The sequence below is a fragment of the Bacillus sp. B1-WWTP-T-0.5-Post-4 genome (assembly GCF_009183795.1).
Taxonomy (GTDB): domain Bacteria; phylum Bacillota; class Bacilli; order Bacillales; family Bacillaceae_G; genus Bacillus_A; species Bacillus_A cereus.
Genome location: NZ_WEIJ01000002.1, coordinates 921,413 through 977,547, shown reverse-complemented (window position 1 = coordinate 977,547; position 56,135 = coordinate 921,413). Strand labels below are relative to the sequence as shown.

Here is a 56,135-nt window from a genome sequence, read left to right as displayed (position 1 = left end):
CATTACGCCTTCATCTACTCGTTTTTTTGCTTTATCACTTAGTAATCTATAAATATTTGGTGCAGCATATGTTGTTGCATAACAATTCATTTCTGCTGCTACATATTGAGCCTCCGCAGCACCTTTACTATGTCCGGTAGTGTGAATAGATGTAGGATTATATTTTTTCTTAATTTTTTCTGTAAATTCTAATGCACTATCAAATGATGTCGGAGCTTTTCCGCCTGCTACACCAAGGTTCTTTTTCTGTCCAAGTGTAATTTGAACTATATCTGTGGTTTTATCTCCATCGAATCTATCAAATTCAGTACCACGGAATGCAATGATTACATCGTCATACTGTTTTTTACCAGGCTTATACTTATTTGCAGGTACTACAGCGATTGCTTGTAATCCATTTTTTACTTTTGTTTTATCTGCATCAAATGTTTCTATAACTACCCATTTTTTATTATTTGACCCTTTTATTTCTTTTTCAATTTCTAAAACTCCGGGTTCATAAACTTGATCGGATAGTTCGAAATAATCTTCATCTGTGGCAATTGGATTTTTTTTCAATTCACTCATATGCTTCAACTCATTTCATGGTATATTTTAAATATATTCAAACACAAGGGGATTTTAAATGAAAAAGAAATTGGTGATTGTTTTATCCATTATTTGTATTATAGCAGGAGGATATTTTACTATGGAATACTTAAAACAAAAAGAAAAAGAAGAAAAGTTTTGGAAAGTACAAGAGGCACGAGTAGAAAAGTATATTCACTATAATATTAAAGATGTAAAATCTATTACATTTACAGAAAATAAGATAAGTCCAATGGGAGTTCCTCATATAAAAGGTTATATAAATAATAATAAAGAATTAGATTTTATAGCTAGTATAAGTACAACTGAAAACTTTGAAGACAAATTTACGCGTTCTGGGAAATTAGGAAAACTTATAAAAAATCCTGAAAAATCAGTATCGGAAATTGAAAAAGAAGAGAAAGAAAAAAACCAAGAGTAGTTCTTGCGACTACTCTTGGTTTCTGTACCCTACTTTAGAAAGAGCATATGTTAACTAGCTTGGAATATAAGGGGATTTCCAATGAAGAAAGTAATGATTTTGATTGTATCTGCTGTGATACTCATAGCAGGAGGATATTTTACTATGGAATACTTAAAACAAAAAGAAAAAGAAGAAGAGTTTTGGAAAGTACAAGAGGCACGAGTAGAAAAGTATATTCATTATAATATCGAAGGTGTAAAATCTATTACGTTTACAAAAAAAGATGTAAGTCCAATGGGAGTTCCTTCTGTAGAAGGATATATAAATAATGATAAGGAATTATGGTTTGATGCAAGTATAAGTACTACAGATAAATTTGAGGATAAGTTTGGTTGTTCTGGGGAATTAGATAAAATGATTAAAAAACCAGCAAAATCGGTATCTGAAATTGAAAATAAAGAGAAGGAAAAGAAGCAAGAGTAGTCTCTTTAACTACTCTTGTTTCTTTACTCTAGGGATACCGCCCATCACCGTTAAGCTCACAGAACAGGTTGCTTCTAAAATGAACTTCATTATTATAAAAGACTCTAATTTTTCGTTTTGAGGCAAATATTATATAAAATAATAGCTATCTCTAAATCACTAGTTTCAAAAAGCCTTCACGCAATGATAATTGCATGAAGGCTTTTGATGTTTTCTTATTTTTTTGTCTCGTTAACCCATGTAATAATGTCCTGGATGACGTACTCGGGAACATTAGCAGGGATTTCATATTCACTAGGGAGGCTTAATTCCCCGTCACCCTCCGTGAAGAAATGATTCAATTTCGGGTATTTTTTGAACTGAACATTCCCGCGGTTTGAAAGTCCTTTCTGCCATTTTGTATATTCATCTTTTACTGTTACTTGATAATCACGTGCTCCTTGCAGAATGAGTAAAGGCTCTTTTCGTGATTTTGCTTCTTCAACTGGACGCCACCTAGAAACATCATACATAAAATGAGGTGACCCCAAATTGTAGCCAGCTGGAGGATGGTCAGGATTGAAAGCAGGATCCTGGATAAAAGCGACCTGTCTTTTTAATTCATCGATTACTTCCTTTGACTCCCCAAGGTATTGATACTGATCAATGGCAATGTCAGTCAAAGGGCGTGCAGGTGGTGCGAGTAAGATACTTCCTCGAACAAGTGAGGAAGGCGCTTTGCTCAGTATACGCGGCATTGTGCCAGCTCCTTGGCTATGTCCGAGAATGAAAATATTATTTGGATCAATGCCTTCCTGCTGCGCTGCTGACTTTGCTGCATATATGGCATCATCTGTAGTATCACGGTCTAATGTAACAGGTTCTGCACTCATCTTTAATGCATGTTCTAAGGTACGTTTTTCATAGCGCAACACTGCAATTCCGTTGGATGAAAGGCCCACCGCAATGTCTCGTAAGATTTTTGTTCCCAAATAGGTAGCATCGCGATCATGGATGCCAGCACCATGCACAAGAACAACGACGGGTACCTTTTCACCACGCTGATGCTTCGGAACTGTTAATGTCGCTGGTAACGGATAGGTAGAATTTCCAATGACGATTTCACGTTCTTGATAGGAGTCAGGTTGATTATAGATAGGATGTGGGATGGTATAAGATTCTTCGGGTGGCCTTTCTCCAATTTCATCTACTTTCCCGCCAGGTGTGAATTTAAGGAGTAGCGGTATGGTAGTTCCTTCGGTAGCTGCTGGAATTTCTACCGTCTGATGGACCAAGTTTCGTTCTTTTATCACGGGGGTTCCCATGCTTTTTATCCCGCTCCAGCCACTTTGTGTCCACCAGTTTTGTAATGTGGTTGCTGTAAACTTGGATTGAAAAGCAGTAGACGTCAACTGTAGTGCCTCTGCATACTTACCTTGCTGGAGATATTCAAAAAATAATGATGTACGCTCCGTTAAAGAGACTAGTTTCTTTTCAGCAGATTGTTCCTCGCGTGTATCTGCGTGAATAGTTGTTGTAAGCGGGAAAGATGAAACGCCTAAAGAAAAGAGTAGGGGAAAGGTAAGTATTGATCTTTGTATTTTCTTTTTTTTATTCATGTTTTAACCTCCAATATGTGATGGTAAAAAACAGGTATGGTAATTAGAATTCTGGTGCGAAAACTTCAAAACATTTGCAAGCAATCTCCAAAACTTGGACATACTCATATTATTATTCTAAAAAAACGTAGCTTTCTTCTCTTGTCACATGCATATTAATCCCAGAAATAATCTTTCTTCCTTCACTTTATATTTTGATTATACGAAGCAAAGCTCTCGTTTTTCTTACTTGATACTTACAAATTCCTTAAGTAGGGGATATTTTAAAAATGGATTTGTGGCGGTACTCCTATGTTAAGAGATAGCTTAAGGACCGAGGATTATATTGTTTTTATAAAGAGTTGATGTTATGTTTGTTTTGTAACATATGGTGTTTTATGCATGTAGGAGGATTTATTGAAGAAATTATTAATATTGTTTTTATTAGCTACATTTTGTCTACAGATTACAGGATGTTCTAATAATATGGGTACACTAAGGGAGAAGTCTAAAACTTCAACAACTTCAACAACTGTGAAGTCTAAACGCATCAATAAAGGGTGGTACAAACATATGTAATAGTTTGTATCACCCTTTGTTGATGTTAGAAGTCATAAAGAAAAGGTTGATAGTTAGATATTTTTCATAAAGAAAAGACACCCTAAGGTGCCTTCCTTCGACTTGAACCATCTTAATTTTAATAATATATTGGACTCCCATCCAACTATTATTTTACCATGTTAAGTTGTTTTATTCATTGAGAAATATAGTGTTAACCTATATTTAAAAGAATTATATCGATTTGAACCAACTATTAATTAGGGGGATGCTGACATGCTCAGTCAATATTATACTATCCCCAGAACGGAAATTATGAGCAATATGTATATGAGTCACATATCAAAAAAAAAGACACTCTCAAGAGTGCCTCTCCTTAGCAGCCGAATCCGCCGCCCCAACAGCTAGCGCCAACGATGATTAATAAGATGAAGAGCACAACAAGTAAGGCAAATCCGCCGCCGAAACCACAGCCTCCACCACAACTACCTCCATAGCCCATATTAACTCCTCCTTCCATAAAGACCATTTATTAATGGATTTAATTTAATTTATGTTTTTAAGGGTGAATGGAGCAGGTCCTTAAAAAAATAAAAGGATTTTGGAAGTTAAAAAGAGTTGACGATCTTATTTTTGTCACCGGAATTTTGTCTTCTACATATTGTATTTTATTCTGTGTATTGGGGGAAGGAGGATCTTATGGCTAATTCTGAGATGATTTTACGTTTACTTACGGATTTAAAGATTGAACAACAATTGTTGAAAGAACAGTTAGAGAAAATGCAAACAACTGTGACTATTCTTGAAGAAAAATCAGTGACGCTTAAAGAAAAACCAGCGACTCTTAAAGAAAAAACAATGACTCCTGAAGAAAAACCATCTGTTACAAAGCAAAGAGCTTTTTCTGGACGCCCAACATCTTTTCGTGATTGGAGAGCAGCTAGTCAAAAAAATTAGGGAATGTTATGTGAAATGATAAAAAAAGTACAGTCTGCTGTAGAAAAGACTGTACTTTTTTATGTTAGTAGAGAATGTTAAGGGAGACGTATTTATTTTGCTTATTCCAATTCCACTTTTAATTGGAGATCTTTATCTAACTTATCATTATTAAATTTTAAAGTTAATCCTCGCGTGTTTTTCGGTACATCGAATACAATGTTTCCGTCCGAATGTTCATTAGGGTTAACAATACCAAATTTAAATGTAGAGGTATTTGCAGCTTTAAGTACGGATTGATGTTCATTGGAAATGTGATATTCTCTTCCAAATCCATCAATTAATTTAAAGTTGTTGATATCTAGTGTAATGGGTTCTTCTTTACGATTATAAACTGCGATGTCTAATACTTTAAAGACACCTTGTGCTTTAACTTCTCCAGTCCCTAGAACATCTAGTGACTCGGCAGATCCTATTGACATGTATATATCAGAGGAATCTACATTGGTAGGAAGTTCTTTTTGCGAATCCTTGTTGCTAAGTTTGTCATTCTCTGTTTTTTTAGAAGTCGCCTGCTCATTTTTCGCAGGCGCATCATGTGAACTGCACGCTGATACTCCAAACAAGAATGTGCTACATAATAATGATGCTAATAACTTTTTGTTCATCGTTTGTTTCTTCCTTCCAAAATAGAAGCACTTTTAATGAGTGCTATATATATTTGTATATGTATTACATTTTATATCTTATTATATTAATTTTGGAAGGAAAAGGGGAAAAATGCGCATTTCTCTGAGTCGAATTATTTATCTGTCTAAAATTTGAAATTAAAATGAGCCCCATAAATGATAAACCATTCCACTGACAAAAAATGCTAGTCCTACAAATAAAACAATTAAAGCAAGTATTCCATTTTTATTATGTTCCATAAAATTAGCTCCTTTTTCATTTACTTACATACAAAAAGCCTTTAGTCGTAATTATGGCTAAAGGCTTTGATCTTCATACTTTTTAGTTTATAAAAAAGTTGCACTGCTGTATTAATTTGGAATATGATTATTTAAAGAGAAGGTGATGAGTACATGCAGGACAAAAAACAATTCCCGCTTATATCTGGAAATCTCTCATTAGATTTAGTAAATACAGAGCTAGTTAGGCGTGGACAACGTTATGATTTATTAATAACAGATGAAGATGTATTAGAATGGTTACATGTAATAAAGGTTAATCTTCCTTTTTGGAATGAAAAAACACTTATAGGAATTCAGAAGCGAATGAATCAAGTTACATCTAGTATATTAGAAATAAGAGAAGTACTGAGAAAACAGTTTGAGGCAATTGCTGATCAGCAAAAAATTTCTAATGATTTTATTACGTATTTAGAAAAACAAATTGAGAAGGCACCATTTACATATAAAATCATTGAACAACAGCTAGTATCTATCCCGGTTGGAGAAATCGAGGATGTACTCGCATCGTTAATTGCATTTGATGCTTTAACCTTAATAGCAGAAAATAAGCTGGTTTTCCTTAAAAGGTGTTCAAATCCTGAATGTGTTTTATTATTTATAGATAAGAGTGGGAAACGAAAATGGTGTTCTATGAAAATATGTGGGAACCGGAAAAAGGTAGCAAAATTTCAGGATCGAAAATTTGAGGAAGTTTAGAGAATCAACTTATAATAGTTGATTCTTTTTTTGTATTCTATAACTAACCTCTAAAATTAATATTTACAGGTTAGTTATTGCCGAGTTATAATGGTTGGTAAATAAAGGAGGAGAACGATGAATAATATAACAGCAACTAAGCAAAAAGACCCTCAACCAATAAGTGTACGATATTTTACAAAAATGAAAGGGAAAGGAAGAAGTCCATTACAAGTAAATGTAAAGGACTCTTTAACGGGACTACTAGGGGGATTTTTAACAATTCTTACCTTAACATATTTAACGAGCATAACCTCTACAGAATTATTAATGGCTCCATTTGGTGCGAGTTGTGTATTAGCGTTTGGAGTTTGGAATGCGCCATTATCTCAGCCGCGTAATATTATTGGAGGACATTTGATTTCAACTTTCATTGGTCTATCAATATATCATTTGTTTGGGAATGAATATTGGACAATTGCTTTAGCGGTGGGGATGGCAATAGCCGTTATGATGTTAACGAGAACGACGCACCCTCCGGCAGGCGCCGATCCGATTATCGTTATTTTAGGGGCAAATAGTTGGAGTTATTTAGTAACACCAGTTTTAATTGGCTCCGTTGTTATTGTAGTTATTGCTTTATTCATTAATAATATGAGTAGTAAAAGAAGTTATCCAACTTTTTGGATGTAGTTTGTGAAGTGAAAAATAATTTAAGTGAGTATTCTATTCTTACTATGTTTTATTTTTTATATAGTAAAAGCCTTAGTCGTAATTGCAGCTAATGGCTTGGGGCCTCATACTTTGTAGTTCATAAAGAAAAGACACTTTAAAGTGTCTTCTACAGATTTGAATTATTTAATTCATGTAATTAATATTCGTTAGCATAAAACTCTTTTATTAATTTTATTTCATTTGTATCTGGATTAAACTTAAATATTTTAATTTGATTCGATTCATCTTTGTATGCAAATGTATTCTCACCAACTTGGGTCATATTGCTGGTGTTTAAGATAGGATCGCTACCGTGATCAGTAATTTCCACAGTTTTCTCACGATCCCAGAATGCAATGACAATAATCAAAATGATAAGACATACCCGTATAAAACGTAATTCTCTTGCAACAGGATGTTCCATCTGTTAGTCTCCTTTACTGTTTGATAGAGTTTGTTTATAAAAGAGATAATTGCAATGAATATAAATAAAAAAGACACCGTAAAGTGTCTTTTTTATTTTAGTTATGCGCATTACTTAATAAGACGCTAGTTCCTCAGTCTGGCTATGAGTAACTATGTAGGGTGATTCCATTATAACATTTTAACCAGTAATGGGTCTATATGGAATTTAATTGATTTTCTTTTTGATTATTCAGAACGATTAATTGGGTATTTGGAAGAAGGGACTTAACTTGTTTTAGAAGAGTGTCTTCTTTTTTGTATCACTGTGAGTAAAGTGTAGCGTTATATTTCCCTTTACACGAACATAACGGTATACTATAGTTAAGTTAAGTAAACTTAACTATTAAACGAAACGAAATAAAAGCATGGAGGAATAACGCTATGACTAGAACGTATAAAGAAGTAATTAATGAAATGAACCGAGCTTATAATGAATTCTACATTTTACTATTCCAGGAGTTAAAAGATGAGTTCGGTCTTACAGGACAGCAAGAGAGCATGCTATTTCATATTAATTTAAATGAAAACACGACAGCAAATCACATTGCGACTACCTTTAATGTATCCAAAAGTGCCGTTAGCCAAGTTTTATCTAAATTGGAGAAACAGAAGATGATTTCAAAACAAGTAAACCCTAATAATAAACGGGAGTATTTTCTTACACTTGGTCCAAACGGTAGTAAGTATATAGAGCGGTTGTCTGAGTTAGATGATGTATTAATTGAGAAATATTTTTCTAAAATCGATATAAATGCCCTTGAGCAAATGACCGAGACGTTAACGAAAATAAATAAAGTGATATTGGAAGAAAAACAGAAGGATCTTAATTGTAATGAGTAAGAACGTAGATGAAGCAATTAGTAGAAAGGAGGAGAAGCGTGTTATGAGTTACATACCAAATATGATTACGATAGCAAATTTTGTATGTGGACTTTTAGCTATTTACGCTGTTTTCGTTCACGATATTTATTTGGGAGCAGTTTTTATTATTACGGGTATGTTGTTTGACTTTTTAGATGGTATGGTCGCTCGGAAACTTGATTCTGTTTCGGAAATTGGTGGAGAGTTGGACTCATTTGCGGATTTAGTTACTTTTGGTGTGGCACCGTCTATTCTTGCATATAGTGTCGCGTTAAAAGATTTGCAGTCTATCGGGATGATATGTGCGCTTGCTTATAGTATTTGCGGAATGCTTCGGCTTGCGAGATTTAACACGCAGCAAAGCAAACTCCCAACCTTTATCGGCATGCCCATTCCATTCGCGGCAATGTGTCTCCTCATTTTATGTTTTTTAAAGAATCCAGTTTCTGTGGCGTTTGGTACATGCGTACTCGCTTATTTAATGGTGAGCAAAATCAAATTCCCTCATTTTAAAAAAGATATAGCTGAAAGCTTGAAGTCCGAAAGATGGAATTAAAGAGAAAGGTAAGGAGCAGAATATGATTCGTGTGGCATTAAGATCATTCAACATACAAATGTATTGTTTGCTAGGCGTAATGTTATTGGGATGGCTCGTGACACCTTTTTCAGCCCAGTTTGTCGGGATAAGCATTGGCCTTTTGGTGAGTATGTACTGCGCCTGGATTTTAGGAAGACGTATTGAAAAGTTCGGAGATAGCATTGTAAAAAAAGAAAAAGCACCGATGCTCGGAATGATTAACCGGTTCGCAGCCGCAATTCTCGGCGCAATTATTATGTATGAAATTGAACACCATGAATTCATGTGGACATTTGCTGCTGGAATTATGAGTGGGTATTTCTTGGTTATTATTAATTTGGGGTATTACAGTATGAGGGATGAGAAGGGATAAATGAGTAAACTCTCAAGTATAGAATGATATACTTGAGAGTTTTTATTATATAAAAAGTTTGCTCATTTTAAATTTATCCCGCTATTTGCCGGGCAGTAAGACCCCCACCTCAAAATTCAGCGGAAGCAAAGAAGTTAGGTGGGGGATCAACTGTCCGTAAAAGCCCGATTGGTTCAACTAATAATCAGTGGGGGATGAACAAAACCCCCACTGATTAAAGTTTCACTTTATCTATTACTTGTTGCAACATATCCATTAGAAAAGCTCCCATTTCTGTACTGTTTATCTTTTTCAGTACGTCTAACAATATAACATATATATTCAGTACTTTTGGAAATCTTAATCTATTACATGTCCCTTTTTCGGGGGTCATTTCAATTTCGCTAGAAGGCTTTTCTATTTTTCCCGAGAATGAACAGTAATATATAATCTAATTTTCGTGAATGTAATGGGGAGGCAGTAAAATTTGAACAGAAAAATTTGGTTTGTATTCACTTTTTTTGCTCTTTTAGTATCTGGTTATATTGTTGTCCAATATTCTATTATGGATGGGTTTCAAACAGGGCTTGTAAAAGCGAAGCTTATGTATGGATCTAAATTAAGTGAGTTCTGGTATAGTATGTTATTTATACATATTACGACTAGTATAGTAGCATTAGTAATTGGTCCTTTTACATTATCCACTAAATTTAGAGAGAGGAATATCAACCGTCATCGAATAGTTGGGAGAATCTATATGGTTGGTATATTATTAGGAGGCGTTTCTGGACTATACCTATCCTTTTATGCTACGGGAGGATTGGTAGCGAAGCTAGGTTTCGGTTTGTTATCCATACTTTGGCTAACATCAGCATATCAAGCATTACATAGAGTTAAGAATAAAAAAATTAAAGAACATCGAAATTGGATGATTAGAAATTATTCTTTAACCTTTGGAGCAGTTACATTAAGAATTTGGCTACCGTTGTTTATCGTTCTATTTGGGATAGAGAATTTTGAACTTAGTTACGCTATTATTGCTTGGTTAGCGTGGGTACCTAATTTAATTGTGGCAGAATTATTCATAAGAAAAAGACTTAATAAAGGAAAATACGAAGGAAATGAGGATTTACATTTTTGATGTGAATCTGCTGTCATATTGAGGACAGAATTCTTCAGTAATTCAATACTTTTATAGGTGTAAGCATGGCGTTACCTAACAATGACTAGCGGATTCCTAACAATAGTAATAATAAAAGCTAATATAAAATTTAAGAAAAATTTTATATTTACCCCACTTTTTATTTTAAAAGTTTTTCCTATCCTATAAACAAGTTACATCAAGGAGGAGACTGGAAATGAATAAGTGGGGATTTTTTATTTTTAATATATTCCCTATATTCGAAGACAAAGTAGAAGATTAAACATATGAACAAAGTACTGGTTCTTAAACTATATTCTAAAATAATAGATGAAAATGTAAAGTTAGGGGATTCCACATGCATACAGAAGTTTTAATGAGTTATTTGTATACTTATTTTTTTACAATTATGTTTTGTATTTTATTTCAAATTGGATTTTATTTTAAAGCGAAAAGAAACATATCTATTCGGCATTTTCTATGGGTATATGTTTTTCTGTTCTACCTTTCGTTAGTGTATAAGGTGACGCAGATTGCAACTGTATGGGATATAAGTAGATATGAAACGTGGATTCGTGTAAGTCAAATCAACTTGACTCTATTTGATACGGCAGGTAGTACTACGTATCTTTTGAACATCGTACTGTTTATGCCGTTCGGTTTTTTATTACCGATGATTTGGCCGTATTTTAGAAAAATGAAAAACACGGTATGTGCAGGATTCTTTTTTTCATTGGCAATTGAGTTAAATCAATTGTTAAATAATAGAATTACAGATATTGATGATTTATTTACGAACACCCTCGGGGCGATTATTGGGTATTTATTATATAGAGCTTTAAAAATGATATTTAAAAGAGAGGGGGAAAAGCTTGATACCAGCTCTTCTCTAGTTATAAAATACGAGGCTATTTTTTGTTTAGTGTGTTCATTTATAGGTGCGATGTTAATTTATCATCCAGCTTTATTTGGAAGACCTGTCATCATTCAGTGAGGTAATTACGAATTTCTTTTGAACGCTCGAGCGATATTTCAATTTGCAAAAAGCCTTTAACTTGTTATAGTTAAAGGCTTTTATCATCATAATTTTTACTTACCAATTACCCACTCTAACATCCGCCTTCAACCACTTCACCCAATCCAAATCCTCTACCTTAAGCAAACTAAGCGAAACACCCTTCATATCTAAAGAAGTTAACAGTGTACCAACCTTTACGAATGCCACTTGCAATCCTTCAAGTTCACACAAACGGCGAATGTCGTTTGCGAAAATGTATTGTTCCATTAATGGAGTTGCGCCGAGTCCATTAATGAGGATAGCGAAGTTGTCTCCTTTTCTCCAGCGATAAATGCTTTTTAGTTTGTTCATTAGTTCGATCGCTAATATTTCAGAAGAGGATAGTGCTTCTTTACGGTAACCTTTTTCGCCATGGATGCCGACGCCATAAAACACTTCATCGTCATTTAATGTGAATGAAGCTTTTCCTTTTACTGGATCGTTGGCAGGGGAAAGGGCAACTCCTAATGTGTGTAAGTTTTCAGTTATAGAGTGGCCAAGTGTTGTTAGTTCTTCTAGAGAATGGCCTTCAAGAGCGGCCGCACCTAATAATTTTTGAACGAAAACAGTACCAGCGACGCCGCGTCTTCTTTTATTAAAAGAAGCATCATCTTCAATTGAAACGTCGTCATTTACGATGATGTGGTCAATTTTTCTTCCTTCTTCTTTAGCGATCTGCTCAGCCGCTAGAAAGTTTTCAACGTCATCTTTAAAGTTTTTAATGATGAATAGTATACTTTTATCTTTCGGCATAAGGCGAGTTGCCATTATAATTTGTTCCACTGTAGGCGGAGTGAAAATACTGCCGTTTACTGCCGCCGTAAGCATTCCTTTTCCTACATAGCCAATATCAGCGGGTTCATGTCCGCTACCACCGCCGCTTATAATCGCGACGTTTTGCTTTAGTTTTTCAATATCTTTTACATAAATGATGTTATTTGTTTCGTCATAATTTACTTTGTCGTTATGTTCAAAATAAAAGCCATGCAGCATATCTTGAACGATATTTTGTACATCATTCATAATCTTTTTCATTGCTTTTGCCCCCCTTTAATTACTTTGCTGATTGCTCAAGTAATAGTAGTAATTGATTGTTTATCATATTTTTCATAAGAGAAGACATAACGGATGGATCTACTTCGCACTTGCTTTCAATCCAATCTTTTATCGTTCCAACGAAGCCGTGACTATAAAAGGAGGCAATCGTATTTTTTGTCTCATTAGAAAGGCTGAATCCACAGCTCATAGATAGTTCATCAATAATCTTCATATATAAGTTTTTCGTATGCTCAAATAAATAGTGATTAAACGAGTTTTGCTCAATGACTTTAAAAGCATTTCGGTAAAATTTTTGATTTTCATAAAAGTAATCAAATAATAAATCGAAAATGTTTTCCCATTTTTCATAATCGAGAAAGTCTATAATATTTTCTTTCGTTTCTTCTCTATAAATCCAGCTTAATAGTTCAAATTTATCTTTAAAATGATAATAAAAAGTTTGCCTACGCATTTGACAGTGTAACATAATATCGCTCACTGATATTTTATGAAACGACTCTGTTTCCATTAAATACTTCAATGAGTTCGCGATTATCTTTTTAGAAATTATAGAAGAGGTCATCTCAATCATCCCTAGAATGTTAGTAATATGAAAATCCTACCCATAAATGAGAGCGGTGTCTTTAGACAGATTGTCCATTTTGTCCGTTTACTATAAAACGCTTTCATTTTAACATGGATAGTAAGAAGAAGATTTCAAATATATCACAATATATTAAAGGAATTGAGGGAGAACTACAATGAAAAAAATTATAAACAAACCAGAAACATTAGTAATGGAAATGTGTAACGGAATGGTTATGGCTCATCCAGAGCTTGAGCTTTTGAAAAAATATAAAGTCATCAAGAAGAAAGAAATGAACGAAAACAAAGTAACGTTAATTAGTGGCGGCGGTAGTGGTCACGAGCCGGCACATGCAGGATTAGTCGGAAAAGGAATGTTAGATGCGGCAGTGTGCGGAGATGTGTTTGCGTCACCTTCACAAATTCAGGTATACCAAGCGATTAAAGAGACAGCTAGTAAAAAAGGTACGTTATTAATTATTAAAAATTATAGCGGCGATATTATGAATTTCAAAAACGGTGCGCATTTAGCGACGGAAGATGGAATTGAAGTCGACTACGTAAAGGTGGACGATGATATTGCGGTAGAAGATAGCCTGTACACAGTAGGACGCCGCGGCGTTGCAGGCGTTATTTTAGTTCATAAAATTGCCGGCGCAGCAGCGGAAGCAGGTATGGATTTAGGAGCGGTGAAAGCTGTAGCAGAAAAAGCAGCGGCTAACGTGCGCACAATCGGTTTAGCGTTAACGTCTTGTACAGTTCCAGCGAGCGGATCACCTACTTTCACACTTGCGGAAGATGAAATGGAATACGGCGTAGGTATTCACGGCGAACCAGGAATTAAGCGTGAAAAAATGCTGTCAGCAGATGAACTAGCGAACCGTATGACAAATGATCTTGTAAAAGATTTAGGAGTAAAAGATGGCGAGGAAATCGCAATTCTAGTTAACGGTTTTGGCGGAACACCACTGCAAGAACTTTACTTATTTAACAACGCCGTTACGAGAGAACTAGCTGCAAGAAACATTAAAATTAATAGAGTATTCGTCGGTAACTATATGACAAGTATTGATATGGCTGGTATGTCTTTAACGGTAATGAAGTTAGATGAAGAGCTAAAAACATTACTATCAAAAGAATGTAATACACCAGCGTTTAAAGTAGATGGACCAGTTGAAAGTGTAGAGTATGTAAATGTACTTGAAGAAACAGAAGAGAAGGAAGTTTCTTTTGAACTAGAAACTGCGGAAGAGCACGCTGTTATTAAAGATAATGTCATTACATTAAACAACATGATTTATCTCGTTGATAAAATGAGCGACGTTATTATTAAAAATGAAGTACCGTTCTGTGAGCTAGATACGCATGCTGGTGATGGCGACTTCGGAATGAGTGTAGCAAAAGGATTTAAGCAATTAAAACGTGAGTGGCATTCGATTGTAGATCAAGAGAACGTAACGATCGGATCATTCCTTGACGGTTGTTCGATGATTATTATGGAACATTGCGGCGGCGCTTCTGGTCCAATTTGGGGCGGAGCATTCCGCGCAGCTAGTAAAGCAGCAGGCGAGAAGCGTGAGTTAACAGTGAAAGAATTCGCTGAAATGCTGCAAGCAGCACTGCAAGGCATCCAATCGATCGGTGAAAGATCATTCGGCAGAGGAGCAGTAGTTGGTGACAAAACACTTGTTGACGCACTTGCTCCATGTGTAGATTCTTGGTTAGATAGCGCCTCAAACGAAGTAGACATAAAAACTGCCTTTGAAAAAGGAGCAGAAGCAGCGGTCAAAGGAGCAGAGTACACGAAAGAAATCGTAGCTCGCATGGGCCGCGCTGGTACAGTTGGTGAAAGAAGCTTAGGATATCCAGATGCAGGTGCACATGCACTTGGGGTGATCTTTACGGAGATTGCGGGTAGTTTGAAATAGTAATTGGAAAGTCCCTCTGCCTTAAGGTGGAGGGGTTTTTATATAGTTGATATGTAGAAGACTTCTTTCGGTTCTTTCTCAGTAAAATATGAGTTTGTTACTATTTTTGATAAAATCTTATTTCAAAAATACAACTAATATTTCTCAACATTAATATATTGAAAATAGTTAGAATATTTAAGATAATCATTTGTGAAGAAGTAAATTATAAAAAAAGGGGGAATTTATTTTGTTACGTCGTTTATCTATTTGTACAGTACTAACAGCTTTTATATTTACTTTATTTACATTTAACGGCTCTGCTTTCGCGGCTACGAATGCTACTGAAAATCAAAATGTAGTAGCAGCTTGTGCAAAGGGAGGTACGGTAGGTGTATATGGTGCAAAGATGCGCAGTGGTTATACTGTCGATTCACCTGTCTTACATACATTTAATGATGGTACGAAAATTACTGGAACATGGGTAACTGGTGAATATGTTCAAGGTCATTACAGTAATTCTAAACAGTGGTTAAAAGTTACATATAAAGGGATGACAGGTTATGTATCCCATACAACATTATATAACGTTTGCTCATAAAACTATGTACCATAATAGCTTTGGATATATTGAGCTAATCTCTTCTCGAGATTAGTTCTTTTTTATCTCTTAGTTTTTAATGGGGCATTTTTTGAAAAAGACCAACGATTCATTAAATCAATGGTCTTACGTTTATATAGTATTCATTTGTATCTATATTAAATTTTTCATTGTTTTTTGCTTATTTTAGACTTAGTTTGTTTGTGATTGCAGCTTATCAATTTTCCAGTATGTTTGTAGAGGGTCTAAAGAGCTTTCAATATAAAACATATATTCATCTGCGGTACGTGGTACTTCAAAAGCTATTTTCAATTCTACCGTTTCATTTGGTTTAACTTGTATATCAGAAGGGTTTTGATCAAGCACCTTTCCTTTATAGATCTTTCCGTCTTTTTCATCTTTTAAGTTATATTTTAATTCTGATAGTCCAATCGTTTGACCTCGTACATTTTTTACAGAGACATTAACAACTACGGAATCGTTGCTAGCATTTAAATAGGCACTTTGAACAGCGGTCAAGTAATAGCCTCCCTTAACACTCTCACCAACTAATAAAATACCTTGTTCCAAGCGGCTCATATCTTCTTTTTCTTCAAAATTTATTAATTCTTCATTTTCATTTTTTGCGGTTGGTTCTTCTATTGGACCATTTTCAACGGCACTATCTGTTTTATCTTGTGTGCAAGCAGCCGTAACACTGACTAATACTAGAATGAAAGTAAGTAATATAGATAATTTTCTCATAAAATTTATCTGTCTCCTTAAGTTTCTCAATTTTGTGCAACTATACATATAAGATTAACATAATGTCTCATTATTGGCTCAAAATAGGGGGTCTTTTAGACAACTTATTCTTTTTACTTTTAATATACATTCGATTGGTTCTCGCGATATTTGTTAATCTTTTAAAACATTGGCTTAGTAATACCGAGGGTTATTATAGATATATTAATCATGTAATTTGTCCATATCAAAATGAACGTTTTTTGCATTTAATATATTGTAAATATATTTTATTTTGGAAGGATGTGATTATATGGCTCATAAATCTACTGGAGTGTTTCGAGTTCCAGTTTCTGAAAATGGGATTATTCCAACTGCTCTCAACATTATGTTAAACAATGATTCACGCTGTCATACTAGTAATGTAACGGTAACTGTTAAGAGAAGTCGAAACACCTTTTTCCCAACTCAAAATGAATTAGTTGAAATCTCTCGTACTTTTGTTTCTTTAGAACCAAACAGAACAACTAAGATTGTGTTGTTTACTCCAGAATTCCAAGTAGAAGATTTCCTTGATGTCATCATTAGTGGAAATAGAGAGGATGTTAAGGATGTTCTTGTATATTCTTTCTTAGCAGATTCAGTAGGTCATAATCTGCCATCTACTGTTTTCAGAAATGCAGAATACACTTTTGCTTGCTGACACAGTGATGATGTATTCTTTACTGTCGTATATCTGAATTGAAATGTTATAAGTAGCACTTCACGGCATACAATCTATCGGTGAAAGATCATTCGGCAGAGGAGCGGTAGTTGGTGAAAGAAGTTTAGGATATCCAGATGCAGGGGGACATACGCTTGGGGTTATCTTTACAGAAATTTTAGGTAGTTTGAAATAGAAATTAGAAGATCCCTTCTACCTTAAGGTGGAGGGGGTTTTCTTAATATTGTTTTTTGATATATATTGCTAAATATGTTCCAATAATTCATTCTATTGTATTGAGAATAATGTCATCTACATCAAAAAACGGTTTATAAAAGGAACTAGTATTTGAAGGAGTTCCACCTCAAACATACTCTTATGCATATAAGTATGTTTGAGGTGGATTTATTAAAGAATTTTATATATAGCATGAATGGAAATGGGATAAATAAAACAATGTTTCTTAGTATGTTTTTAAGAATTAATTGAGCAGTTCCTTTTGAAAATAAAAAAAGAAACCCTAAGGTGCCTTCCTCTGAATTGAAACAATAATATGGTTCTAGGTTTAAAAACTATTGGGATTTTTCCTGTGAACTTTATAAGTAGTTTTTAAGAAATTATGAGTGGTTATTTTTGTTTTCAAAATATTCTTCTTTAATTATTTGTAATTTTTTTTCGTTTTTTGTTAATTCAAATATAAATAATGATTTTTTCATGTTATTAGCAACATCTTCTTCATTATATTGTTTAAGCTTTAATAAATTTGAACCTTTTCCATAGTATAGTTCACCCAATAAGTAAAAGGTATTTAGATTAATAGCTAATTGGATACCCTTATCAATGTATTTTATTGCTTCTTCGTATTGATATGTGTAACTTAAATTTTTTGCTAAATTATAAATGATTTTCAATTTAATTTCTTTATCTCTAGGAAAATCTAATTTGTTAAAATTATGTAAACATCTTTTAAGGATAGTAATACTTTTTTTGTATTCTTTATTTTCTGCATGAAGTATAGCCATTGTATGTAGAATATCTATTTCTCTCTCTGATAAAAAATCAATATTGGTTACAGTTAGTTTTAGTGCATTATTTAAAAGAGTTAAAGCCACTTTTGTTGAGTTATTGACACAATATATAGCAATTGCTTCATGCCATAGTAGAAATTGTTTATCTTCTTTTGTTTGAAAATTATTTGTGTATTTTTCTCTTGTTACTATTTCATAAAGATCTTTATATTGATGTTGCCTTATGCAATCCCTCATTACGTATTTTACATTTTCTGTATATTTTAATTTCTTGTTTTGAGTTAGTGCAAATATATTATTTGGATCAACACCAAGTCTTTCAGATAATTGATATAATAATATGCTAGATGGATAAATCACACCTTTTTCGATCTTACTAATTTGACTTTGTGAACATATTCCATGACATAAGTCGGATTGTGATATGTTTTTTTTAATTCTAAGTTCTTTAATGGTAATACCCAAATCGTTAAATTCCATTTTCCCCACCTACTATTTAACACTTTATTAGTATGATATTCTCTAACCTTAATGTAATGTAAAATTAATATAGTTGCAATTATTGTTTTAAAGGGCTTATCGTTTCTATAAGATGGTGAGATTTTTTTATGTACAAAAAAAGACACCTAAAGGTGCCTTCCGCCGACTTGAACCACGTTCATTTAATATAAACCTATCTGTATTTTCACATGCCTTTCCAATTCCTCTATTTTCCATTTGATAAAATGAAATTCCAATATTAACAATAATTAAATAAACATTTCTACATATTCAAGATATTTACATAAATTATAAAGGTGATACATTTAAGTTGTAATCCATAAAAACTATTAAAGGGGGATTTATTATGTTCAAGAAATTAGTAGTAGGAGCGTTAGCAACAGGTATTGCATTAACAGGAGGAATTGGTGCAGCTTCAGCTGATACACAAAAAGCTGTGAGCTCTCCGAAGCAAGCCACATGCTCAATTCCTTATGAGTATTCTAATGGTAAATTCAAAAGAACTCTTTATTACTCAAATGGAGTATATGCTAATAGTTTTAATGAAAATGTTTGTGGCGGGACGATTACGTGGTATTTAAAACATGTTCAAAATGGAGTTGCTTTTTACGAAGGTAATTTAAAATAGTAGATTTTTTGAACCTCATTTATTGAGGTTCTTTTATTTGTAGTTTTTAAAATGATTCTCTATAAAAAAGACACCCTAAGGTGCCTTCTTGCGATTTGCTCCATTGTAATATGGTATTGGATGCCAGTCCAATTATTATTTTACCACGTTAAATAGTTTCGGTTATTGAGAAAAAAGACAACTCATTATTTGAATGCAAAAAGTCCTAGGGGGACTAGGACTTTTTGCTAGAATGAATATGATTTAAAAAAGGACTTATATAACGTAACATATGAATGTTTCGTAAATGTATCAAAAAAATGAGCAAAATAGTTATTTTAAATAAAAAAAGCTCCGCGATAAAAGCTGCGGAGCTTCATAAGGTCGAGTTATGTCGTACTCACAAGGGATTTTAACATAGATGTTGTGGTAAAAATACTGGTAAATTTATCCTATAACCCCGCTGATTAGAGTTTCACTTCATTCGAAGGAATTCATGTTTTATAAATTAGATTATGATAGTTGATATTCTCCATATTGACCAGAAAAGAACTAAAAATTCTAGTGAAATTCCAAGTGTTCGTTTCCTAGTTTTTTGAAATTCTTTTATTAAATAGCCAACAGCACTAATTGCTATAAGAATGAAAAGAATAAGTTCGAGTGTAACTGGCATTTTATCTACCCCTAATACATTAATTTATTATATAAAGATTATAAGATATTTTTGTGATTAGTAGTGAAAAATTCAATAGAATTATCTCTAAATGGAGTAAATGTTTCAACGGAACAATCAAAGTTTAATACAACAAGTGTTATACAATATACGCATGGAGAGCCGTGGGGCTGAAGAAATATTGAAGTATAAAGAGTTGTTAGATCGAAGGATTATTACCGAAGAAGAGCTCTAAGTGAAGAAAAAGTAGTGATTGGGTATATAGATGAAACACTCAAATGAGCGTTTTTTTATTTATATATTCGCAAGTAAAATAATATAATATCACTATGAATCCTTATAACAATATGAATTTTTGCATATTTTAAAATTCAATATATCCCTTGAAAACTTTTAATTGTATAATATATTTTGTCATATTTTTAGATTTTTCGACATAAACCAACAAAAATAGAGAACGTATTGGGAGAAGACATTATGTACACAAAACTATTAAAATCAATTACATCATTATCACTGATTGGTGGTGCGTTGTTATATACAAATGGCAGCGATGTAAAAGCTGCTGAAGTGGGTGTTTTTTCTGATGTGCCGACATCACATTGGTCATATCCTGCGATTAAAGATTTAGCGAGTAAAAATATTATTTCCGGTTATGGAAATGGGATATTTGGTTTTGGAGATGTTGCGACAAGGGAGCAAGTTGCGGCTTTAATTTATCGAGTGTTAGTACCGAATAAACAAGGCGGTTCGTTTAGTAATGATGGAACTCGTTACGTATTAAAGGATGGATCTACGTTTAAAAATCCTTACGGTGATATTAATCAAAGTTCTACAATGTTCCCAGAAGAGGTGTTAACTTTAACGAATTTAGGAGTTTTTAAAGGTGATGAAAATGGCCAATTTAGACCGAAAGCTTCTGTGAGTCGTGCGGAAATGGCACAAATTCTTACAAATGCTTTCCATCTTGCGGCAAAACAAAAACATACCTTTAAGGATGTTCCAAATCCATTTTGGGCAGAAAATGCAATTAGTGCGGTGCAGTCAAATGGAATCGCAGATGGCACAGGGAACGGGAATTTTGAACCGTATGGCACAGTAACACGTGAACAGTATGCGCAGTTTTTATATAAAACTTTGAAATATAAAAATGCCGATGTGAAAGACACAGGAGATGCGGCATTATTAACAGCTTTTAAAGAGGAAGTACAAAAGCGTATTAATACATACGAGACAAATATTACACTTCCATATAAAACGAAAAATAATAATACAGAAGAAGTGATGAATACACTTTTTAACGCATATAAAGAAGTTGCAAGTAAAAATGAGTATACAAATAATAATAGATCGAATGTTTCATATGGACTTTCTGGATCACCTGGAAATTATACGTTTACGCTTAAGATTACATATCGTGAAACGAAAGAACAGACGGAATATGTCATGAAACAAGCGAAAGCAATCGTTTCTTCTATTACTCAAGTTGGAATGGATGATCATGAAAAAGTGAAGGCGATTCATGATTACGTAGTAAAGCATGTTTCTTATGATACGTCTTATAAAGCTTACACAGCATATGAAGCACTTGTAAATCGTTCTGCGGTTTGCCAAGGTTACGCACTATTAACTTATCAATTATTAAAAGAAGCAGGAATTGAAAATCATTTTGTGACAGGAACTGGGGACGGACAACCTCATGCTTGGAATTTAGTGAAAATCGAAAACAAATGGTATCACCTTGATACAACATTCGATGATCCAGTGCCAGATGAGCAGGGCCGCGTCACGTATTCGTATTTCAATTTATCAGATGAACAAATCGCAAGAAATCATGAGTGGAACCGCGGAGACTACCCGCAAGCTACAACGAATTATTATAGTACACTGACAAACAAAATTGCGGCAGGTAGTACGAAAACGCCTGCATATCAACAAATATTAAAAGATACAAAGTTAAACTATTTAGGAAATGAATATATCGCAAATAACTATACCGAATTAAAAAATAAAATGCAGCAACGCTATAGTGCAAAACCAGAGAAAATTGAAGTGCTATACAAGCAATCAATGAATGGTGCACTGCAAGATGTGAAAAAGGCAATTGGCGAAATCGATTATCCGCAAGGGGCAAATCGAGTTTCTTATAAAGCGGAGCCTTACAATGCGAAAGAAGGGTATTCTTTAGTAACAATTACGTTTACGTATTAAGAATGAGAAAAAGCATCTGTTTCAGATGCTTTTTTTTATTGTATTGATTCGACAAAATATGACAGGGGAAAGCGAATTGGTCTGTTATGATAATTTTTGAAATTTTACATTTTGGAGGATTAATCATGAACAAAAAGAAGATTTTCGGTGCGTTAATAGGAATTGTAGCCTTATTTGTAATTATTAATGTAGTTGTTACGAAAGAGAAAACGACATCAACTAGTGAAAAAATGTACTCTGAGAAAGAATATAATAAATTAGTAGATGAACATTTTGAAGAAACGCAAAAGTTGAAAAGTGATATGAGTGTGTTAGAAACTGAAAAAAAATCTCTTGATGAGCAAGTGAAGAAGTTAAAAGATGAGTTAGCGAAAAAAGAGCAACAAGTAGCGCAGCAGCCGGTTCAACAAGAACAACCAAAGCAGGAACCACAACAACCAGCACCAGCGCAACAGCCGGAAAAGAAAGAAGAGCCAAAAACGGAACAACCTACTGGAGCATTCGAAAACCCAATGAAAAGCATAAACAAAACAGAGGCAATGAATAAAGTAAAAGAAAAGGCGAAGAAAGACTTCCAAGATGATTATATGACACAAAACTTTGTTGCGGAGGAACAATCAAAAGCATTTGATTTCTTAAACAGTATTGAAATTAAATCACAAGAAGAATTAAATGTAATGAAGAATGCATTGAAAGATTTTTCTAACGACTTTATGACCGCGAAGTTTGTTTATGAAGAGCAAATGAAGGCGAAGAATAAGCAAGGGTAAAACAAAAACGCTATCTTTTAAAAAGGTAGCGTTTTTGTTTTGGGTTATAAAGTTATTCCTACATTTGACATATACAGTCTAACTGTATATAGTTAAACTATGCAGTTTAACTATATATTTATCGTTACATTGGAGGTCTTTATGAATAGAGATAAAAATTTACCATTAACGGAAACAACGTATTACGTTCTTTTAGCTTTATTAGAGCCAGCTCATGGATATTTAATTATGCAAAAGGTGGAGGAACTGAGTAATCATCAAGTGAAAATCGCAGCGGGTACATTGTATGGTGCGGTTGAAAATTTATTAAAACAAGGGTTAATAGAATCAGTAAAAAGTGAAGATAAACGAAGAAAAGTGTATGTCATTACGGAACGAGGGAAAGAAGTATTGCACTTAGACTTTATGAGAATGCAGCACATTATTGAGGTTACAAAGAGTTTATTACACGTATAGTTAGGGGGAAACGATGATGTGGAGATTGAAATTCTTTTTAGACTTTGAGAAAGAGGAAAAATGGTTAGAAGAGATGGCTTGGAAAGGCTATCAACTGGAAAGCACTACATTTGGTTATACATTTAGATATGCAGAACCAGAAGATGCGACGATAAAAATAGACCATAGAGTATTTAGTAGAAAAAGTGACTTTATTAATTACTGTACATTATTTGAAGATAGTGGCTGGGAGCATATAGCTGGTAATCGTTGGTCAGGTACGTACTATTTTAAAAAGGTAAATGAGGAAAGTGAAGATGACATTTTTTCAGATCCAATGTCACGAGCAGGGAAGTATAAGCGTCTATCTAAAACATTTTTAGAATTAGCGATCTGTTATTTGCCAATATTATTTTTATTTATGTATAGTAATACAATGAATTTAGGAGCCTTTGTAAATCCGAAAGAACTATACTTGACGCCAGGATTATGGGATAAGCAAGGTGTATCATTTCTATGGTCATTCTTATTTGAAACGCCATTTGCATTAATGAGAGGACTTTTTTTGACATTTATCCCCGTTGCGACATGTATGTTTTTCGTTTGCTCGTATAAAGCGAATCGATTGTATGAAGAGAGAAGATGATAGGATGGGGTCTCTTAAAGCTGATGCTTTGAGGGGCTTTTTTGAATTTAAAAATGCAACATCTGGGTTATATTGTAAAATATTTACTTTATAAACATTTGAATGTGATATAATTTTAATAATAATATTACTTAGGAGGATGATCATCATTCATACACTTTTAGGTATTATTGGAGTAATTGTTTTACTAGCTTTTGTTATCCACCCCGGCGTCCCAGACAAGCGTGTCCCTCTAAAAAATAAACTCGCAGTAATCCTTCCATTGATTGTTATAGCCGGTTTCATTTCCTTTTATATATGATTAAAATAAGAACTTATCAAGTAGAAAGAAGTATATATTTTTTTCTACCAATGTGCAGTTCCACTAGGAGGTTGCTTATAATGAAATTTCATAAATACACAGTAACGCTTATGTTTCTAGCCATCAGCTCAAGCAATGACTTTTAGGTGTCATCACTGCTATTGTCCTCTTGTTAATCGCTGCATGGACCATACAGACGACCAACATAAATAAATTATTGTATTTCTCAATAAACAAAAATAACTTAACATAGTAAAATAATAGTTGGATGGGAGTCTAATACATATTATTAAAATTAAAGTGGTTCAAGTCGGAGGAAGGCACCTTAGGGTGTCTTTTCTTTATTTTGCTAATGAATAGCTTGTCCTCTTCTATACAACTCTTTAAAATATAAAATGTGCCATCTTTGCCCTTCCCTTATGAAGGGAGGGACAGGAATGAAAAAACGTAAAAAAAAGGCGACCAAAAAGACAGAATCCCAGTCTTTCGTAAGTAATCTAGCATCGTGGACGACAGTACTGAGAAATATTCATTACTTCTTCACGCAAAGCCAGTTTGTAAAACATATAATTCAATTCATCAAAGAACAAATTGGAATGTAAAAAAGTGCTGCTATGATTAGCAACACTCAACTCAAAAACTAAAGCAGATCGAACACTGAGCTGAAAGTACTGACCATACTTTCTTCGCACAAGACCAAAGTGATTTAGAAGCGGCAAAGATGTCAGTGTTCTATCTTCTACTAAGATTATATTTTATTTTGTCCATAATAGACCTATATATACGTTAATAAAAAAGAAATACCCCAGCGACCAACCGGGGTATTTCATGACCGATAGGAATGAAAAAACTTGGCGACCAAACCTAGCTTTTGTGTTATTCCCATAAAATTTAAAAACTAAGCAACATCTTGTTGCACTTTTATTTTATCATTATCTTTCTCTTATTGGAATACATTAGATTATTTTTTAGATAAGAGTCCAATACATATTATTAAAATTAAAGAGGTTCAAGTCGGAGGAATGAACTTTAGGGTGTCTTTTTTTTTCTAAAAGAGAGTTTTGCTTTCAAGAAGATACATTTTCAATGGATTACTGCCATGAGTATATAGATAAAGTCCATCAAAACATGTATTTTTATGAATATGTATAATTACATGAAATTTCAGTGAAAAAGAGAGTATACTTTCGTATTGTGTAATAAAGATAAAGCCCGCCTACGGAAATAGGCGGGCTTTTTTTACTTATAAAGAAAAGACAACCTTTAAGGTGTCTTCCTTCGATTTGAAAAATTTTACTAGGTTAAGTTTTTGTGATAATAAACTCTTTTAATTGGAATGAACCTACGCAGTACATCACTTTATTCTTAAGCATCATTCTCAACAAAAGTGAAGATTTTCATTATCTTTTTAACTACAAAGGGTAATAATTTAGAAGCTAAAAATGCAAGTACGAAAGCAATTCCCCATGTTTTCATCCATGATTTGAGAAATAAAGCTGTATATCCAACATTCATTGAAACCATGACGAAAGAGATAATACTAGATATGCCTAAAATCATAAAGATATTAAAAATTAATGGTTCAAATTTTTTATTGATTTTCAACATTAACACCTATTTTCTATATATGCTTTGCTGCCCGATTTCACCAACATCTAATCTTACAGTTTGAAATCTAGGTTGTCCAGTTTGTTTTACTTTGGTGCAATAACAATATTGTTTGGAATAAAGTTTCACTTTATTATTTAAGAGCGAATAAATGAAAAATAAAATATCTAATAATATAGATAGAAATCCGCTTTTATACCTTTCAATAAAAGAATAATAGCATTATATATTATAAGGAATACTTGTCCTTAATTGTAAATGAAAGGGGGGAATTGGTATGAGTTATGGCTATGGTCACCCTCCAAAAAAATGCTTTGAACATCATAATGAAACTTTATCAACGGGTGTATTACGTAGACATTCCGCTACGTTATTTCTTACTGTTGAAGCTATGAATGTTGATCCAGATGATACTCGTAGAGTAACAGTTGAAATGTTTGATTGGTCATCAGGTTCTCCGGTATTATTACCATTAATAGACCCTTCAACACAAACATTGCCACCTAATCGATATGTTACTTTTCGTTCAGCAGCTCTTCCTCCAGCACTTTTTGCTTATGAAGTAAGAATCATTCGTCCGAAAGATAGAGATGTTGTTACGAATGTTTTTGGTCTTAGTGCAATCGTATTTAACCCACAAGAAGGAAATAATGTTTTACAACATGATTTAGCAAAATTAGACCTTAAATAGATTTTATAAAGGTCTATTTATTGAGCATGATTAAAAAAAGAGTAGGATGTAATCCTACTTTTTTTTAACGTTAATTAGAATTTTAAAAGAAATCCTTCATTATTTTAGCATCTTTAATATTCACTATCACACCTTCTACCTTATCTTTCTTCTCATCTTTAGCAATCGAAATTTGCTCCTTATTATCAGCCCACACAAGAAATTCTTCTTTTGAGTCATCTTTATATGTAACAGTAATAGTAGAATGTGCAGATTCTCTCTTTTTTTGATCTAGTGTGATTTGTTTAGGAGTGCCTTTTTGGACTGCTGAAACGATAGATTGTATCATTTTTTCGTTGTCTGTTTGAGATTTGGAAGTAGTATGATTTGTTGTTTTCAGTATTTCAATGTCTGTAATATTAGCAGAATTTAATTGAAAGGTATTTTGTTTATGTTCTTGCTTAACTTGTGAAGCTTTATCTGTAGCCGAGGTGCTTGTACAACCTATTAAATTGAAAGATAGAGCGGTTAGAGCGCATATAGATATGATTTTTTTCATAGTATCCCTCCTCAAGTTTAATTATAACAATTTTCTGTTAATTTAGGTAGTTATTGTAAGGAGAAGATGTTTTAAAGTGGTAAATGATGATGTTCATTCTCTATTAAAATCAAAATTCACATAACTTTTTTCATATTTTATGTTTAACATTTCGAAAATGGGTGTACTACATATAATATAACAAATAATTCATTTTAAAGGAGGAAGTTAAAGATGGAAACGAAGTATAGTAAACCTTTTGTATATGAATTTATTACGGAGAAAGAGGTCATGAATGCGGCGAATGATCTCGTGAAAAAAGGAATAGACCAAAAAGATATTTACGTATTAACGCATGAGAAAGATAGGACAGATAGAATTGCGGACAATGCAGACGTGAATACAATTGGGATAAAAGAGGAGGGACTTGGGACAAGCATTATTAACGTCTTTCAAAAAACAGGAGATCAGTTAAGAAATAAAATGCAAGAGTTAGGGCTTAATGAGGAAGAAGCGAACTTTTATGAAGAAAAACTGGATGAAGGGAAAATCTTGTTATTCGTTAAGGATTTAGAAAGAGTCGGTGAATGGTTACAAGAAAGAAGATGCATGTATTCTATTTAAATTTGTATCCTTTAAATCTATAAATCTATTACGAAAAGGAGATTGTAAATATGAGTGAGAACGGACTAAAAGAACAAGTTAAAGGTAAAGTTGAAAAGAAAAAAGGACAAGTAAAAGAAGGAATTGGTGAAGTTACAGAAGATAGAGAGTTGAAAAATGAAGGTAAGTGGGAAAAAACGAAGGGAACGATAAAAGAAAAAGTCGGAAAAGTGAAACAAAAGATAAGTGATGAATTGGATAATAAAGAATAATATATGTTCATCAAGCTTTAGTTACATACTAAAGCTTGATGAATTCAATATAAAACGAATATAGGAGGTTTAATTGTGGGACTTATTATTACGTGTATTGTAGGTGGACTTATTGGTGCGTTAGCTGGAATGATTACAGGAAAAGACTTTCCGTTAGGTATAGTTGGAAACGTGATTGCCGGATTAATCGGATCTTGGGTAGGTAGTGCGTTATTTGGTCATTGGGGTCCTGAATGGGGAGGCATTTTTGTTCTTCCAGCGTTATTAGGTGCAATCGTCTTTATTTTAATCGTTACATTCTTCTCTAGAATGCTGCGGAAAGCGTAAGTATGATAATAAATAGTAATCTTAAGTTTATTATATATAGTTATAAAGTTAATGAACTGATAAAAATACATAAAAAAGCATCCAATTAAACTAATTTGGATGCTTTTTTATGTATTTTACATAGGAATGAGTGGAGGATGAAGAACCCCCCACTCATTAACATTACACTTTCTATTATGTATTAAGCCATCGTTACCTTTTTACAATTATTTATTCTTACGACTTGCCTTGGTTCTATATGAGATAAGTCCTCGCTATTACTTATATCAACTACAATTGTATTCGTTAGTATATTAATAATGGAACCAACTAATTTTGTAGCATGATCGTGTCGATAAGAAAATTGAACAAAATCTCCCTTTTTAAAGTTGTGCTCTTCCATAGATAGATCCCCCTAAAAATAATGTTTATACATTATACATACACAAATTTATAAGTTTTAAACATTTGGTAGTATTTTTTACGTGTTAAGCCGAGAAAGGTGTAGAAAATTTATTTATAATGAAAATAAAAAAATATGTTTAAAACTAATTTTTATGGGTAATTAAATAGTAAAAGTTCGAGATAAGGGGGCGGAAATGATGAATTTAGGAATAAATATTTTGCAAAATGATGTAGGTTATACGGTACAACTTAATGGTGAAATTGATGCGTATACGGCATCAGATTTAAAAAATAAGATTATGCCTATTGCAAGCGAAAAAGAGGTTCAGATTGTAGTAGATTTTCATAACGTAGATTATATGGATAGTACTGGTTTAGGTGTTTTTATAGCTCTATTAAAAGCGGTTAAGAAAAATGATGGAAAACTAGAGTTTATCGGTGTATCTAAAAGATTAAAAAGATTATTCGATATTACAGGATTAACGGAAATATTAAATTTGAATTCTGATTTTGAAAAAGTAGAAAGAAGGTGACTAGGGATGATGGAGAGATTTGAAAAGATAGAAATGAAAATTCCTGCAAAGGCAGAATATGTGGCTATTATTCGTTTAACAATGGCTGGTGTTGCGAATCGAATAGGCTTTGCTTATGACGATATAGAAGATATGAAAATTGCTATTAGTGAGGCGTGTACAAACATTGTACAACATGCATACAAAGAAGACGTTGGAGAAATTACAATTGTCTTTGGGCTATATGAAGATCGATTAGAAATTATGGTTGCGGATAATGGGGTTAGCTTTGATTTTAATAACTTAAAAAGAAAAGTTGGTCCGTATGATATTAGTAAACCAGTAGAACATTTGCCGGAAAATGGTTTAGGTTTATATTTAATCAATACGTTAATGGATGATATACAAATCATGCATGATGAGGGCATGACGGTTTTAATGACAAAATATATACAAAGAGAGCAGGTGGAGAATGATGGAAATCCAATCTCAACCTACGAATCTTACTAAAGAAGACGTTATTAAACTAATTGCAGACTTCCAACAAAACCAATGTAATGAAGCGCAGGAAAGGTTAGTTGATCATTATAAAAATCTCGTATATTCCATTGCATATCGCTATTCAAAAGGCGGGCCGATGCATGAGGATATTATACAAGTAGGCATGTTAGGGCTCTTAGGTGCAATAAGAAGGTATGATTATTCGATAGGGAATGCTTTTGAGCCTTTTGCAATACCTACGATAGTAGGGGAAATAAAGAAGTATTTACGCGATAAAACTTGGGGCATTCACGTTCCAAGGCGAATTAAAGATTTAGGCGGAAAAATTAAACTTGCGATAGAGGAGTTAACAGATCACCTGCAACGTTCGCCGAAGATTATAGAAATCGCAAATCATTTAGGACTATCGGAAGAGGAAGTTCTAGAGATTATGGATGCTAAAAATAATTATCGAGTATCTTCCTTAGATGATGTAGTTGAAAATGCATCTGATGGTAGTTCGGTAGCGAGAATTGAATCTGTAGGTGAAGTAGAGCAAGGATATGAAGAGACAGAAAGGCGTCTCGTTTTAAAGGATATTTTTAACGTATTAAATGACACGGAAAAGAGTGTTATTCATTATATATTTGGAGAAAATTTAAATCAAAAAGATACAGGGGAACGGTTAGGTATTTCACAAATGCACGTTTCTCGTATTAAAAGACAAGCGATAAGTAAATTGAAGCAAGCCGCATTTTTAGATACATAAAAATTTAAAATAATGATGTTTAAAACATGAGAAAAGGGGTACTTATTAAGTATAGGAGGAGATATGAAAATGTCACACGATGTGAAAGAACTAATCGAAGGATTGAATGAAGATTTAGCAGGAGAATACGCAGCAATCATTATGTATAACCATAATGCAGCTACAGTTTCTGGTATATATAGACAAGTGTTAAAGCCTTTCTTTGAATCTGAAATTAGTGATGAACAAGGACATGCCCTATATTTAGCGGAGAAAATTAAGACGCTAGGTGGTACACCTACTACGATCCCTTTATCAGTGAAACAAGTAGAAGATGTTAGAGAAATGTTAGAATACGCTAGACAATCAGAATATGAAACAATTAAGCGTTATGAAACGAGAAAAGAACAGGCAGCGAAATTAAATATGACAGAGTTAGTTGTAAAGCTAGAAGATATGATTGCAGATGAAACTAATCATATGGAAGAATTAGATCGTCTTTTAAATGATAAAGCAATGGTGTTAAATTAAAAGTAGAAATTTATAGAGTGAAAGAACAAATTCCTATTTCTGGGGGTTTGTTCTTTTGTTGTATAAATATGTTTGAGTAAGAAATTTTCATTTTGTAACTGAGTATGTAATACTAGAAAAATAGAAAATAATAATAGATTTACATTTTAAATAAGAAAAGGGGAAATAACTTGTGTCCATTTTAATTGTTGATGATAATCCGGTTAACATATTTGTAATTGAGAAGATTTTAAAACAAGCCGGATATCATGATCTTGTATCGCTCAATTCTGCACAAGAGCTTTTCGAATACATTCAATTTGGAGAAGATTCTTCCAGGTATAATGAAATTGATTTAATACTATTAGATATTATGATGCCTGAAATTGATGGACTTGAAGTTTGTAGGCGATTACAAAAAGAGGAGAAGTTTAAAGATATTCCTATTATTTTTGTTACAGCTTTAGAGGATGCAAATAAATTGGCCGAAGCTCTTGATATGGGGGCAATGGATTATATTACGAAACCTATAAATAAAGTTGAATTATTAGCACGTATGCGTGTAGCATTACGCTTGAAATCAGAATTAAATTGGCATAAAGAACAAGAAGAAAATCTTCGGAATGAACTAGATTTAGCTACGCAAGTACAAAGAAACTTATTAAGTAGCCCATTAAGAGAAGATCATATAAAAATTGAAGCAAGTTACTTACCTTCATTTAAACTAGCTGGAGATATGTATTATTGGTATAAAATCGATGAAAATCGCTACGGTATTATATTATTAGATGTGATGGGACATGGTGTATCTGCTTCATTAGTTTGCATGTTTATTTCGTCTGTATTACGTGAAACGATTAAATGTTTAATTGATCCAGAACTTGTTATTAAAGAATTAAATAAATATATGACCCTTTTACATAATGAAAATGATAATATTCCCTATTATTTTACGGCGATATACTTAGTTGTTAATACAGAAGATAGAACAGTTGAATATGTAAATGCAGGGCATCCTTCTGGATATGTTTTAGTTGATGAAACAAATGTAGTTGAACTAGATCGCGGGAGTTGTGCGGTAGGATTTTTTGATGAAATAAAAGTTAAAAAGACAGTTATACCTTTTGAGAAGAACGCTCAAATACTATTGTTTACAGATGGTGTTCTTGAAGCAATTGCAAATGATGAATTTGAGGCTGAAGAGAAATTACGTACTTTTACAGAAAGAAAATGGGGAGATTTAGAAGGCGAGATAGAAGGGTTTTACAAGGAAGAACAAAAGAAAGCGCAATCAGATGATATGTGTCTCATTATGATACAAACGAATGCGAAATAAAAAGCGTATGAAATCCAAACAGAGGATTTCATACGCTTTTTATTGTATTTTTTGATAAATTTGTTCGCTAGGATTAAATTGAGTATAATGCGGCATTATATTTGAAAAACGAAGAGTTTCTTTATTCCCTAAACATAGAAAACCATTGTGACCTAAGCTTTCATAAAATAGTTGCTGCACTTGATTTTGAAGTTTACTTGTAAAGTAAATTAAAACGTTACGACAAAGTATAATATGAAACTCGTTAAAAGATTGATCGGTTACTAAATTATGCTGTGCAAAAATAATGTTTTGTAAAAGTGATGGATTAAAATAAGCAAAACGATTATCTGTTGAATAATAGTTAGAAAACGCTTGTGTACCGCCAGCTTGTAAATAGTTTTTCGTATAAGTTTGCATTTTATTTAACGGGAGGATACCTTGTTTTGCTTTTTCTAACACATTTGTATTCATATCTGTTGCGTAAATAACCGACTTTTCACTTAATCCTTCTTCGTGAAGTAAGATGGACATTGATAATACTTCTTCACCAGTTGCGCATCCAGCATGCCAAATTCTAATTTCGGGATGCTTTTTTAATTCAGGAATAACATGCTCTCTAAGCGCTTTAAAAAAGGCAGGGTTACGGAACATCTCAGTTACATTAATTGAGAAATCATTTAATAACTGTTCTAAAACCCCTTCCTCGTGAATTACTTTTTCAATTAATTTTGAAATGGTTGGGATATTAGAGAGCTGCATTCGATTACAAATCCTTCTATAAATAGATGTGCGAGCATATTGGCGAAAATCAAATCCTGATAGTTTAAATACCGCTTCCAATAGTAATTCAATTTCTAAGTTCGTGCGCTCATCCGTATCTACTGATGGATCAAAATTATAATACTTATTTTCCACTCCAACTAAACCTCACTTATTTTATTAACCATACACTCATTACCGAATAGAGTTGATGTAGATTTAATGGTTTACTTATATAATCTGAAGCGCCAGCAGATAAACATTTTTCCTTATCATTTGGCATTGCTTTAGCAGTTAATGCGATAATAGGTATTTCATTTAACCCTAAGTTCATTCGGATATTTTCCATCGTTTCATAACCGTCCATATTAGGCATCATAATATCCATTAAAATAAGGTCAATATTTGTATTACTTTTTAGTATTTCTAAACACTCTATGCCGTTTTGGGCAGTAATAATGTTGGCATTTTGTTTTTTTAATGCGTTTTGTAACGCAAATATATTTCGATGATCATCATCGACAATTAAAATGGTTTTCTCTTGGAAGACGTTATTTGTTTCGGGAGTAACGATAGTTTCTTCCACAACTTCAGCAGGAATAACATCTTCTATCGTTGCTGCGACTTCTAAATTGGATAACTGTATATCATGTAATCCATTTGGAAGGTTAGGAATATATACCGTGAAAGTACTACCTTCTCCTACATTACTCTCTAACGTAATCCAACCACCTAACAATTTAGCAAACTCTTTACAAATAGATAAACCTAATCCTGTACCACCATACTTTCGAATCGTTGCTCCATCTGCCTGTTGAAAGGCTTCGAAAATAAGTTGATGCTGTTCTTTAGCGATACCAATACCAGTATCTTTTACTGAAATTGTAATCCAATCTTTACTTATAGACTGCATATCATGACTCAAATTGGTTGTTTCTATCGAATCAAAATGTAAAGAAACGGATCCTTTTTCTGTGAATTTAAATGCATTGGATAATAAGTTTTTAATAATTTGCTCAATCCGTTTTGCATCTGTATAAAACAGATCAGGAATCGTATCACTGTCCTCAATAGTAAATTCGACATTTTTTTGTGCAGCTATATGTAAAAAGTTTTGATGCATATTGGCTGCCATGTCACTTATGTTCGTTGCCTCAAAAATGATGTCTAGTTTGCCTGCTTCTACTTTAGATAAATCTAGTATGTCATTAATTAAAGTAAGTAAGTCTTTCCCTGATGAATGAATGACAGTTGCTAATTCAATTTCATCGTCGGATAAATTGTTATCATGATTTTCTCTTAACATTTCAGATAATAGTAAAATACTATTTAACGGTGTGCGTAATTCATGTGACATATTTGCTAGGAACTCAGATTTGTATTTTGAGCTGCGTAACAACTCGCTTGCTTTTTCTTCTAATTCTGATTTGGTAATTTGTAAGTCAGCTGTCTTCTGCTCAGCCTCTTCAGTTCTAGACTCTAATTGTTCATTCGTTGTTCGTAATTCTTCTGCTTGCATTTGTAGTTCTTCCGCTTGCGTTTGCAATTCTTCTGATTGAACTTGTAACTCTTCTGTCATTGCTTGTGATTCATGTAAAAGAGTTTGAATTCGCATACGTCCCATAATGCTATGGATTGTTAAACCTAGATTATCAACGGTTTGTTGAATTAAATCTTGATGTAAATCTGAAATCTCAGTTACACTTACTAACTCCATTACTGCGATTACTTCATCCTCAAATAAGATAGGGATGATTAATAGATTTTTAGGACGTATTTCTAATACTCCGCTAGTGACATAACGAAACTCTTCGGGTATATCCCTGAGAATAAAACTTTTCTTTTCTAAGGCAGACTGTCCAATGAAACCTTCACCCATTTGAATGGATTGTTTCCCAATATCAGCACCTTGATCGGCGAAAGAAGCTTTTTTCACATAGTAGACAGTTTCTTCATATTCTTCACGTACATAAAATGCACCGCAAGAAGTTTGCGTTTTTTGTATAATTCCACTAAGAATTTTTTTACCTAACATCTCAATAGAAGATACACCTTGATACATTAAAATTAATTCTGCAAGCTCCGTTTGTAACCACTCTCTTTTCGATATTTCGTCTAGTAGGTGATTCGTTGTATGAGCAAGATCTTTTATTTCATCACGTGTGTTTACATGAATTCTTTCCGTGATTTTTTCTTTAGAAGAAATGGATTTAATAACTTGAATTACATTTTTAATCGTTTTTGTAATGGAATTCGAAATATAGAGTGAAATGATAATAGAAATACAAGAAAGTAAGAACAATAAACTGTATAACCAAATCTCTAATTTATTATTTTCAGTATCTAATTGTGCTGCTCTTTTTTTCGTTAATTGCTCCTCAGTGCTACGGAAGTTAGTTACCTGTGACTGTAATGACTGAATTTGAGTCGTGTCGATTGTTTGTACATTATTACTATTATTATTTGCAATGAGTGGGTGAATCTCTTTATTTATCCAACTAATAATATTTTCGTTAATCTGTTTTAATTTTTCTTGCTGAGATGGGTTATCCTCTAATAATGAGAAAAGATCTTGATAATGCTTTTCGTAATCCTTTTCCGCAGAATTAAGAGATTGTACGTAATTTGGATTATTAGAAATGATAAACCCTTTCGCTTTATTTTCAATTGTTAGTAAATCTTTCTCCACTTGATTTGTTAAATTGAGAACTTTAAAATCGTGATCAATAATAAAATTACGAGATTTTTGTAAATTAGAAATCTCATTGTTCAACATAATGAAAGAAACAAGTAAGAACAAAATGATAACTAAATAACCAGCCATAATTTTGTAGCGAATACTAAATTTTGCTTTCGAGTTCATTAAAAATTCCTACCTTCAAGGTTATTAAAACTTTTCTATTTTAAAGAATGAAAAACGTAATATATATTATATCAGTTTTCATAAGGCTAAACTAGAAATCCCCCTATTGTATTAGGGGGTTCTTTTTTAATAGAGGAAATCATTTTGAAATATAAAACTATATATGAAAAGTAACAATCGAGGGAATAGGGGATAACAAAACTTTTAAGAAGGGAAGAGTGTTCTTAAAGCTCTTTTTGCATCTATTCCTTCAAAAATAAATAATACAAGATCTCTCTTTTTTACAGTAAGGAAAAAGGATACTAGAGTGCTTAAGTTTTTAATAGAAGTAAGTGTTCCGTGTTTACTTATAAATACATTCGTTTGAAATGTTGTCATTAAAGCATAAAAATGATGAATTTGAGTTATTGTAGGTGTTTCATTATAAGAAATAGTAGTAGAGTGAATGGCGTTCATCGTAATATTCCTTTCCATATAGTAAGCATAACAATATAAACATACCCGTTTTAAAAAATGTTAAACATATAAATAAGAAAAAATATAATTATAGTTTTTTACGTTTAGAAAAGGTTAGGAAGGGTATACATATACTACAAAGAGATTGACTGAAGATGAATTGTAAGATGTCTATGTTTAGTAGATTAGTCTATCAAAATATACTTTTACTTTAAATAAAAAGGAGCCTGGTATACATGAATGAAATGATGATTAATATTACATTTGATTTAATTTACTTGTTAAGTAGTTCACTTGTAGTGCTTTTACTATTCGCTTTTTTCATAAATGGTTATGTTAATAAGAAAATTAGTGTATACAGAAATGAAGAAAAATAAAAATATATTATATAAAACTTTAGGAGGTTAATAGTTATGAATGTAGATAGAAAAATAGTAGGTGTTTTTAGAACAATTGATGATGCGGCACTCGTTATTAATGAATTAAATGATAAAGGATACTCAGCAGATAACATTTCAGCTATTGCAAAAGATCAGAAGGAAATTGAACACCTTGAAGAAAAATCGGGTGAAAAAGTAAATCATGAAACTGCACATAAAGCAGATATCTTTTCAGCAACAGGGCTTGTGGCAGGAGGAGTAGCAGGCGGACTCGGTGGTTTATTAACAGGTCTTGGTATACTTGCCGTTTCTGGAATGGGTCCAATCGTAGCAGCAGGACCGATCGCAGCAGCTATTGGAGGAGCCGGTATTGGCGGAGGAGCTGGAAGTTTAATAGGAGCATTTATAGGGTTAGGAATTCCAGAAGAACATGCTAAAAAGTATGAAGAATATATTTACGATGGCAATATATTAATTTTAGTAGATGCAAAATTAGATGATAAGTTAGAAATCTATAAAATATTTGATAAGCATAATGCCTATAACTCTGATTTCTTTAAATAAAATGTAAACAAAGTGAATATCATTTTTTGATCTTACAACTTTGGCGCGGCCGAGGAGTCGTATGACTATAAGAGAGGAAGGGCTTATAGTAAAAGATCAAGTTCTATTCTGTTATTTAAAAGGGAAGAGGTGTCTATTCGTGATTGTAAAAATATTAAAGGATAGTAGTAATAGTTTCCTTTGCACAGTTCAAAATAAAAATGGAGACCAGTATGTGAAGAAATGGTTTCGTAAACATGAGAACAATGAAAAATTAGGACGACCAACTTTCAAAGAAGTAGAAAAGGACTGGAAAGAAAATAAAGAGTCGTTTATGTATCCTAATTTTAAAGCGCTTTATTAAAATGAAACATAATGCGCGTTTCATTCTTACAAAACTGTCACATTCCTGTAAGGTAATTCAATAGATTAGTTGTTTGTTCCATGTCATAATAAAGACATAAGAAAGCTAATTAAAACTACAACTTATTAGGAGAGTGTCAGTCATGATTGTAACAACAACGTCTGGAATTCAAGGTAAAGAAATTATTGAGTATATCGATATTGTAAATGGTGAAGCTATTATGGGTGCAAATATTGTCCGCGATTTATTCGCTTCTGTTCGTGATGTTGTCGGTGGTCGTGCTGGTTCTTATGAAAGTAAGCTAAAAGAAGCTCGTGATATCGCAATGGACGAAATGAAAGAACTTGCAAAACAAAAAGGTGCGAACGCTATCGTTGGTGTTGACGTAGATTACGAAGTAGTTCGTGATGGAATGTTAATGGTTGCTGTAAGTGGTACAGCTGTACGTATATAAGTAAATAAAAAACAGGCTCACCCCTTGAAGTTTATGCTTTGAGGGGGTTTTTTATTTTTCTTTTGTTCATGACTAAAGTTAAAATAGAGAAGAGCCGACGTACTCGCTCGCTTATTTCAAATGTAGTATATTATTTCTTGAGAAAAAGCAAGTAAATGGAATTTTTTGTATTTGAAGAAGGTGTTAACTTTATGACAAATAATAAAATTGCTATTTGAGGTACGAAGAGAATTAGTGGTATGAATAATTTTAGAAAGTGTATAGTTAATAGAAATAAACGATGGAGTATGTAAAGAGTTATATTACATAAAATTTATTATGAATGGAGGCGGTTACACTATGTTTTGGTTAGGATGTTTTTTAGGATACATTGTAGGTTCTATTATTACATGTGCGCTACTTTACTTTGGATATAGATCCAATGAAAATAAAAAAGCGGATATGCAAAAGGTGGAGGAGAGGAAAATCAATCAAAAAGGTGTATAGTAGGCGAAAGGTAAGGTGATAGTGTTGATACAAAAATAAAGGACAGTACATATTGTATATGACTACTATGTACTGTTCCGCTTATTCTTTTTGGATTATGAGAGGTTGTTTCCTGTCTTGCTATAAATTTCATAGGCGAAAAACCCCAATAAATAGCCGATTCCAGATCCTAAACTCACTGCAAGAAGTGAATAATCTGGGAAAAACATGCCGAAAATTAAACCGATTATACAGCCAACAAGCATTCCCATAGGTATTAAACTGTCTAATAAAATTTGAGCGTTTTTTGATTTTTTCTTACCTAAGTTACCGTTGTTATATTTATGTTTAAGGCTACCAATCACATATACTACAATTCCTCCGGCTATTACAACAGGCGCAATTGCTTTGAGTAACCACATGTTAGAATCTCCTTTCGCTTTTTTAATTAAATTACATAAGCTACTTAAAATTCTATGCTACTAAATGGATTGATAGTTGAATGTACTCAATTTAATAATTCGTTAAAAAAACTTTCCCTTTCGTTTTCTCAGCGGACTGTACAACATCAACTGCCGCTTTCACATCCGCTAATTCATACGTAGAATGGACTTTCATAAAACGTAATTGCTCATTTTCTACTAAGCGAATTAAATGACGAAACGTGTCTTGCCATTTATAAGGTGACACTTCTTTATTCCAATGTCGTAAATGAAATATGTTCGCGTGCACTTTTGCTTTCGTGACAATCTCTGCCCAGTTTACTTGTATTCCTGACAGAAGTCCTATAGTTAAAAAGTGCCCATTGGGACGTAAGGAGAAAGCTAATTCATTTCCATCCGGTCCCCCGATAGAATCAATTGCAGCATCCGCGCCGAGCCCGTTCGTTAATTCCATAACGGTTTCATAAAGCGGGGCAGTCGAAGTATCAATTACATGATGAGCGCCAAGCTGAAGTAATTCGTCTGTATGTTTACTATTTCTTGTCACGGCAATGAGTTGGAAATTTAAAATTTGCGATAACTGCGCAAAAAGATGCCCGATAGCGGATCCACAAGCATTCACTAACAAAACATCATTCCGTTGTAAGTTTAGCGTTTCCGTACATGTAACCCAAGCCGTAAGGGGATTAATATACATTTGTGCCGCGGTAAAATCATCGATGGAATCAGGAATAGGAACTACAAAGTCAGCTGATGTTTTCACATATTCTTGCCAAGTACCTTCCCCGCGTAACGGTAACACACGTTTACCGATAAGCTCTCTAGAAACAAAAGCTCCTACATCTTCTACAATACCAACACCTTCATAACCAGGTATGTTAGGTAACGGAATTCTATGAGCGTACGCTCCGGTTATTGGAATTAAGTCAGATGGATTAATCGGTCTAACTAGCATACGGACGAAAACTTCATTATCTTTCAGTGGTTCTATATTTTTATATTCAACTTGTAATACGTCTTTTGGATTGCCAAACTTATGAAATTGAATGCATGTTCCAAGCAAAGTAATTTGCCCCCTTAGTTTCATTGGGTTTATTATAGCATTTTTAGTTTGGGTGGTTATTTTGTTAATGATAAATAGGGTTTGTACAATGGTAAGTAAAATAGATTTTAATTTACGTATTTATCAGAATTTTATAAAATGTGTATATAACTATGAAATGGGGGGGGATTTCTTCATGTGTACTAGTTTGACGTTACAAACAAAAAATTTCCAGCATCTTTTTGGGAGAACAATGGATTTCACATTAGATATGAATCAAGAAGTAATAATCATTCCTCGGCGTTATCAGTGGAACAATATAACTGGTGAAACGATCCGAGCGAAAAAGGCTGTTGTCGGAATGGGAATTAATTTTGGAGGAAGGGTCATGATGGCGGACGGAGTAAATGAAACTGGTATGACATGTGCAACTCTCTATTTCCCAGGATTCGCTACTTATAGTAATCATATAGATAGCAATAAAACGAATGTAGCGCCATTTGATTTTGTGACTTGGAGCCTCACGCAGTTCAATTCTGTTGAAGAGGTAAGAAAATCTATTGATAACATTGCCTTTATAGATGTGCCATTACCAGTTTTAGGAATTACGCCACCGCTACATTGGATTTTAGCAGATAAATCGGGAGCGTGTATTGTACTTGAGCCGACAGCTGATGGAATAAAAGTGTATGACAATCCAATAGGAGTGATGACTAATAGTCCCGAGTTTAATTGGCATTTACAAAATTTAAGACAATATATTGGTCTTAAATCGCAGCCATTTGCGCCAACGGAGTGGGGAGATGTACCATTAAGTGCTTTTGGCCAAGGTTCAGGAACGATGGGGCTTCCTGGAGATTTCACCCCGCCATCAAGATTTGTACGGGCAGCATATGGCAAACAAAACATTCAAAGTATAGAGAACGAAGAAGAGGGGATATCGGCTATTTTTCATATTTTATCAAACTGTGAGGTTCCTAAGGGGGCAGTAATAACAGAAGACGGTATATTAGATAATACGATCTATACAAGTGCAATGTGTATGGAGTCTGGAACATATTATTACCATACTTACGATTGTAGACAAATTATAGCCATTCATTTATTCAATGAAGATTTAGATACAGCTGAGATTAAAACGTATCCGTTCCAGCGGAAGCAAAAAATCTTTTATGAAAACTGATAAAAACACCTCCATTGAATTTGCATACTTAGTATGCGAATTTAGGAGGTGTTTTTTATCATATACCACTATTCGTGTTCACTTCATTTTTTACTTTTCTATTAAGCCGAAGCTCTCTTCATTCTCTCAAGTAAACTAGACAACACATGCGTACGATAAGATTCTAGTTTTTTACCTTCATAAGTACGGATACCTAATTTTTTAAGTTCTTTTACATACCAACCTTTGCTTCCGAAATACATGTGATCGCTCCCCTTCAACTTTGTTTTTATTTATCCTGATTGCATATGGAGGTACAGGAATTATAATGAAGGAAATGAATTTCGCGCGAAAATGGTTAACTTTGTTGCAAAAGACATATATACTAAAGATAGTATACAACGAGGTGGACAAGACGTGATTATAGAGAAGCACGAAATTCAAATTGACCAAATTACTAGCGGTAAAGTGAATATCTTTACTTTCTATCGAAATAGAAAGCAAATTGATGATCATTTTTTACGATTGCAAGAACCATCGCTTACAGCAAACTACTTCTTCCATTTTCATTTTGATGCAGAGAGCTTGCATCTACTGCAGAAAGAGTTTCCGAGCGTATATCCGTACGACGGTAGTGAAACGATTCACGACTGGACGGAAAAGATGAAAGCTGAATTGCAACATCAGATCCAAACAGGTAAATGGAATAAACGCGTACGTATCGGTAATCGCATTCTAGATGTGGTGTTTACGTGGTGTGACGAAGATATAGTAGAGTGAAAAAGAAGCGGATGACGCTTCTTTTTTTAGCGCTGGAATAAAACGAGCTTACCTGCAGTAGATGTACAGCGATGTGTTTTTTCATACAATCCTTTTTCTTGTAAGATAGATTCACCTTTTGCTTTTGCTTCTTTTTCAGTTGCCGCCTCGAATGATTCGTCTAATGCTTTTGAACCATCTTTTTCAAAGACTGTTAGAACGTATACTCCCATGAAAATTCCCTCCAATAATTAAAATCAGAATCTTATAATTATTTTGACATAAAATGCTACAATATGCAAAGAAATATATGACATTGCGTGGTAAAATAGAATGAAACTTTAATCATCGAGAATATTTTTATTCTCGATGATTATTAGTTTTCAGCGATTTTAATTTTGATAAAATGAAACTTTTGAAAGATAGGAAGGATCGTTATTTGTGAAACAAGTAAAGTTTATACATGCGGCTGATTTGCATTTGGATAGTCCGTTTAAAGGGATGGAGATGAATGTTGCGCAGTCTGTTTGGGAGAGAATGAAGCAAAGTACGTTTGAATCATTTGAGCGTATTGTTGATAAAGCAATTCAAGAGCGCGTTGATTTCGTATTACTAGCTGGGGATTTGTATGATGCGGAGACGAGAAGTTTGAGGGCGCAAGTGTTTGTGCGTGAGCAAATGAAGAGACTTTCGCAGTACGATATCCCTGTTTTTATTATTCACGGTAACCATGATCATTTAGGAGGAAGCTGGGCAGCAATTGAGTTTCCGGAAAATGTTCATGTATTTACTGAGCCTTATGTAGAAGAGAAATCATTTTATAAAAATGGTGAGCTATTAGCTTCTATTTATGGTTTTAGTTATTTGCAGCAAGCGGTAACGGATAATATGACAGCGCAGTATACGAAAATGAGTGATGCGCCTTTTCATATTGGCATGCTTCACGGAAGTGTGGAAGGAGATGCAGAGCATAATCGCTATGCACCGTTTCAAATTCGTGAGTTGAAAGAAAAACAGTTTGATTATTGGGCTCTTGGCCATATACATAAACGTGAAATTTTATCAGAAGAACCATGCATTATTTATCCAGGGAACATACAAGGTCGTCATCGTAAGGAAACAGGCGAGAAGGGTGCGTACCTTATTGAACTTACGAAACAAGGAACGCAGTGTTCATTTTTCCATACGGCAGATGTTGTATGGGATGAAATCGAAGTTTGTATTGATAGACTTGAAACTGTTGATGAACTTATGACGAGCCTATCTACTGCGATGAATGAATGCCGAAGAGAAGAGGAAGGTACGCTATTAACTGTCGTATTCACAGGACAAGGTCCACTTTCACCTTATTTGCGTGACGAAAAGCGCGTGGAAGAGATTTTTCACATTTTAGCATCTGGCGAAGAGCGAAAAGATTTTGTATATGCGATGAAGTGGAAAAATGAGACGGTTTCTTTTGCGGAAATCGAACGTTTGAAAGCGGAAAATCATTTCGTAGGTAGTGTGCTAAAGGAGTTAGAAGCTTTCAGCAATATGGACGGAGTATTGCGCACTATTTGGACATCTCCTGTAGCGCGTAATAGTATTGAATCTTTTACAGAAGAAGAGAAGAAAGAGATTCAAAAGGAAGCAGAAAATATTATTTTAGAGCAATTATTCCAGCAAGAGAGGGATAAAAAATGAGAATTGAAAAACTCCATATTTATGGGTACGGAAAATTAGAAAATGTGGAAATGGATCTTTCCTTGCTGACGGTGTTATATGGTGAAAATGAAGCGGGGAAATCGACAATTCGCTCATTTATGAAAAGTATTTTATTCGGTTTTCCGACGAGAGGACAGCGCCGTTATGAGCCGAAAGAAGGCGGGAAGTATGGCGGCGCGATGACTGTGCAAACAGGGCAGTACGGTCGTTTGAAAATTGAGCGATTGCCAAAGACGGCAGCTGGCGAGGTGACCGTTTATTTTGAAGACGGGAAAACGGGCGGAGAAGAAATTTTAAACGATATATTAAGCGGGATGAATGAAAGTTTATTTGAATCTGTCTTTTCATTTGATATGCATGGTCTTCAAAATATTCATCAGCTAGGCGAAGCGGATATTGGCAATTATTTATTTTCGGCAAGTGCAGTCGGAAGTGATGCGCTATTGCAGTTAGATAAAAAGCTAGAAAAAGAAATGGACCAGCGCTTCAAGCCGAGTGGTCGTAAACCAGAAATTAACGTGTCATTGCAAGAGATGAAGAAACTTGAAGAGAAGATGAAAGAGTGGCAAGGAAAAATTGGCACGTATGAAAAACAAGTAGAGCAGTTAAAAGAAAGTGAAGAGAAGCTTGCTTCTGTTCGCGGGGAAAAAGAGAGTGCAGAAAAGCGAAAGCAAGATTATGAAATATTAGCAGCGCTTGAGCCACTCGTTATTGAAAAACGTGCGCATGAGAAAGTGTTAGAGAACGAGAGCGGGCAGTTTCCTGTAAACGGAATGGCGCGTTATGAAGCAATTAAGGCGAAAATGGAGCCGCTTCAATTACAAGTTGATTCGCTCCACAAGAAAATTGAGACAGTGCAATCGGAAATTGCTTCGATTCAAATAGATGAAGAGTTTTTACAAAAAGAAAGTTATGTAGAAGAACTTCGTATGCAGCATATGTCTTACGAAAATGCACGCCAAGAAATGCGTGATATGAGCGGGAATATTACGAATATAAAAGAAGAAATCGCAGAACTAGAACAACAAATTGGTACTACTTTTGAAAAGGAAACAGTTCTTTCATTTGATATGAGTTTGGCAACGAAAGAGTTAATTACGCAAACAGTGCAAAAGGCGCGCGAATTAGAAACGCAAAAAGCACAGCTTGATGATCGTTTTAAAGTAGCGCAAGAGCAATTAGAAGAACAAGAAGAAAATATAAGACAGATTAAGAAACAAATGTTAGTGGATGAAGAGAGAAATGTGTTAGTTGAGAAAGAGAAATCGTTCCAAGATGCGGCGTTTATCGGTATGGGCGCAGAGAGAATGAAGCGCAAGTATGAAGAGAAAGCAGGAGCAGCTAAGCAAAAGAAAAAGCAGTGGCAAAGAGTTTGTCTTCTGTTACTCCTTATTAATACAGGCATTTTATTCACAAGCTTATTGATAGACAATCGCCCGCTCTTATTTATTAGTGTCATCGTATTTGTAGGGATTGTTCTCGCCCTTGTTTTATATAAAGATCCATCAAGTGGATTACAAGAAGAGCTCCTTACACTTCAGCAAAGTGCCGGCGGGAGACAAAGTGAAGAAGCGATGTCTGTACGCTATCAGTTAGAAAAAGATGAAGAGATACGTAAATTATTTGAGCGTGAGTCTTATAAGTTACAGCAGTTGGAGCGAGCGTATGATAAAGTCGTTTCATCGTATGAGGAATGGGAGAGAGAAACGTTCCAGGCGGGAGAACAAGTCGATGCATATAAAACGCGCTATATGTTTCCTGAATTTTATACGTATGCACACATATTGCCGGCGTTTGAGCGTATTGAAAAAATGCAGCAATTATATCGGGAGTTAGAGAAGCAAGGTACGCGAAAATCTTCATTATATGAAATGATTTCGCAATTTGAACATAAACTAGAAACTGTTATCGGTAGTGCGGAGTATAGTAAGCTACACGAGGCACAAAGCCGTATGCAAAATGAGAAAGAGAAGCGCCAAACTTGTAAGCAGTTAAAAGAAAAACTGGCGGAATGGCAAGAAGAATATGAGTTTATGCAAGAACAATTAAAGCAATTACTAATAGAACGAGATGGTTTATGGCATATTGCAGCGTCTACAGATGAAGAGATGTTTTTAGAAGCAGGTAAACTGGCGGAAAAACGTGAAGATGCAGAGAAACAAGTGGGGCGTTTATTGCCGCAAATTGATCTGTTAGAACAGCGTTTAACGAGTTTATCATTAGCTGAACATTATGAAGCTGACGGTTATGAAGAGAAATTAAAGAGAGAAATGACAGTCGTGCAAAACTGTCTGGCGCAAGAGAAAGAACTGACAGAGCGTATTGCGAAACATCGTATGGAAATTGCGAATTTAGAAGAAGGTAGTACGTACGGTGATTTAATGCATGAATGGGAAATGAAAAAAGCGCAAGTGCGTGAACAAGTGAAGAAGTGGGCTGCTTATGCGGCCGCAAAAACGGTGTTAACGAAAACGAAGCAATATTATCATGAAGTACATCTTCCTCGTATTTTACAAAAGTCAGAAGAGTATTTCGTCTATTTAACAGGCGGACGATATAGTAAAATCTTTTCACCGTCAGAGTCAGAGCCGTTTATTGTAGAGCGTAACGATGGTATGCGTTTTTACAGTCATGAACTAAGCCAAGCGACAGCGGAGCAGTTATATTTATCGCTGAGATTTGCACTAGCAAAAACATTTGAGCATGATTATCCATTTATTATTGATGATAGTTTCGTGCACTTTGACGCGGTAAGGACGAATCGAACGATTGAACTTATAAAGGAAATTGCAAAGGATAGACAAGTCATATTCTTTACATGTCATGCGCATTTACTCGCGTATTTTACAGAAAAACAGATTATAAAATTAACACATATGCGTAAAGAAAATGAGTTGTAGTGTGCTATACTAAAAGTAACTGATTTGGTGGAGGAATTCGAATGAAAAAGAAAATTGCAGAGTATGAAGTTGGTGAACAAGTCGATATTTTCTTGTTAATTAAAACAGCGACAAAAGGTATCGCAAGCAATGGAAAGCCATTTTTAACAGTAATCTTACAAGATCCAAGTGGAGATATTGAAGCAAAATTATGGGACGTATCACCAGAAGTTGAGAAACAATATGTAGCGGAAACAATCGTGAAAGTAGCTGGAGATATTTTAAACTACAAAGGACGTATTCAATTACGTGTGAAACAAATCCGTGTTGCGAATGAAAATGAAGTAACAGACATCTCAGACTTCGTAGAAAAAGCACCAGTGAAAAAAGAAGATATGGTTGAGAAAATTACGCAATACATATTTGAAATGAGAAACCCGAACATTCAACGTCTAACAAGACATTTATTAAATAAGCATCAAAACGAATTTTTAGACTATCCAGCAGCGACAAAGAACCATCACGAGTTCGTATCTGGACTAGCTTATCACGTCGTATCAATGCTTGATTTAGCGAAAGCTATCTCAAATCTATACCCATCGTTAGATAAAGACTTACTATATGCAGGCGTTATTTTACATGACCTTGGTAAAGTAATCGAACTATCTGGCCCAATTTCTACAACGTATACGTTAGAAGGAAATTTACTAGGCCACATTTCTATTATGGTGAACGAAATTGGTAAAGCGGCAGACGAATTGCAAATCGATGCAGAAGAAGTATTAATTCTTCAACACATCGTCCTTTCTCATCACGGAAAAGCAGAATGGGGTAGCCCAAAACCACCATTAGTAAAAGAAGCAGAAATTCTGCACTACATCGATAACTTAGATGCAAAAATGAACATGATGGACCGCGCATTAGGACGCACAAAACCAGGCGAATACACTGAGCGTGTCTTCGCACTTGATAATCGTTCGTTCTATAAGCCGTCGTTCCATAATTAAAAGTGTGAATAAAGTGGCCTCATTAAGTTTTAATATGCTTAGTGAGGCTGTTTTTATAGGAAGTAAATAATATGATACAAAAAATATCTCGAATTTGAGATAAATCACTTGCTTTTTAATCACTTGAGGTGTAAAGTGATAGTAACGAAAGCGATTGAGTCATATGAAAAACATACACTCAGTTGTTTTCGATTAAAAACAAAGTAACTTATACAGTAAAAACTAAGATGAATTTACAAAAACATAATTAAGAATAAATTGAAAAGCTAAAAACCATATTAGTTGTGGGAAATGTTATTTTTTTAGTTGTCACTTGACTAGTAAAACGAAACGGAGGAATAACCAATGTATGAAATTAAAGGGCATCATCACATTTCAATGGTTACGAAAAATGCAAATGAAAATAATCACTTTTATAAAAACGTGCTTGGCTTACGTCGTGTGAAAATGACAGTAAACCAAGATGATCCGTCAATGTACCACTTATTTTATGGAGATAAAACAGGAAGTCCAGGTACGGAATTATCATTTTTTGAAATTCCATTAGTAGGAAGGACATATCGCGGTACGAATGCGATTACTCGAATTGGATTACTTGTTCCTTCAGAGGATAGCTTGCATTACTGGAAAGAACGCTTTGAAAAATTTGATGTGAAACATAGTGAAATGACAACATATGCAAATCGTCCTGCTTTGCAATTTGAGGATGCTGAAGGTCTTCGCTTAGTACTACTCGTTTCAAACGGGGAAAAAGTGGAGCACTGGGAAACTTGGGAGAAATCAGAAGTTCCTGCAAAGCATCAAATTCAAGGAATGGGTTCTGTAGAACTGACAGTGCGTAGACTTGATAAAATGGCGAGTACACTTACAGAGATATTCGGTTATACAGAGGTTAGCCGAAATGATCAAGAAGCAATTTTCCAGTCCATTAAAGGAGAGGCTTTTGGAGAAATCGTTGTGAAATATTTAGATGGTCCTACTGAAAAGCCGGGCCGAGGCAGCATTCACCATTTAGCAATTCGCGTGAAAAACGATGCAGAGCTTGCTTATTGGGAAGAACAGGTGATACAAAGAGGCTTCCAGTCCTCAGGAATCATCGACCGTTTTTATTTTAAAAGCTTATATTTCCGCGAATCAAACGGAATCCTATTTGAAATTGCAACAGATGGCCCAGGATTTACAGTTGATGGAGATGTGGAACATTTAGGAGAAAAAATTGATTTACCACCATTCCTAGAAGATCAGCGTGCAGAAATTGAAGCGAATTTAGCACCGATTGAAGAGAAGTAATAGAAGAAAATATACAACTTTAACATATAAATGAAACCCCATTGGAGGAATATAAAATGAACCAATTAAAAGGAATTCACCACGTTACAGCGATTACAAGTAGTGCAGAAAAAAACTATGAGTTCTTCACTCACGTTTTAGGAATGCGTTTAGTTAAGAAAACAGTAAACCAAGATGACATTCAAACGTATCATTTATTCTTTGCAGATGATAAAGGTAGTGCAGGAACAGATATGACATTCTTTGACTTCCCAGGTATTCCAAAAGGAGTACACGGTACGAATGAAATTTCAAAAACTTCATTCCGCGTTCCGACTGATGCAGCATTAGAGTATTGGGTGAAACGTTTTGACCGTCTTGAAGTAGAACATACAGGAATTAAAGAGCAATTTGGTAAGAAAACTCTTTCTTTCGTTGACTTTGATGATCAACACTATCAATTAATCTCAGATGAACTTGATAAAGGAATCGAATCAGGTACACCATGGCAAAACGGACCAGTACCATTAGAATACGCAATTACTGGTTTAGGACCTGTATTCATTCGTATCGCAAACTTTAGCTTCTTTAAAGAAGTGTTAGAAAAAGTTTTATTATTTAAAGAGATTGCGCAAGAAGGAGAATTCTATTTATTTGAAGTGAACAAAGGCGGAAACGGTGCCTCTGTCATCGTAGAACATAATACAGTTCTTCCTGAAGCACAACAAGGTTTTGGTACAGTGCACCATGCTGCATTCCGCGTAGAAGATCGCGCTGTATTAGAAGAATGGATTGAGAGAATCAGTAGCGTTGGACTTCCTTCATCTGGTTATGTAGACCGTCATTTCTTTGAATCATTATATGCAAGAGTTGCACCACAAATTTTATTTGAATTTGCAACAGATGGCCCAGGATTTATGGGAGATGAGCCATACGAAACACTTGGCGAAAAATTATCTTTACCTCCATTCCTAGAGCCAAAACGTGAAGAAATCGAAAAATTAGTTCGTCCGATTGATACAGTGAGAAGTACGAAGGAATTTATTAAAGAGTAAAAATAGAGATAGTAAGTAGGAGAGCAAGTAGTTTTAGCGGAGTGCTGGAATTGCTTGCTTTTTTATTTATCCTAGCAAGTTTTCTGACAATTGTTTCTCAAGTTATTTAAAAGGAAAACTTTGGTATAATTAATCAAAATATTAAATTTTCTGATAATTATTTTTCAATACATAGAAAAGGAGTGGTAATATACAATTTTGATAATTGTATAAAAATACTAATTTTGTAAGTTTGAGAAAAGGAGATGCGAGTGTATGGGAGCAGATGTAGTAACGCGGGAGCAAATGAAACATTCTTTAGATGATTGGTATCGTGTAATGTTACAGCAAAATATAGAGAAAGCTACGGAAATGAAAGAGGGGATTGAAAGTAAGATTAGTGGGTTGGACGTAGATCAGGATGTATTGCTTTATCATGCGTTGTTGAATTTTAGATATGATGCATTGGTTGATTGGATTTCAGTTAGAGAAGATAGTTTTGATAAAGTGGAATCTTTCGAAATTCCAATAGAGGGCTTTTTAGCTTATTATTATCACTTCTTTAAAGGGTTTCATTGCACATTAATTTCAAATTATAACGAAGCGAAAGAACAGTATGAGCAAGCTGAGAAGTTATTGAAATATATTGCCGATCCGATAGAACATGCGGAGTTTAATTATCGGATGGGGAATTTCTATTATCAAAAATATGACCAAGTTCATGCAATAGATTACTTGAATAGGGCAAAAGCAGCATTTTTACAATATCCAGGCTATGAAATAAAAGTAGGATTATGTGAAAATGCTTTTGGACTATGTTGTGTAGACATAGATCACTATGAATTAGCGGAAGAAAACTTTAATTCTGCTATGGAAGTATTGCAAAAAGCAGATCAAAAAAAATATATGCTAATGGTTCGGCATAATTTAGCTTGGCTTTATGCTAGTCAAAATCTTTCAGAATTAGCGATTCGTCATATATCTGAGGTGACCAAAAATTACCCAGAACACTTTAAAGCCTTGTTTGTAGAAGCACATGAACATTACAAATTAGGACAATATAATTTAGCGAATCCAATTGTTGAAAAAGGTTTAAATATTTGTGTTGATTTAGGAGAAAAAGAATTTCAACATCGGTTTAAAATTTTGAAAGAACTCAATGGAAAATCTTCAGTATCAATTATTGAAGATGTAATTTTAGAAGGACTTTCTTATTTTGAGAGAGAAAGATTATGGGATTGTATTCAAGAATACACTGAAATTTTAGCACTGAAATTTTATGAATTTGATGATCATGTTAAGGCAAGTAAATATTTTTATATGAATAATAAGGCTCAAAAAAATATATTGGAAAAGGGAGCGTTAAAATAATGAAGAAATTTCGTTTGGCTATTGTTGGGACTGCATTAGTAGGGGTATTATCAATTGGGTTCAATAGTTCTTTTACAAATCAAGCTGTAAATATAGGAGACACAGGAGGAGCACCAGCAAGACCAGACTACGTTAATATAGGAGACACAGGAGGAGCACCAGCAAGACCAGACTACGTTAACATTGGTGACACAGGCGGAGCACCAGCAGATAATAAAGGCGACGGCGGAGTAAGCCAACTATAATAACAAAGAAAGGGACTTCAACATGAAGTCCCTTTTTCTATTTTCAGGTCATGTAGAGAAAAGAATTGACTTACTTTAAATATGTAACTATAATGGTTACAGAATAACCATTAGTGACAGAAATGAGTTATATTTTTTTAGTATAATTGTAACTGTCTAAGTTACAATTAAAAAAAGAACATAAAATAACCAAAAAATGTAAAAACTTTTAAATAGCAACAAGAGAAAGGAGACGGGAACTTTGAAAAGGTTTAAGTTTTATATGATTAGCGGTATTGTGCTCGTTTTGTTAATTGTTTGTAACTTCGTTGAGAAGCCGATTGCGAAGGTTGGCGAAGTGAAAGATACTGTTATGATGAAGCTGAATACGAAAGAGAGTATGGCGCAAATTGACGGGCAGACGATTTATTTTAAGCAAATTGGTGAGGGGAAACCCCCGTTACTCATGTTGCATGGGTTTGGTGGTTCTTCTGATGGGTTTAGTGATATTTATCCGGAACTAGTGCGAGACCATACGATTATTGCGGTTGATATTTTAGGGTTTGGGCGTTCTTCTAAGCCAGTTGATTTTCAGTATTCGTTTCCTGCGCAAGTGAATTTATATTATAAGTTAATGAAGAAGCTCGGATACGATCAGTTTGCGGTGCTCGGCCATTCAATGGGCGGAGAGATGTCCCTTAATTTAGCGTATTTATATCCGGATGCAGTGACGCATCTCATCTTGGCGGATTCTACAGGGATAGAGTCTTTCCAGCAAAAAGAAAGTTATGAAGTACCACCGCTATCGACGGACTTACAAACTGTAACTGAGATTGCGAAGTATAATAAAAGTGAAGTGAAAAATAGTCGTGATGATAAAGAGCATTATGATCAGCTTACGAAAATGAGAGAGCGCCGCATTGCGATGGAAGCTGATAAAATTAAGGTACCGACTTTAATTATATGGGGACGACACGATAAAAGTGTTTCTTGGAAAAATGGTGAACTGTATCATGAGCTATTTGCGAATAGCACGTTCCACATTATTGAAAAAGGATACCACGCACCGTTTCGTCAAGAACCAATTGAGTTTATGGAATATGTACAAGCATTTTTCGCGAAGCATCCACAATAAAAATTTTAAGCATAAATCCACTTCTTTCCTCATAAAGTGAAACTAATAAGGCTTGTCTAAGGAAAGGAATGAAGTGATTTGGAAACTTTACCATGGTGGGTTTATCTTGTAATTGTCGGGATTGTACTAAGTGGCTACATGGTTTTATATACTTCGAAAAAAGAGCAAGATATGGATAATGAGTTTATCGAAAAAGAAGGCGAAGTGTATATGAAGCGCTTAGAAGAAGAGCGCGAGAAACGTAATCAGGATAGTGATAAAGATTCGGTATTGCTTTAATAGAAATTTTGAAAGGCTACCACCTAGTAGGATTTTACATCTAGGTGGTAGCTTTTTTCTTCTGGGGGAGCAGTATATGTTCATCAAGCTAAGGTTATATTAGTTTAATTTTACATGTATAAGAGAGTCATCATAAACTTTTATTGATGGCATTTATATATATTTTTCCTCATAAGAATGGAACTAGCGGGGATTTTACTGGGGGGGATTAACAATGCATAGGGATGAAACTTCATTACATCCTGATACAGGCGTTACGTCTGTAATGTTTGTTGAGCGTTCATTAAATGAAATTCGTTTTTGGTCTAGAATCATGAAGGAGCATTCTTTTTTTCTTCGATTGGGATTTAGATGTGAGGATACTCAATTAATTGAAGAGGCGAATCAATTTTATCGGTTGTTTGAACATATTGAACAAATAGCGCATTCCTATACAAATGAAACAGATCCTGAGCAAATCAAAAGGTTTAATGCAGAAGTACAACAAGCCGCAACTAATATTTGGGGATTTAAACGAAAAATTTTAGGATTAATTCTCACATGTAAATTGCCAGGACAAAATAACTTTCCACTTTTAGTTGACCATACAAGTAGGGAAGCTGATTATTTTAGAAAACGTTTAATACAATTAAATGAAGGTAAATTAGATGCTCTTCCTGATGCTATTATTAAAGAAAATGTTTTCTTTTTAAGGATTATGGCAGACCATGCTAAATTTATTGGCCATCTTCTTGATCCATCAGAAAGAAAGCTTGTAGATACAGCACGGAATTTTAGCAATGATTTTGATGAATTGATGTATCAAGCAATTGACTTAGAATCTATGAAACCACAATCCCAAACAGCTCCTCTTTTAGATCAATTTTTAGATCAAAATCGCGTGTCAGTTGCATCTCTTCGGGATTTTAAGAAAACAGCACGTGATTTAATTGAGCAATGTAAAATAAAGAGCATCATTCATCCATTATTGGCAGACCATGTTTTCCGTGAAGCTGATAGATTTCTTGAAATCATTGATATGTACGATGTTCATCTTACAAATATTCAATCACAACCTAGATATTAGAAGATAAGGAAAGATACTATTTTTTCCTTAAGCTGAGAAGTTAACAATTTATTGTTAGCTTCTTTTCTTTGCGATTAAAATTTCCTTTTAAGAACTACATAAATCCCTTTGACCAAATATGTAATTATTTGTAAAATGATATATATGGAAAGATTATGAATATACAGGAAGTATATGGATAGTAAATTTTGATAAATTACTCGGGGGAAATTTATTAGTTAAGTATATTAACTTGTTTGCACTACATTTTACAAATAAAGGGGTATTAGTAATCATGAAAGCAAAGAAATTAGTAAGTTTAGCATTACCAGTTATGTTATTGAGCGGTTGTATTACAATTGAAACGGATGGTAAGAAAGCTGATGAACCAAAGAAAGAAGAAACACAACAGGTAGAGAAAGAGAATAAGGCTTCTGAAAAAGAGAGTAAGTCAACTGATAGCAAGAAAGAAGATAGCTTATCTGTAGCGAAAGGTGAAGGTACAAACAGTAGTTCATCAAGTAGTCAACAAAGTTCCTCTTCTAATTCTTCAACTGGTAAGGTAACTGATTCTGATGTTGAAAGGTATAAGGCAGATATCATAAACAGTGCTACTCAAATTGAAGATACAATGAAATTAATTGAAGGAATAGCAAATTCAGACGTAAAATCATACAAACAAAAGAAAAGTGAAGTACAACTAAGTTTAGGTGGAGCAAAGGCAACAACGAAGAAACTGAAGAATTTACAAGCACCCCCTGAGTTACAGGGAGAACAGGCGAAGATAAAGCAGTCGATGGAACTATATGCGGATTGTTTTCAACTTCTTTTTGATGCATTGGACCAAGAAGACGAGAGTAAAATGCATCAATCATTAAGTAAAGCACAAGAAGGTTCAAAACTGTTTGAAGAAGCAGCGAAGAGTATTGGTAGTAAAACCAACTAAGAATAAAGTATTTAAAGGGGTATTTGTAAGTGCAGTTGGTGCAAGTGAAGAGTTAGGAATTAGTTATGGAAACACATTACAAATTTATCAAATGGACGATAATGTTCGTATTCGATATGTAAAACAATAAATAATTGGTGAAAAACTCTGTAATAAATTTTACAGGGTTTTTTGTTAGTTCTAGTTTATTTTTTTGTCTTCCTAAGCGCTAAGCATACTAGTATAAGTTGAGAAATGAACAAAACGATAATGATAGGCAGATGATGTAACTCCATAGTAACTGTAACCATCTAAAGCCCAATTCATACACTATGATGGAGGCTTTTTACTTCATAACCGGATGAAAAAGGAGTGTAATCATGAAGAAACGTACTGTTAATGAAGCAGGAAGGAATGTGCCACAACCAATCCGCAGCGACGGAGCAGGTGCGATTGATTCTGGACCTCGTAATGTTATGCGGGATATTCAAAATCCGAATATGCTTGTTCCGCCTATAACGGATGCAGGGTTAGTTCCTAACTTGAAGTTTTCATTCTCGGACACTTCTATGATTTTGAAACAAGGCGGGTGGTCTCGGGAGATTACTGTTCGAGAACTACCGGTTTCGACGACGATTGCAGGAGTAAATATGAGTTTAACGGCCGGTGGAGTACGAGAACTACATTGGCATAAAGAAGCGGAATGGGCGTATATGCTTTTAGGACGGGCACGCATAACGGCTGTTGATCAAAATGGACGGAATCTTATTGCTGATGTTGGACCAGGTGATCTTTGGTATTTTCCGCCTGGTATTCCGCATTCCATTCAAGGATTGGAACATTGTGAATTTCTACTCGTTTTCGATGATGGACATTTTTCTGATTTATCTACTTTAGCTATTTCTGATTGGTTTGCGCATACGCCAAAAGAGGTGTTGTCGGCTAATTTTGGAGTACCTGAGAGTGCTTTTCGTTCTATCCCTTCAGATCAAGTTTATATTTATCAAGGAGAGGTGCCAGGTTCCCTTGAAAGTCAGGAAGTTCAATCACCGAAAGGAGAAGTTCCTTTAACATTTAAACATGAATTGTTAAAACAAAAGCCGATTAAGACGCCTGGTGGTAGCGTTCGAATTGTAGATTCCACAAATTTCCCTATTTCCAAAACAATCGCAGCAGCGCTCGTTGAGGTTGAGCCTGGCGGAATGAGAGAACTTCATTGGCACCCGAATAATGATGAATGGCAATATTATTTGACGGGGGAAGCGAGAATGACTGTGTTTCTTGGAAATGGTACCGCTCGTACATTTGATTATAGAGCTGGCGATGTCGGATATGTACCGTTTGCGACGGGGCATTATATTCAAAATACAGGTACCGAAACATTATGGTTTTTAGAGATGTTCAGAAGCAATCGTTTTGAAGATGTATCGTTAAATCAATGGATGGCACTGACTCCTAAAGAAATAGTGGAGAGTAATATACATGTTGGCCCGCAAGTAATGGATTCTCTGCGTAA

At 34.2% G+C, this 56,135-nt stretch carries 69 protein-coding genes (2 of these 69 running past the window's edge); 50 read left to right on the top strand and 19 right to left on the bottom strand.

What is annotated here, in order from left to right:
• On the bottom strand, positions 1–567 hold the 5' end (the start) of the coding sequence (locus GBN91_RS10715) for an alpha/beta hydrolase family protein (protein ID WP_152121465.1). Its footprint begins 597 nt before the window's first position; 567 of the gene's 1,164 nt are visible here — the first part of the coding sequence; its start codon is at positions 565–567; its stop codon lies beyond the left edge, outside the window.
• A 58-nt stretch (positions 568–625) separates the two neighbouring features.
• Between GBN91_RS10715 and GBN91_RS10710 the strand changes: the two genes are divergently transcribed.
• Positions 626–1,009 carry a DUF1433 domain-containing protein gene (locus GBN91_RS10710; RefSeq protein ID WP_071740857.1) on the top strand — a complete coding sequence of 128 codons (384 nt, stop codon included), beginning with the start codon at positions 626–628 and terminating at the stop codon, positions 1,007–1,009.
• An 81-nt stretch (positions 1,010–1,090) separates the two neighbouring features.
• Positions 1,091–1,474 (top strand): DUF1433 domain-containing protein, encoded by a 384-nt coding sequence (locus tag GBN91_RS10705; protein ID WP_152121464.1) that lies wholly within the window; start codon positions 1,091–1,093, stop codon positions 1,472–1,474.
• Positions 1,475–1,689: 215 nt separating this feature from the next.
• Here the strand turns inward: GBN91_RS10705 and GBN91_RS10700 are convergent, their stop codons facing one another.
• The gene (locus tag GBN91_RS10700; protein WP_152121463.1) at positions 1,690–3,072 is read right to left on the bottom strand and encodes an alpha/beta hydrolase; all 1,383 of its coding nucleotides are present in this window, start codon (positions 3,070–3,072) and stop codon (positions 1,690–1,692) included.
• Positions 3,073–3,985: 913 nt separating this feature from the next.
• Positions 3,986–4,111, bottom strand: coding sequence for a YjcZ family sporulation protein (locus tag GBN91_RS10695; RefSeq protein ID WP_000540377.1), 126 nt, complete (start codon positions 4,109–4,111; stop codon positions 3,986–3,988).
• Between the two features lie 197 nt (positions 4,112–4,308).
• Here GBN91_RS10695 and GBN91_RS10690 point away from each other — a divergent pair, with 197 nt between their 5' ends.
• Positions 4,309–4,566, top strand: a complete 258-nt coding sequence (locus GBN91_RS10690) for a hypothetical protein (RefSeq protein WP_000013699.1) — start codon at positions 4,309–4,311, stop codon at positions 4,564–4,566.
• A 101-nt stretch (positions 4,567–4,667) separates the two neighbouring features.
• On the opposite strand, the gene GBN91_RS10685 is transcribed toward GBN91_RS10690, so the two are convergent.
• Complete coding sequence (locus tag GBN91_RS10685) at positions 4,668–5,213, bottom strand: DUF4352 domain-containing protein (RefSeq protein WP_152121462.1); 546 nt, start codon at positions 5,211–5,213, stop codon at positions 4,668–4,670.
• Between the two features lie 414 nt (positions 5,214–5,627).
• On the opposite strand from GBN91_RS10685, the gene GBN91_RS10680 reads away from it, so the two are divergent.
• Positions 5,628–6,212, top strand: coding sequence for a CGNR zinc finger domain-containing protein (locus GBN91_RS10680; protein WP_152121461.1), 585 nt, complete (start codon positions 5,628–5,630; stop codon positions 6,210–6,212).
• A gap of 117 nt (positions 6,213–6,329) precedes the next feature.
• Complete coding sequence (locus GBN91_RS10675; RefSeq protein ID WP_001059994.1) at positions 6,330–6,884, top strand: HPP family protein; 555 nt, start codon at positions 6,330–6,332, stop codon at positions 6,882–6,884.
• Positions 6,885–7,062: 178 nt separating this feature from the next.
• Here the strand turns inward: GBN91_RS10675 and GBN91_RS10670 are convergent, their stop codons facing one another.
• Positions 7,063–7,329, bottom strand: a complete 267-nt coding sequence (locus GBN91_RS10670; RefSeq protein ID WP_000400965.1) for a YmzC family protein — start codon at positions 7,327–7,329, stop codon at positions 7,063–7,065.
• A gap of 422 nt (positions 7,330–7,751) precedes the next feature.
• On the opposite strand from GBN91_RS10670, the gene GBN91_RS10665 reads away from it, so the two are divergent.
• The 5 genes from GBN91_RS10665 (at position 7,752) to GBN91_RS10645 (ending at position 11,295) form a co-directional block, all read left to right on the top strand.
• Positions 7,752–8,210, top strand: coding sequence for a MarR family winged helix-turn-helix transcriptional regulator (locus GBN91_RS10665; protein WP_000198944.1), 459 nt, complete (start codon positions 7,752–7,754; stop codon positions 8,208–8,210).
• Positions 8,203–8,787: a CDP-diacylglycerol--serine O-phosphatidyltransferase gene (gene pssA / locus GBN91_RS10660; protein WP_152121460.1), complete on the top strand. Its 585-nt coding sequence runs from the start codon at positions 8,203–8,205 to the stop codon at positions 8,785–8,787. The genes GBN91_RS10665 and pssA overlap by 8 nt, the downstream gene beginning before the upstream one ends.
• Positions 8,788–8,809: 22 nt before the next feature.
• Positions 8,810–9,181, top strand: coding sequence for an ATP synthase subunit I (locus GBN91_RS10655; protein WP_152121459.1), 372 nt, complete (start codon positions 8,810–8,812; stop codon positions 9,179–9,181).
• Between the two features lie 466 nt (positions 9,182–9,647).
• Positions 9,648–10,301 (top strand): DUF2306 domain-containing protein, encoded by a 654-nt coding sequence (locus GBN91_RS10650; protein WP_001080297.1) that lies wholly within the window; start codon positions 9,648–9,650, stop codon positions 10,299–10,301.
• Positions 10,302–10,659: 358 nt separating this feature from the next.
• Complete coding sequence (locus GBN91_RS10645; protein WP_152121458.1) at positions 10,660–11,295, top strand: VanZ family protein; 636 nt, start codon at positions 10,660–10,662, stop codon at positions 11,293–11,295.
• Between the two features lie 99 nt (positions 11,296–11,394).
• On the opposite strand, the gene dhaQ is transcribed toward GBN91_RS10645, so the two are convergent.
• Positions 11,395–12,393, bottom strand: a complete 999-nt coding sequence (gene dhaQ, locus GBN91_RS10640) for a DhaKLM operon coactivator DhaQ (RefSeq protein WP_152121457.1) — start codon at positions 12,391–12,393, stop codon at positions 11,395–11,397.
• Positions 12,394–12,412: 19 nt separating this feature from the next.
• Entirely contained in the window at positions 12,413–12,979 is a 567-nt protein-coding gene (dhaS, locus tag GBN91_RS10635; protein WP_061113231.1) for a dihydroxyacetone kinase transcriptional activator DhaS, read from the bottom strand.
• 178 nt (positions 12,980–13,157) lie between these two features.
• Here dhaS and dhaK point away from each other — a divergent pair, with 178 nt between their 5' ends.
• Positions 13,158–14,909, top strand: coding sequence for a dihydroxyacetone kinase subunit DhaK (dhaK, locus tag GBN91_RS10625; RefSeq protein WP_152121456.1), 1,752 nt, complete (start codon positions 13,158–13,160; stop codon positions 14,907–14,909).
• A gap of 229 nt (positions 14,910–15,138) precedes the next feature.
• Positions 15,139–15,489 carry an SH3 domain-containing protein gene (locus GBN91_RS10620; RefSeq protein WP_000946193.1) on the top strand — a complete coding sequence of 117 codons (351 nt, stop codon included), beginning with the start codon at positions 15,139–15,141 and terminating at the stop codon, positions 15,487–15,489.
• A gap of 192 nt (positions 15,490–15,681) precedes the next feature.
• Here the strand turns inward: GBN91_RS10620 and GBN91_RS10615 are convergent, their stop codons facing one another.
• A complete protein-coding gene (locus GBN91_RS10615; protein ID WP_001228902.1) occupies positions 15,682–16,233 on the bottom strand; it encodes a DUF4352 domain-containing protein in 552 nt (183 codons plus the stop codon).
• Positions 16,234–16,525: 292 nt separating this feature from the next.
• On the opposite strand from GBN91_RS10615, the gene GBN91_RS10610 reads away from it, so the two are divergent.
• Together GBN91_RS10610 and GBN91_RS10605 are read left to right on the top strand one after the other, a co-directional pair.
• Complete coding sequence (locus GBN91_RS10610) at positions 16,526–16,915, top strand: hypothetical protein (RefSeq protein WP_000940664.1); 390 nt, start codon at positions 16,526–16,528, stop codon at positions 16,913–16,915.
• Positions 16,916–16,982: 67 nt separating this feature from the next.
• Positions 16,983–17,111, top strand: a complete 129-nt coding sequence (locus GBN91_RS10605; protein WP_080016860.1) for a DAK2 domain-containing protein — start codon at positions 16,983–16,985, stop codon at positions 17,109–17,111.
• Positions 17,112–17,532: 421 nt separating this feature from the next.
• Here the strand turns inward: GBN91_RS10605 and GBN91_RS10595 are convergent, their stop codons facing one another.
• Positions 17,533–18,423 carry a helix-turn-helix domain-containing protein gene (locus GBN91_RS10595; protein ID WP_152121455.1) on the bottom strand — a complete coding sequence of 297 codons (891 nt, stop codon included), beginning with the start codon at positions 18,421–18,423 and terminating at the stop codon, positions 17,533–17,535.
• 367 nt (positions 18,424–18,790) lie between these two features.
• On the opposite strand from GBN91_RS10595, the gene GBN91_RS10590 reads away from it, so the two are divergent.
• The 7 genes from GBN91_RS10590 (at position 18,791) to GBN91_RS28835 (ending at position 24,689) form a co-directional block, all read left to right on the top strand.
• Positions 18,791–19,072 carry an LCI fold-containing protein gene (locus GBN91_RS10590; protein WP_000473814.1) on the top strand — a complete coding sequence of 94 codons (282 nt, stop codon included), beginning with the start codon at positions 18,791–18,793 and terminating at the stop codon, positions 19,070–19,072.
• A gap of 752 nt (positions 19,073–19,824) precedes the next feature.
• Positions 19,825–19,959, top strand: a complete 135-nt coding sequence (locus GBN91_RS29440; RefSeq protein ID WP_264299186.1) for a hypothetical protein — start codon at positions 19,825–19,827, stop codon at positions 19,957–19,959.
• A gap of 242 nt (positions 19,960–20,201) precedes the next feature.
• Entirely contained in the window at positions 20,202–21,935 is a 1,734-nt protein-coding gene (locus GBN91_RS10585; RefSeq protein ID WP_017673389.1) for an S-layer homology domain-containing protein, read from the top strand.
• A 125-nt stretch (positions 21,936–22,060) separates the two neighbouring features.
• Positions 22,061–22,705, top strand: a complete 645-nt coding sequence (locus GBN91_RS10580) for a hypothetical protein (protein ID WP_152121454.1) — start codon at positions 22,061–22,063, stop codon at positions 22,703–22,705.
• A gap of 141 nt (positions 22,706–22,846) precedes the next feature.
• On the top strand, positions 22,847–23,161 hold the full coding sequence (locus tag GBN91_RS10575) for a PadR family transcriptional regulator (protein WP_001078066.1): 315 nt from the start codon (positions 22,847–22,849) through the stop codon (positions 23,159–23,161).
• Positions 23,162–23,174: 13 nt separating this feature from the next.
• Positions 23,175–23,786 carry a DUF2812 domain-containing protein gene (locus GBN91_RS10570; RefSeq protein ID WP_152121453.1) on the top strand — a complete coding sequence of 204 codons (612 nt, stop codon included), beginning with the start codon at positions 23,175–23,177 and terminating at the stop codon, positions 23,784–23,786.
• 738 nt (positions 23,787–24,524) lie between these two features.
• A complete protein-coding gene (locus GBN91_RS28835) occupies positions 24,525–24,689 on the top strand; it encodes a hypothetical protein (protein ID WP_000746319.1) in 165 nt (54 codons plus the stop codon).
• Between the two features lie 763 nt (positions 24,690–25,452).
• Here GBN91_RS28835 and GBN91_RS10565 read toward each other — a convergent pair.
• Positions 25,453–25,692, bottom strand: a complete 240-nt coding sequence (locus GBN91_RS10565; protein WP_000700224.1) for a DUF2798 domain-containing protein — start codon at positions 25,690–25,692, stop codon at positions 25,453–25,455.
• 280 nt (positions 25,693–25,972) lie between these two features.
• On the opposite strand from GBN91_RS10565, the gene GBN91_RS10560 reads away from it, so the two are divergent.
• The gene (locus GBN91_RS10560) at positions 25,973–26,386 is read left to right on the top strand and encodes a hypothetical protein (RefSeq protein WP_000120217.1); all 414 of its coding nucleotides are present in this window, start codon (positions 25,973–25,975) and stop codon (positions 26,384–26,386) included.
• An 82-nt stretch (positions 26,387–26,468) separates the two neighbouring features.
• Here GBN91_RS10560 and GBN91_RS10555 read toward each other — a convergent pair whose 3' ends face one another.
• Positions 26,469–26,924: a hypothetical protein gene (locus tag GBN91_RS10555; protein WP_000720832.1), complete on the bottom strand. Its 456-nt coding sequence runs from the start codon at positions 26,922–26,924 to the stop codon at positions 26,469–26,471.
• Positions 26,925–27,137: 213 nt separating this feature from the next.
• On the opposite strand from GBN91_RS10555, the gene GBN91_RS10550 reads away from it, so the two are divergent.
• The 3 genes from GBN91_RS10550 to GBN91_RS10540 all read left to right on the top strand — a co-directional run bounded on the left by GBN91_RS10550 (position 27,138) and on the right by GBN91_RS10540 (position 28,105).
• Positions 27,138–27,527, top strand: coding sequence for a YflT domain-containing protein (locus tag GBN91_RS10550; protein WP_000448802.1), 390 nt, complete (start codon positions 27,138–27,140; stop codon positions 27,525–27,527).
• Between the two features lie 50 nt (positions 27,528–27,577).
• The gene (locus tag GBN91_RS10545) at positions 27,578–27,778 is read left to right on the top strand and encodes a CsbD family protein (RefSeq protein WP_001293468.1); all 201 of its coding nucleotides are present in this window, start codon (positions 27,578–27,580) and stop codon (positions 27,776–27,778) included.
• Positions 27,779–27,853: 75 nt separating this feature from the next.
• Complete coding sequence (locus tag GBN91_RS10540) at positions 27,854–28,105, top strand: GlsB/YeaQ/YmgE family stress response membrane protein (RefSeq protein WP_000522903.1); 252 nt, start codon at positions 27,854–27,856, stop codon at positions 28,103–28,105.
• Positions 28,106–28,286: 181 nt separating this feature from the next.
• On the opposite strand, the gene GBN91_RS10535 is transcribed toward GBN91_RS10540, so the two are convergent.
• A complete protein-coding gene (locus GBN91_RS10535) occupies positions 28,287–28,487 on the bottom strand; it encodes a hypothetical protein (protein WP_000391011.1) in 201 nt (66 codons plus the stop codon).
• A 196-nt stretch (positions 28,488–28,683) separates the two neighbouring features.
• Between GBN91_RS10535 and rsbV the strand changes: the two genes are divergently transcribed.
• The 5 genes from rsbV to GBN91_RS10510 all read left to right on the top strand — a co-directional run bounded on the left by rsbV (position 28,684) and on the right by GBN91_RS10510 (position 32,075).
• On the top strand, positions 28,684–29,022 hold the full coding sequence (gene rsbV / locus GBN91_RS10530; RefSeq protein WP_002023450.1) for an anti sigma b factor antagonist RsbV: 339 nt from the start codon (positions 28,684–28,686) through the stop codon (positions 29,020–29,022).
• Between the two features lie 6 nt (positions 29,023–29,028).
• Positions 29,029–29,511 (top strand): anti-sigma B factor RsbW, encoded by a 483-nt coding sequence (gene rsbW, locus GBN91_RS10525; RefSeq protein ID WP_000970572.1) that lies wholly within the window; start codon positions 29,029–29,031, stop codon positions 29,509–29,511.
• A complete protein-coding gene (gene sigB, locus GBN91_RS10520) occupies positions 29,474–30,250 on the top strand; it encodes an RNA polymerase sigma factor SigB (protein ID WP_016122036.1) in 777 nt (258 codons plus the stop codon). The genes rsbW and sigB overlap by 38 nt, the downstream gene beginning before the upstream one ends.
• Before the next feature lie 69 nt (positions 30,251–30,319).
• Complete coding sequence (locus tag GBN91_RS10515; RefSeq protein ID WP_000017742.1) at positions 30,320–30,760, top strand: ferritin-like domain-containing protein; 441 nt, start codon at positions 30,320–30,322, stop codon at positions 30,758–30,760.
• A gap of 172 nt (positions 30,761–30,932) precedes the next feature.
• Entirely contained in the window at positions 30,933–32,075 is a 1,143-nt protein-coding gene (locus tag GBN91_RS10510; protein ID WP_152121452.1) for a fused response regulator/phosphatase, read from the top strand.
• A gap of 39 nt (positions 32,076–32,114) precedes the next feature.
• Here GBN91_RS10510 and GBN91_RS10505 read toward each other — a convergent pair whose 3' ends face one another.
• From GBN91_RS10505 to GBN91_RS10495, 3 genes are all read right to left on the bottom strand, one after another.
• Positions 32,115–32,972 (bottom strand): CheR family methyltransferase, encoded by an 858-nt coding sequence (locus GBN91_RS10505; RefSeq protein WP_000429036.1) that lies wholly within the window; start codon positions 32,970–32,972, stop codon positions 32,115–32,117.
• Between the two features lie 16 nt (positions 32,973–32,988).
• Positions 32,989–35,679 carry an ATP-binding protein gene (locus GBN91_RS10500; protein ID WP_152121451.1) on the bottom strand — a complete coding sequence of 897 codons (2,691 nt, stop codon included), beginning with the start codon at positions 35,677–35,679 and terminating at the stop codon, positions 32,989–32,991.
• A gap of 204 nt (positions 35,680–35,883) precedes the next feature.
• On the bottom strand, positions 35,884–36,135 hold the full coding sequence (locus tag GBN91_RS10495) for a hypothetical protein (RefSeq protein WP_000991357.1): 252 nt from the start codon (positions 36,133–36,135) through the stop codon (positions 35,884–35,886).
• Positions 36,136–36,371: 236 nt separating this feature from the next.
• On the opposite strand from GBN91_RS10495, the gene GBN91_RS28830 reads away from it, so the two are divergent.
• The 5 genes from GBN91_RS28830 (at position 36,372) to GBN91_RS28825 (ending at position 38,362) form a co-directional block, all read left to right on the top strand.
• Entirely contained in the window at positions 36,372–36,512 is a 141-nt protein-coding gene (locus tag GBN91_RS28830) for a hypothetical protein (protein ID WP_001004570.1), read from the top strand.
• A 36-nt stretch (positions 36,513–36,548) separates the two neighbouring features.
• Positions 36,549–37,079: a general stress protein gene (locus GBN91_RS10490; protein ID WP_001100088.1), complete on the top strand. Its 531-nt coding sequence runs from the start codon at positions 36,549–36,551 to the stop codon at positions 37,077–37,079.
• A gap of 139 nt (positions 37,080–37,218) precedes the next feature.
• Entirely contained in the window at positions 37,219–37,422 is a 204-nt protein-coding gene (locus GBN91_RS10485) for a DUF4028 family protein (protein ID WP_004403363.1), read from the top strand.
• A 142-nt stretch (positions 37,423–37,564) separates the two neighbouring features.
• On the top strand, positions 37,565–37,876 hold the full coding sequence (locus tag GBN91_RS10480) for a YbjQ family protein (RefSeq protein ID WP_000637511.1): 312 nt from the start codon (positions 37,565–37,567) through the stop codon (positions 37,874–37,876).
• 339 nt (positions 37,877–38,215) lie between these two features.
• Positions 38,216–38,362 (top strand): hypothetical protein, encoded by a 147-nt coding sequence (locus tag GBN91_RS28825; protein ID WP_016122040.1) that lies wholly within the window; start codon positions 38,216–38,218, stop codon positions 38,360–38,362.
• A gap of 95 nt (positions 38,363–38,457) precedes the next feature.
• On the opposite strand, the gene GBN91_RS10475 is transcribed toward GBN91_RS28825, so the two are convergent.
• Both GBN91_RS10475 and GBN91_RS10470 read right to left on the bottom strand, forming a co-directional pair.
• Positions 38,458–38,763: a hypothetical protein gene (locus GBN91_RS10475; protein WP_086412380.1), complete on the bottom strand. Its 306-nt coding sequence runs from the start codon at positions 38,761–38,763 to the stop codon at positions 38,458–38,460.
• A 91-nt stretch (positions 38,764–38,854) separates the two neighbouring features.
• Positions 38,855–39,847: a zinc-dependent alcohol dehydrogenase family protein gene (locus GBN91_RS10470; protein WP_152121450.1), complete on the bottom strand. Its 993-nt coding sequence runs from the start codon at positions 39,845–39,847 to the stop codon at positions 38,855–38,857.
• A gap of 175 nt (positions 39,848–40,022) precedes the next feature.
• Here GBN91_RS10470 and bsh point away from each other — a divergent pair, with 175 nt between their 5' ends.
• Positions 40,023–41,009: a choloylglycine hydrolase gene (bsh, locus tag GBN91_RS10465; RefSeq protein WP_086412382.1), complete on the top strand. Its 987-nt coding sequence runs from the start codon at positions 40,023–40,025 to the stop codon at positions 41,007–41,009.
• Positions 41,010–41,110: 101 nt separating this feature from the next.
• Here the strand turns inward: bsh and GBN91_RS10460 are convergent, their stop codons facing one another.
• A complete protein-coding gene (locus tag GBN91_RS10460; protein WP_000273537.1) occupies positions 41,111–41,251 on the bottom strand; it encodes a YflJ family protein in 141 nt (46 codons plus the stop codon).
• Positions 41,252–41,405: 154 nt separating this feature from the next.
• Between GBN91_RS10460 and GBN91_RS10455 the strand changes: the two genes are divergently transcribed.
• Positions 41,406–41,768 carry a hypothetical protein gene (locus tag GBN91_RS10455; RefSeq protein ID WP_000582785.1) on the top strand — a complete coding sequence of 121 codons (363 nt, stop codon included), beginning with the start codon at positions 41,406–41,408 and terminating at the stop codon, positions 41,766–41,768.
• Positions 41,769–41,794: 26 nt separating this feature from the next.
• Here GBN91_RS10455 and GBN91_RS10450 read toward each other — a convergent pair whose 3' ends face one another.
• Positions 41,795–41,980 carry a YhzD family protein gene (locus tag GBN91_RS10450; RefSeq protein WP_000539552.1) on the bottom strand — a complete coding sequence of 62 codons (186 nt, stop codon included), beginning with the start codon at positions 41,978–41,980 and terminating at the stop codon, positions 41,795–41,797.
• A gap of 208 nt (positions 41,981–42,188) precedes the next feature.
• Here GBN91_RS10450 and GBN91_RS10445 point away from each other — a divergent pair, with 208 nt between their 5' ends.
• From GBN91_RS10445 to GBN91_RS10390, 13 genes are all read left to right on the top strand, one after another.
• On the top strand, positions 42,189–43,430 hold the full coding sequence (locus GBN91_RS10445; protein ID WP_061113541.1) for a metallophosphoesterase family protein: 1,242 nt from the start codon (positions 42,189–42,191) through the stop codon (positions 43,428–43,430).
• On the top strand, positions 43,427–46,351 hold the full coding sequence (locus GBN91_RS10440; protein WP_152121449.1) for an ATP-binding protein: 2,925 nt from the start codon (positions 43,427–43,429) through the stop codon (positions 46,349–46,351). Before GBN91_RS10445 ends, GBN91_RS10440 begins: the two co-directional genes overlap by 4 nt.
• 41 nt (positions 46,352–46,392) lie before the next feature.
• Entirely contained in the window at positions 46,393–47,337 is a 945-nt protein-coding gene (gene yhaM, locus GBN91_RS10435; protein WP_000726638.1) for a 3'-5' exoribonuclease YhaM, read from the top strand.
• A 345-nt stretch (positions 47,338–47,682) separates the two neighbouring features.
• Positions 47,683–48,627 (top strand): ring-cleaving dioxygenase, encoded by a 945-nt coding sequence (locus GBN91_RS10430; protein ID WP_152121448.1) that lies wholly within the window; start codon positions 47,683–47,685, stop codon positions 48,625–48,627.
• A 56-nt stretch (positions 48,628–48,683) separates the two neighbouring features.
• Entirely contained in the window at positions 48,684–49,661 is a 978-nt protein-coding gene (locus GBN91_RS10425; RefSeq protein ID WP_152121447.1) for a ring-cleaving dioxygenase, read from the top strand.
• A gap of 255 nt (positions 49,662–49,916) precedes the next feature.
• Positions 49,917–51,011, top strand: a complete 1,095-nt coding sequence (locus GBN91_RS10420) for a response regulator aspartate phosphatase (RefSeq protein ID WP_152121446.1) — start codon at positions 49,917–49,919, stop codon at positions 51,009–51,011.
• Positions 51,011–51,256, top strand: a complete 246-nt coding sequence (locus GBN91_RS10415) for a Phr family secreted Rap phosphatase inhibitor (RefSeq protein WP_000714516.1) — start codon at positions 51,011–51,013, stop codon at positions 51,254–51,256. Before GBN91_RS10420 ends, GBN91_RS10415 begins: the two co-directional genes overlap by 1 nt.
• 241 nt (positions 51,257–51,497) lie before the next feature.
• Positions 51,498–52,370: an alpha/beta fold hydrolase gene (locus GBN91_RS10410; protein ID WP_152121445.1), complete on the top strand. Its 873-nt coding sequence runs from the start codon at positions 51,498–51,500 to the stop codon at positions 52,368–52,370.
• A 78-nt stretch (positions 52,371–52,448) separates the two neighbouring features.
• Complete coding sequence (locus GBN91_RS10405; protein ID WP_000449223.1) at positions 52,449–52,649, top strand: sporulation YhaL family protein; 201 nt, start codon at positions 52,449–52,451, stop codon at positions 52,647–52,649.
• Positions 52,650–52,863: 214 nt separating this feature from the next.
• A complete protein-coding gene (locus GBN91_RS10400) occupies positions 52,864–53,715 on the top strand; it encodes a DUF2935 domain-containing protein (protein ID WP_000554479.1) in 852 nt (283 codons plus the stop codon).
• 274 nt (positions 53,716–53,989) lie between these two features.
• Positions 53,990–54,640, top strand: a complete 651-nt coding sequence (locus tag GBN91_RS10395) for a DUF7018 domain-containing (lipo)protein (protein WP_086385438.1) — start codon at positions 53,990–53,992, stop codon at positions 54,638–54,640.
• Positions 54,621–54,770, top strand: coding sequence for a hypothetical protein (locus GBN91_RS28820; protein ID WP_000260576.1), 150 nt, complete (start codon positions 54,621–54,623; stop codon positions 54,768–54,770). Before GBN91_RS10395 ends, GBN91_RS28820 begins: the two co-directional genes overlap by 20 nt.
• 229 nt (positions 54,771–54,999) lie before the next feature.
• Positions 55,000–56,135, top strand: partial view of an oxalate decarboxylase family bicupin gene (locus GBN91_RS10390; RefSeq protein ID WP_152121444.1) — the 5' portion only. 61 nt of this gene lie beyond the right edge of the window; the window shows 1,136 of its 1,197 coding nt (coding positions 1–1,136); its start codon is at positions 55,000–55,002; its stop codon lies off the right edge, out of view.

What these genes read in the sequence shown, in the direction of transcription:
- GBN91_RS10495 (WP_000991357.1), bottom strand. Translation starts at nt 36,135, where the DNA reads ATGAACGCCATTCACTCTACTACTATTTCTTATAATGAAACACCTACA.
- GBN91_RS10655 (WP_152121459.1), top strand. Translation starts at nt 8,810, where the DNA reads ATGATTCGTGTGGCATTAAGATCATTCAACATACAAATGTATTGTTTG.
- GBN91_RS29440 (WP_264299186.1), top strand. Translation starts at nt 19,825, where the DNA reads ATGTTTCAACGGAACAATCAAAGTTTAATACAACAAGTGTTATACAAT.
- GBN91_RS28825 (WP_016122040.1), top strand. Translation starts at nt 38,216, where the DNA reads ATGTTTTGGTTAGGATGTTTTTTAGGATACATTGTAGGTTCTATTATT.
- GBN91_RS28830 (WP_001004570.1), top strand. Translation starts at nt 36,372, where the DNA reads ATGAATGAAATGATGATTAATATTACATTTGATTTAATTTACTTGTTA.
- bsh (WP_086412382.1), top strand. Translation starts at nt 40,023, where the DNA reads ATGTGTACTAGTTTGACGTTACAAACAAAAAATTTCCAGCATCTTTTT.
- GBN91_RS10710 (WP_071740857.1), top strand. Translation starts at nt 626, where the DNA reads ATGAAAAAGAAATTGGTGATTGTTTTATCCATTATTTGTATTATAGCA.
- GBN91_RS10705 (WP_152121464.1), top strand. Translation starts at nt 1,091, where the DNA reads ATGAAGAAAGTAATGATTTTGATTGTATCTGCTGTGATACTCATAGCA.
- GBN91_RS10440 (WP_152121449.1), top strand. Translation starts at nt 43,427, where the DNA reads ATGAGAATTGAAAAACTCCATATTTATGGGTACGGAAAATTAGAAAAT.
- rsbW (WP_000970572.1), top strand. Translation starts at nt 29,029, where the DNA reads ATGATGGAGAGATTTGAAAAGATAGAAATGAAAATTCCTGCAAAGGCA.
- dhaQ (WP_152121457.1), bottom strand. Translation starts at nt 12,393, where the DNA reads ATGAAAAAGATTATGAATGATGTACAAAATATCGTTCAAGATATGCTG.
- GBN91_RS10400 (WP_000554479.1), top strand. Translation starts at nt 52,864, where the DNA reads ATGCATAGGGATGAAACTTCATTACATCCTGATACAGGCGTTACGTCT.
- GBN91_RS10395 (WP_086385438.1), top strand. Translation starts at nt 53,990, where the DNA reads ATGAAAGCAAAGAAATTAGTAAGTTTAGCATTACCAGTTATGTTATTG.
- GBN91_RS10575 (WP_001078066.1), top strand. Translation starts at nt 22,847, where the DNA reads ATGAATAGAGATAAAAATTTACCATTAACGGAAACAACGTATTACGTT.
- GBN91_RS10585 (WP_017673389.1), top strand. Translation starts at nt 20,202, where the DNA reads ATGTACACAAAACTATTAAAATCAATTACATCATTATCACTGATTGGT.
- GBN91_RS10595 (WP_152121455.1), bottom strand. Translation starts at nt 18,423, where the DNA reads ATGGAATTTAACGATTTGGGTATTACCATTAAAGAACTTAGAATTAAA.
- GBN91_RS10460 (WP_000273537.1), bottom strand. Translation starts at nt 41,251, where the DNA reads ATGTATTTCGGAAGCAAAGGTTGGTATGTAAAAGAACTTAAAAAATTA.
- GBN91_RS10545 (WP_001293468.1), top strand. Translation starts at nt 27,578, where the DNA reads ATGAGTGAGAACGGACTAAAAGAACAAGTTAAAGGTAAAGTTGAAAAG.
- GBN91_RS10480 (WP_000637511.1), top strand. Translation starts at nt 37,565, where the DNA reads ATGATTGTAACAACAACGTCTGGAATTCAAGGTAAAGAAATTATTGAG.
- GBN91_RS10550 (WP_000448802.1), top strand. Translation starts at nt 27,138, where the DNA reads ATGGAAACGAAGTATAGTAAACCTTTTGTATATGAATTTATTACGGAG.
- GBN91_RS10490 (WP_001100088.1), top strand. Translation starts at nt 36,549, where the DNA reads ATGAATGTAGATAGAAAAATAGTAGGTGTTTTTAGAACAATTGATGAT.
- GBN91_RS10665 (WP_000198944.1), top strand. Translation starts at nt 7,752, where the DNA reads ATGACTAGAACGTATAAAGAAGTAATTAATGAAATGAACCGAGCTTAT.
- GBN91_RS10590 (WP_000473814.1), top strand. Translation starts at nt 18,791, where the DNA reads ATGTTCAAGAAATTAGTAGTAGGAGCGTTAGCAACAGGTATTGCATTA.
- GBN91_RS10425 (WP_152121447.1), top strand. Translation starts at nt 48,684, where the DNA reads ATGAACCAATTAAAAGGAATTCACCACGTTACAGCGATTACAAGTAGT.
- GBN91_RS10430 (WP_152121448.1), top strand. Translation starts at nt 47,683, where the DNA reads ATGTATGAAATTAAAGGGCATCATCACATTTCAATGGTTACGAAAAAT.
- GBN91_RS10560 (WP_000120217.1), top strand. Translation starts at nt 25,973, where the DNA reads ATGAGTTATGGCTATGGTCACCCTCCAAAAAAATGCTTTGAACATCAT.
- dhaS (WP_061113231.1), bottom strand. Translation starts at nt 12,979, where the DNA reads ATGACCTCTTCTATAATTTCTAAAAAGATAATCGCGAACTCATTGAAG.
- GBN91_RS28835 (WP_000746319.1), top strand. Translation starts at nt 24,525, where the DNA reads ATGAAAAAACGTAAAAAAAAGGCGACCAAAAAGACAGAATCCCAGTCT.
- GBN91_RS10450 (WP_000539552.1), bottom strand. Translation starts at nt 41,980, where the DNA reads ATGGGAGTATACGTTCTAACAGTCTTTGAAAAAGATGGTTCAAAAGCA.
- GBN91_RS10690 (WP_000013699.1), top strand. Translation starts at nt 4,309, where the DNA reads ATGGCTAATTCTGAGATGATTTTACGTTTACTTACGGATTTAAAGATT.
- yhaM (WP_000726638.1), top strand. Translation starts at nt 46,393, where the DNA reads ATGAAAAAGAAAATTGCAGAGTATGAAGTTGGTGAACAAGTCGATATT.
- GBN91_RS10555 (WP_000720832.1), bottom strand. Translation starts at nt 26,924, where the DNA reads ATGAAAAAAATCATATCTATATGCGCTCTAACCGCTCTATCTTTCAAT.
- pssA (WP_152121460.1), top strand. Translation starts at nt 8,203, where the DNA reads ATGAGTAAGAACGTAGATGAAGCAATTAGTAGAAAGGAGGAGAAGCGT.
- GBN91_RS10680 (WP_152121461.1), top strand. Translation starts at nt 5,628, where the DNA reads ATGCAGGACAAAAAACAATTCCCGCTTATATCTGGAAATCTCTCATTA.
- GBN91_RS10695 (WP_000540377.1), bottom strand. Translation starts at nt 4,111, where the DNA reads ATGGGCTATGGAGGTAGTTGTGGTGGAGGCTGTGGTTTCGGCGGCGGA.
- GBN91_RS10515 (WP_000017742.1), top strand. Translation starts at nt 30,320, where the DNA reads ATGTCACACGATGTGAAAGAACTAATCGAAGGATTGAATGAAGATTTA.
- GBN91_RS10645 (WP_152121458.1), top strand. Translation starts at nt 10,660, where the DNA reads ATGCATACAGAAGTTTTAATGAGTTATTTGTATACTTATTTTTTTACA.
- GBN91_RS10570 (WP_152121453.1), top strand. Translation starts at nt 23,175, where the DNA reads ATGATGTGGAGATTGAAATTCTTTTTAGACTTTGAGAAAGAGGAAAAA.
- GBN91_RS10535 (WP_000391011.1), bottom strand. Translation starts at nt 28,487, where the DNA reads ATGGAAGAGCACAACTTTAAAAAGGGAGATTTTGTTCAATTTTCTTAT.
- GBN91_RS10675 (WP_001059994.1), top strand. Translation starts at nt 6,330, where the DNA reads ATGAATAATATAACAGCAACTAAGCAAAAAGACCCTCAACCAATAAGT.
- GBN91_RS10615 (WP_001228902.1), bottom strand. Translation starts at nt 16,233, where the DNA reads ATGAGAAAATTATCTATATTACTTACTTTCATTCTAGTATTAGTCAGT.
- GBN91_RS10700 (WP_152121463.1), bottom strand. Translation starts at nt 3,072, where the DNA reads ATGAATAAAAAAAAGAAAATACAAAGATCAATACTTACCTTTCCCCTA.
- GBN91_RS10420 (WP_152121446.1), top strand. Translation starts at nt 49,917, where the DNA reads ATGGGAGCAGATGTAGTAACGCGGGAGCAAATGAAACATTCTTTAGAT.
- GBN91_RS10415 (WP_000714516.1), top strand. Translation starts at nt 51,011, where the DNA reads ATGAAGAAATTTCGTTTGGCTATTGTTGGGACTGCATTAGTAGGGGTA.
- GBN91_RS10475 (WP_086412380.1), bottom strand. Translation starts at nt 38,763, where the DNA reads ATGTGGTTACTCAAAGCAATTGCGCCTGTTGTAATAGCCGGAGGAATT.
- dhaK (WP_152121456.1), top strand. Translation starts at nt 13,158, where the DNA reads ATGAAAAAAATTATAAACAAACCAGAAACATTAGTAATGGAAATGTGT.
- GBN91_RS10500 (WP_152121451.1), bottom strand. Translation starts at nt 35,679, where the DNA reads ATGAACTCGAAAGCAAAATTTAGTATTCGCTACAAAATTATGGCTGGT.
- GBN91_RS10580 (WP_152121454.1), top strand. Translation starts at nt 22,061, where the DNA reads ATGAACAAAAAGAAGATTTTCGGTGCGTTAATAGGAATTGTAGCCTTA.
- GBN91_RS10685 (WP_152121462.1), bottom strand. Translation starts at nt 5,213, where the DNA reads ATGAACAAAAAGTTATTAGCATCATTATTATGTAGCACATTCTTGTTT.
- GBN91_RS10610 (WP_000940664.1), top strand. Translation starts at nt 16,526, where the DNA reads ATGGCTCATAAATCTACTGGAGTGTTTCGAGTTCCAGTTTCTGAAAAT.
- rsbV (WP_002023450.1), top strand. Translation starts at nt 28,684, where the DNA reads ATGATGAATTTAGGAATAAATATTTTGCAAAATGATGTAGGTTATACG.
- sigB (WP_016122036.1), top strand. Translation starts at nt 29,474, where the DNA reads ATGATGGAAATCCAATCTCAACCTACGAATCTTACTAAAGAAGACGTT.
- GBN91_RS10670 (WP_000400965.1), bottom strand. Translation starts at nt 7,329, where the DNA reads ATGGAACATCCTGTTGCAAGAGAATTACGTTTTATACGGGTATGTCTT.